Origin of the sequence: Streptosporangium sp. G11 (genome assembly GCF_051192615.1) — a bacterium.
In the GTDB taxonomy this organism is placed as follows: Bacteria; Actinomycetota; Actinomycetes; order Streptosporangiales; family Streptosporangiaceae; genus Streptosporangium.
In genome coordinates this window covers 1-57,671 of record NZ_JBPJUQ010000058.1, presented here as the reverse complement: position 1 = coordinate 57,671, position 57,671 = coordinate 1, and the positions used below count along the sequence as shown (strand labels likewise).

Sequence of the window (57,671 nt, the reverse complement as noted above, 5' to 3'; positions counted from 1 at the left end):
GTGCTGGTCAGCGACTACGTCTACGACCAGCAGGAGGCCCTGCGCGGGCGCGAGCTCGTCCCCGACGCGGTACGCGCCGTCATGGGCACCTCGCCGCTAGCCCGGGGCGAGACCCTGGCCTGGCTGTACACGATGGGCAGCCCGCTCGCCCTCTGGAGCCTGCGCAACCCGGACGCGAGCCTGGACCGGCCCATCGACTTCCCCGGCGTCGAGATCGCCGGCCGCGGCTCGCGGCTGAGGAGCGAGTGGGTCAACTTCTGCGATCGCGACGACGTGATCGCCTATCCGCTGCGGCCGCTCGGCCCCGACTACGCGCGGCAGGTCACCATGGACCGGCCGGTGGCGGTGCGGGGGCCGTGGCCGGTGTTCGCCACGCCGCTGGTCCACCCCTTCTACTGGACCGATCCGCAGGTGATCGACGCCATCGGCGGCTCGCTGGCCGCGGGCTGGCGGCACCTCAACCCGGACTGAGGGACCTGTCGCCGAGGTCCACGTCGTGAGGCGGCGGCTCGGGCGGCCCGCGCTCTGATGCACCCCGGCGTGGTTCAACGGCGCTCGATCGGTCGAGAGCGGTCGCTTCATCGCGCGCCCCCGTAGACCCGGGCGGCGGTGCCGCCGAGCACCGCGGCGCGCTCGGAGGGGGGCCAGCCCGCGAGCAGCCGTTCGACGCGGGCGCGTTCGCCCGCGTAGTCGTCGCGCAGCAGCAGAACCGGCCAGTCGGAGCCCCACAGGAGCCGGTCGGCTCCGAGCGCGGCCCGGGCGGCGGCGAGCAGCGTCACGGCCCTTCTCTCGTCGTCACCGAGCCCTGAGACCTTGGCGACCGCGCGCGGGGCCCGGGCGAGCTCGTCGAGCGCGGTGCGCCAGGACCGTGGGTCGGCACCCGGCTCGTGCGCGTTCGCCAGGTGGTCGATCACGACGGCCAGCCCCGGACGGCGGGCGGCGAGCGCGGCGGCCTCGGGCAGCTGCGCGGCCGAGATGAGCAGCTCGAGCAGCAGCCCCTCTCTCTCCAGGGCGATGAGCCCCGCCACCGTCGCCGGGTCGGTCCACCAGCCGGCCGGGGCGGCGGTGAGCGACTGCCGCACCCCGCGCAGCAGGGTGCCGCCGGGCGCGGCGCGCAGGGCGGCGAGCCGTTCCGCCGCGTCCGGGCGGGCGAGCTCCACCCAGGCGACCACGCCCAGGACCCGCGGGTCGTGGGCGGCGCTCGCCAGCAGCCGCTCGGATCCCGCGTCGCTCTCCTCGGCCGCGACCAGCACCACGCGGGCGACGCCCGTCGTCGCGAGCTCGGGGGCGAGGTCGTCGAGCGTGAATATCCGGCGGATCGCCCCTGACGCCGGCTCGGCGAGCCAGCCGGCGCCGAGCAGCTCCGCGCCCCAGACGTGGACGTGGGCGTCGACGATGTTCACCGGGCTCAGACGAGCGGCCGGCGGCCGGCGTCGCGCCACGCCTCGTATTCGGCGCGGCTGTCGAGGCTGAGCGGGTAGTAGTCGGACAGCCGCGCGCCCTGCTCGAGCCGCATCCGGCTGAACTCCTCCCAGTTCTCGTGGTCCTCAGCCGACCGCACGAGCTCGAGCGCCTTGCCCGAGGGCACGATCACCGCGCCGTCGTCGTCGGCGACCACGACGTCGCCGGGCAGGCAGAGCACGCCGCCGGCGGCGACCGGCACGTCGTAGGCCCAGGGGAACAGGTCGGTCTGCGAGGCGTAGTGCGGCGTCGTGCCGGTGCACCAGATCGGCACCCCGAGCTCGCGCACGCGCGCGGCGTCGCGGATGCGCCCGTCGACGACGATGCCGGCACCGCCGCGACGCTTGAAGTAGCGCACGAGCATGTCGCCGAAGCAGCCGGTGAACGAGCTCCCGTAGGCCTGCACGACGAGCACGTCGCCCTCCTGCACGGTCTCGAGAACGGCCCAGAGGGCGGTGTGGCGCTCGACGTACTCCTGGCTCAGGCCGCTCGCGACGTCCTCGCGCTGCGGCATGAACTGCAGCGTCAGCGCCGAGCCGACCACGCGACTGCCGCGCTCGAGCGGGGCGGGACCCTGAACGGCGGTGCGGGTGATCCCCATGCCGTTGAGCTTGGCGCACGCCGTGGCGGCGCTCACCGCCTTCATCCGGCGGAGGATGCCGGGGTCGGCCCGGTCGAAGGCCCCGCCGCGTACCGGCAGAGGCCAGACGGCCGACGGCGACTCGCGAGTGGTGTTCATGCGTTCTTCTCCTGAGCGGTGCGGACGAAGTCCTGGTGGGAGGCGCGGTGGACGCGCCGGGTGGTCTCGAGGTCGAGGGCGATCCGCGTGCGCGCGGGCAGGAGCACCTCGATCCGCGAGGCACCGACCGCGACGCGGTGGCGCGTGGCCGGGGCGGGCGGGATGTCGTACCGGCGGTCGTCGCCCGGGTAGCCGGGCTCGGCGGTGTCGTGGCCGGCGGTGACGATCTCGTCCTCACCGAAGGCGCCGGCCTGCACGACGACGAGCTGATCCTCGTCGCCGGTGTTGACGAGCTCGAGCGCGACGCGGTGCTCCTCGACCGCGCTGACGAGCGCCGCGACGCCGGGCGGCAGGCCGGGGCGTTCGCGCGTCCCGTCGCCGATCACGACACGGGCGAGCGCGAGGCCGCCGTAGTAGATGGCCGGTGGCGCGCCCGTCACGAGCTGGCTCAGCACCTCCGTCACGACGGGGTTGAGCCGCTGCCAGAAGTGGATGTCCCCGTCCTCCGGTTCGTCCGGTGCCTGTGCGATCAGGGACATCCGCCGGAGGGTCTGGGCGAGGGCCAGCTCGAGCGCGCGTTCCGGGTAATCCGGATTGCGTCCGGCGAGGTAGCCGATCCACGGCGCCTCGTGGCCCTGCTCCTCCTTGTCGTGGAACCAGCGCACCGCCTCCCAGTCAGAGTCGGAGGCGGCCCGCAGCCGCTCGAGGCGCGGATCGTGCGCGACGTCGCCCTGCGCCCACGCGAGCCAGAGCACGGGCGCGAGTGGCACCGGGTGCCGGTCGAACCAGCCCTCCGGGCCGTGCCGGTAGGGCACGAGCAGCTCGCGGGTGCTCTCGTCGGCGCCGAGCCGCTCGGCCCAGCCGGGGCCGAGGCTGCCGCGGGTCGCGATGCGGTCGGCGACCACGCCCTCCGCCATCACGGCGTCGAGGGTGGCGCCGACGAGGCCGATCCGGTCGAGCGTGCCGGTGAGCACCACGGTGTTGAGCGCGGCGACCGTGGCGGTGGGCGCGATCGAGTGCAGGCCGTGAGGCCAGGTCCAGCCGTAGTGGCCGCCGTACCAGGCGCCGCCGTGCAGTTCGCCGACGACCCCGTCGGGGCCGACGTTGTCGGGCAGCACGCCGCCGTTCGCGGCCGCGCGCTCGCGCCAGGCGTCGACGTACTCGAGCACCCAGTCGGCGAAGCGCTGGTCGTGGTCGTAGAGCCAGGCGTTGACCGCGAGGGTTGTCGCGGCGAGGTTGACGGCGGTGTCGCCGCGCCCCATCCGCTCCCGCATCGCCTGGCCCATCGCACGGGCCGCGGCCGGGTCTGCCAGGTCGTCCCAGTCGCGGATGCCGGGGACATCGAGCAGGGGGAGGCCGTAGATCTCCATGCCCGCCTGGTCGGCGCGGTATTCCTCCCAGTCCTCGCCGACGCCCCAGCGCGGACCGCCGGAGCCGGTGTGCGGGGCGACGATCGTGCGGGTGACCGGGTCGTAGTTGCCGGCGCCGGGCAGGTAGAGCTCGGCGAAGCGACGCGCGCGTGCGCGGAACACGGGGTCGGCGGGATCCGCGGCGCAGATGGAGAGGAAGAACGGCAGCGACTCGCCCTGGTGGAACCAGTCGTAGCCGAGTTCGTACTCCTCCCGCACGAATCCGAACTCGGTGAGTTGCCGGGTCACGCCCTCCCAGTGATGCTTGGCCGCATCGAGAACGTCGGCGGATCCGCCGAGGCGATACAGCACGGGCCAGTTGAAGAACGGCTCGTAGAAGTCGTCGACACCGTCGCGACCGTACATCCGTCCCCGGTAGCGCAGCCGGCCGTCGGGCTCGCAGAAGCGTCGCTCGAACTCGCGCCAGGCACGGTCGAGGCGGGCGAGCAGCTCGCGCTCGAGGACCGCCCAGCGGGGCAGCTCACGGACGGGGACGGTGGCGGAGATCCTGATCATCCTTTGACCGCTCCCGAGGTGAGACCGCCGATGATGCGTCTTTGCAGGAGGACGTAGAACACGATCACGGGCGCGACCGCGAGCAGCATGTTCGAGTAGACGATCGTGAAGTCGGTCGAGTACTTGCTGATCGCCGCGAACACGCCGGTGGTCACCGTGTAGATGCCGGACCCGGGTCCCAGGATGATCCGCGGATTCACGAAGTCCGACCAGACACCCACCGAGTTGAGCACGACGGCGGTCGCGACGGCCGGGCGCATGAGCGGGAAGATGATGCGCCAGAACGTGCCCATCCGGCTCGCGCCGTCGATGCGGGCCGCCTCGTCGAGCTCGCGCGGGATGCTCTTCACGAACGCGGTGAAGAGGAACACCGTCGTGGGGATCGTCAGCGCCGTCTGGAACAGGACGAGACCGGGAACGGTGCCCATGAGGCCGATGGTCCTCAGCACGTAGATCACGGGGATGACGATCGCCTGGCTCGGGATGAACAGGCCCGCCAGCAGCACGAGCAGCACCAGCCGGTGGCCGCGCCGGACCCCGCGGGCGATCGCGTAGGCGGCCGGCCCGGTGACGAGGATCGAGAGCACGTTGACCAACGCGACGAGCAGCGCGGTCGTGCCGTAGGCGCCGATCACGTTGAAGTCGGCGGAGGTCGCGGCCGCCACGATGTTGTCGATCGTGAACCCGTCGGAGGGCACGTCGAACGGCGAGCCGACGATGTCGTCCTGGCTCTTGAACGCGTTGGTCACGAGCAGATAGAGCGGGACGACCATCACGGCGGCGAGAACGATGAGCACGACGCCCCGGAGCAGCCGGATGACGATCACGCGGACACCGCCTGTTCACTCTGGCGGCGGAGCTGGGTGACGACGACCGTCACCGCGATGATCGCGACCATGAGCACGACCGATTGCGCCGCGCCGTAGCCGAGCTGCGAACGGCTGAAGGAGGTCGTGAGGATGTTGAACACGGTCGTCTGGGTGGTTCCGGCAGGCCCGCCCGCGGTGAGTGCGAGCACGAGCTCGTAGACCCGCAGCAGGCCGATGGCGGAGAGCACGACATTGAGCGTGACGGTCGGCGCGAGCACGGGGAGCTTGACCTGCCAGAAGGTCTGCCAGGGGCCGGCCCCGTCGATGCGGGCCGCCTCCAGGAGCGAGACGTTGAGAGTCTGAAGGCCCGCGAGGTAGAGCACGACGTTGACCCCGAAAGTCGCCCATATGATCACCGCGACGGTTGTGAAAGTGGCCCATACGGGGTCGGCGAGGAAGGGGAGGCGCTCGAGGCCGAGGCTGGTGAGCAGCGCGTTGACCGCGCCGTTGCTGCCGAGGATCGACGCCCAGAGAAAACCGAGGATGACCGGCCCGATCACATACGGTGAGAAGACCAGCACGCGCATGACCGTGTTGACGCGGGTATGGCGGTTGAGGAGCACGGCGACGCCGACGCCCAGCGTGTTGCAGGCGATCGTGCCCACGACGGCGATCACCGCGGTGAAGGCGGCGGCCCGCAGTACCTCGGGGTCCTGCACGAGCCGCTCGTAGTTGCGGGTTCCGACCCACGACGGCGGGATGGTGAAGCCGTCCCAGTTCGTGAGGCTGAGGTAGATCGCGATCGCGATCGGGATGAGGACGAACAACGCGACCAGCGCGAGCGCCGGCGCGATCATGACGGTGTCGGTGAGCAGTTCGAGGCGGGCGTCCCGGCGACGGCGGGTGGCCGGAGCCGCCCCGCCGGCTCCGGCCCGGGTGTCATTGCCCGGCATTCAGATCCCACCAGGAGTCCAGGGCGGCCGCCGCGTCCGCCGGAGTGGTCTTGACGTAGAGGGCCTGGACCTGCTTGTTGAGCTCGTCGCCGAAACCGCCGGGAATCCTGGGGCCGGACGTGCCGAGTACGAGGCGGGGAGCGGCGTCGAGGATCGCCGCGACCTCCTGGTTGAGGGGGCTGCCCTTGTAGGAGATCCCCTGGCGGAAGTTGCCCTCGGAGGCGAGTGACGCGGCGACGGCCGTCTTGTCGCTGACCAGGTACTCGACCAGGCTCAGCGCGAGGTCCCGGTTCTTGGAGGCCTGCAGGATCGAGTACGGCTGCGCGGGCCCGCTCATCTGCCCGGCCGGGTTGCCGTCGAGTGACGGCGCCGCGAAGACCCCCACCTCGAACGAGGTGGCGGCCTCGTCGATCGAGGGCACGATCCAGTTGCCGATCACGTAGGTCGCGGCCTTGCCGGAGGTGAACCCGTCGATCGAGTCCTGGTACTTGAGGCCGAGCGCGTCGGGGTCGACGAGGCCGCCGGCGATCCAGCCCGCGTAGGCGTCGAGGTACTTCTCGTACGCGCTTTTCGCGAAGGTGGCGGAGCCGGCGCTGCGCTTGGCGTAGAAATCATCGGAGGCGAGGAGCTGCGGGTTCGCCAGCATCGCGAACTGCGCTCCGGTGACCCACTCGCCCGCCGTCTGCAGCGGAAGGTAGCCGGCCGCCTTGAGCGCCTTGAGGTCCTTGGTGAACTCGTCGAGGCTGGTCGGGGGCGCGTCGATGCCGGCGGCGGCGAAGGCCTTCTTGTTGTAGAAGACGAGCGACTGGATCTGCGCGCCGGTGGCGACCTGCCAGATCTTGCCGTCGACCTGGTTCTGCTCGGCGAGCGGGGTGTCGAGCACCCACGGCTCCTTCGGGAAGGCGAGCAGCTGCGGTGCCACCACGGGGTCGAGGTTGCTGGCGACGATGTCGGGCACGTCACCCGAGGCGAGCTCCTGCTGGAGGGTCGCCTGCACGTCCTCCCCGCTCGGCACCTCGATGGTGACGGTCACCCCCTTGTGCTTGGCGACCCAGGGCTGGACGAGGTCCTCGTAGTACTTCTTCGTCAGGACCGGTGTGATGTTGGCGAGGATACGGAGCTCGCCTCCGCCCTCCTCGGCGCTGTCGGTCGCGCATCCCGTCAGCAATCCCGCGATCATTGCCGAGCCGATGAGGATCGCGGCGGCGCCGCGTGTGCTGTGTCGCATGAATCTTCCTTGATCTGCGTAATCGCCTATCGATAGGCAATGGGCGCACAGTAATCGGTCGCGCGTTCGACGGCAACCCTAGGACGGGTCCGATGCGTCGAGATTTCCGGACGCGTGCGCGGCGAAGGCGCTCGCGGCGACCTCCGGATCGCCGCTCATGAGCGCGTCGATGAGATCGGCGTGCCAGTGGACGACCCGTGCCCGGTCGCCGAGGTAGGAGGGGTCGCCGATCGCGCGCTGGCTGATGAGCATGGGCTCGAGGGTGTCCCAGAGCCTGGCGAGCACCGAGACGCCGGCGGCGGCGATCACGCCGCGGTGGAACTCGACATCGAGTGTGCGGAAGGCCGCCCAATCCCCGGCGGCGACGGCTTCCTGCATTCGCGAGACGATCGCGCGCAGCCGGGTGAGGATGGCGGCATCCGCGGTCGTGACCACGAGGCGGGCGCCTGCCGCCTCGAGCGCGGCGCGCATCTGTCGCGCGATCGCGAACTCCTCGGGGGAGATCTCGGTCACATAGCTTCCGTGGCGGGGCACCGAGACCACGAGCCCCGCGTGCACCAGCCGCTTCACCGCCTCGCGCACGGGCGCCTGGCTGATGCTGAGCTGCCGGGCGATCTCGGATTCCACGACGCGGGATCCGGGCGCGCGCGAGCCGTCGAGGATCGAGGCGAGGATCAGGTCGTACACCTGGTCCGAAAGCAGTCCCCGGTTGATTCCGGTGTCGGTCATGGTGCCTTCCGTTGCGCTCTGATGTTCTGCCCAGGCTAGCGATAGTCGATAGAGGCCGTCGCCGTTGTCGCGGTGATCGAGACCGAAGCCGTCTCGGCTCGGTTGCCGGCTTCCCCATTGACTCGGCGGGATGCCTCTCATTACCTTTCGATTATCGATTAGTGATTGGACCAACGATGGCCCGTCGGATCATCGCGGCACGTACCGCCGCACTCGCCACGATCGCCGTCGCCGCATTGCTCGGCGGCACCCTCGCAGGCGCGCCTCCAGCCGCAGCCACGGGAGGTGCCACCTACCACGTGAGCACCTCCGGCTCCGACTCCAACCCGGGCACCTCGAACTCCCCGTTCCGGAACCTTCAGCGATGCGCCGCGGTCATGACCGCCGGCGATACGTGCGAGATCGCATCCGGGACATATCGAGAGACCGTCACGCCGTCCGCCAACGGCACGGCGACGAACCGCATCACCTACACCGCCGCGCCGGGCGCGGCGGTCATCGTCGACGGCAGCGATCCGGTGGCCGGCTGGTCGCAGGTCACCGGGGCGCAGCTGACCGCGCTCAAGGCGAACGATCCCACCCTCGACGGGTCGGAGTTCGCCGCGGCGGTCGGAGCTGGTCGGATCCATCGTGCCGTCGTCACCGTCAACGGCGACCTCTCCGGACAGCAGGTGTTCGTCGACGGTGCGATGCAGCCCGAGGCGGCGTGGCCGCACCCGGGCAACAACCCGGCCCAGCCGGTGCTCGCCTCCGCGCAGTCCGGCACCCAGACCTCGCTCTCCGACCCGGCGCTCACCCAGCCGGCCGGCTGGTGGGTCGGCGCCCGCCTCACGTCGCACAACTGGTTCGTCAGCGAGACCGGCACCGTGACCGGCTCGGCGGTCGGTTCGGTGACCGCGAGCAGCCTGCCGGCATGCGTGGGTCTCAGCCCCAACCGGAAGAACCTCTACTCGCTGAGCGGCAAGCTCGCCCTGCTCGGCAAGGCGGGCGAGTGGCACCACCGCTCGGCCGACGGCCACCTTTACCTCTGGACCCCGGACGGGGCCGCCCCCTCGAGTCACACCGTCGAGCTCAAGAAGCGCGATCTCGCCTTCGACCTCTCCGGTCGCTCGTACACGACCGTGCTCGGGATCGGCATCAAGGGCGCCACCATCCGGACCTCATCGTCGACCCACCACGTGGTGCTCGACGGGATCACCGCTCGCCACGTCTCGGCCTACAGCGACCTCACCGTCGACCCGAACAAGGTCACGCCCAGCGACCCCTGCGACGTTCTCACCGCCGGCGAGACCACGAGCGGCATCCAGCTGCGCGGCACGGCCAACGTGCTGCGCAACAGCACGATCGACTGGAGCGCCGGCAACGGCGTGATGGTGGCGGGCACCGGCAACACGGTGACCAACAACCGCATCACGAACGCCAACTACATGGGCAGCTACGCGGCGAGTATCAATGTGCTCGGCAGTGACCACCTCATCAGTCACAACACGGCATGGGGCAGCGGGCGCAGCAACCTCAACATCGACAACAAGGTCTCCGGCACCACCGCGTCGGGCCATCTGATCCGGTACAACGATTTCGGCGACTACGGCAAGCTCGTCAACGACGTCGGCGCGATCTACGTGTGCTGCCGGGTGAATATGGCGAACACGATCATCGACCACAACCTGCTGCACGACGCGGCCCCGGGCGTGGCCGAGGACGGGCCGGCGCCCGGCGTGTACCTCGACCTCGAGACCCACAACGCCACGGTCGCCGACAACGTCGCCTGGAATCGCACCACCTACGGCGTCGTGCTGATCAACCCGAACGGGGGCACGACCTCGGGTAACAAGATCTACGGCAACACGAGCGGCACCGACCCCAAGGCGGTCAGCCTGTTCGGCGGCACCTACTCCACCTCCGAGGTGAAGAACAACATCGGCACGGTCGACACCGCGACAGGGGTCACGGTGAGCAACAACCTGCCGAACTCGACCGACCCGCAGTTCACGAACGCCACCGGGCTCGACTTCACGGTCGGCTCCGGCTCCCCGGCCCGCAACGCCGGCGCGGTGCTGCCGCCCTGGACGGACAACTCGACCGACGCGACCCCCACGATCGGCGCCTACCAGTACGGCGCGACGAAGTGGGTCGGCGGGGCGCGCTCCATCGGCGCGGCCATCCAGGCGGAGTCAGCCGTATCGGGCTCCGGCACGAACACCCGCTCCGGCGGGACCGGCACGGTCGTCGGCAGTTTCGACGGCGGCGACTGGCTGCGCTACGCGAACGTCGCCTTCGGTAACGGGCGCACCATGTTCGCGGCGACCCTCGCGACCGAGACGCAGTACGCCAACCAGCGCTTCGAGATCCGCATCGACTCGGCCACCGGCCCCGTCATCGGCACCACGACGGTCTCGGCGACCGGCGGCTTCGACCGCTTCGTGCCCCAGTACACGCCGATCACCCCGACCAGCGGCACCCATGACGTGTACCTCATCGCCCTCGGCACCGGGCCGGGTGTCGGCGACATCGACACGATCGCCTTCACGCGCACCACGGCGAAGCTGGAGGCGGAGCAGGCGGACGCAGGTTCCGGCACGAGCGTGATCGCGGGCGGGACCGGGACGTCCGTCGGGAGCTTCGACGGCGGCGACAGCCTGTCCTTCCGTTCGGTCGACTTCGGAATGGGGCGCACATCGTTCTCCGCCTCGCTGGGTGTCGATCCCGCCTACGCGGGCCAGACCTTCGAGGTCCGGATCGACAGCGCGACCGGTCCGGCGATCGGCACGGTCACGACGACCTCGACCGGTGGATGGACGCGGTTCGCGACCCAGAGCATCGCCATCGCGGGCAACAGCGGTGTGCACGATGTGTTCCTGGTCGCGACCGGCGGTGCGGGCGTCGCCAACATCGACTGGGTGGCGTTGGAGTAGCTCCGGCCGCCGGGCACGTTCGTCGCCACTCGCCGCGATCGAAGAATCCGACCTGTCCAGGTGGAGCATCCGGATGAGCGGTCACACAGCCCCGGCCCTCCCGGTCCCCACGCCACTCGATGATCCGCTCTTACGTTGAGGGACTACCCGAGCGTGGTCATCGATCCCACGGCCGACATCGTGGAAGCGGAGGTGGGAGCCCCTGCGGGCAGCGGCTGCTCGGTCCAGATGCATTTACCCTCGGCGGTGTAGCGCGTGCCCCAGCGCTGCGACAGTGCCGCGACCAGCTGGAGTCCGCGTCCCCCCTCGTCGGTCTCGGACGCGCGGCGGATGCGGGGAGTGGTGAGGCTTCTGTCGTAGACCTCGCAGATGAGCGATCGGCTCCGCAGCAGGCGGAACACGATCGGCCCCTTCGCGTGGCGGACCACGTTCCCGATCAGCTCGCTGGCCAGGAGTTCGGTGGTCATCGCCAGGTCGTCCAGGCCCCAGGTCGCCAGCTGCTCGCGGACGTGCTGCCGTGCCACGCCGGCGGCTCTGGGGTCCTCGGGCAGGCACCACGAGCTCATGTCGCGGCGGTCGAACGATTTGACGCGCGTGATGAGCAGGGCGGCGTCGTCGGCGGTCTGCAGGTCGGCAGGGAGCAGGGCGCCGGTGACGGAGTCGCACAAGAGCTCCAACTCCGCGTCACAGGCGTAGCAGGTGATCCGCTTCCAGGAGGTTGTGAGGCTCGTGGCGAGCTGGGCCATGCCGCTGTCCAGGTCACAGGTGGGGGACTCGACCAGGCCATCGGTGTACAGCACGAGGAGGGCATCGTCGGGCAGTCGTACGTCGAGGGTCTCGAAGGGGGGTTCGGCGGCGCCGAGCGGTGGGTTGGTCGGGATGTCCGGGAAGAAGGTGGTGCCGTCCGGGTGGACGATGGCGGGGGACGGGTGCCCGGCGCCGGCGAGGGTGCAGATGCGGGTGCTGGGGTCGTAGAGGGCGTACAGGCAGGTGGCGTACGAGTCGTCCCCCAGGCCGCTGACGAGGTCGTTGAGGATGTAGAGGATTTCCTCGGGCGGAAGTTCGATGGCGGCGAGGGTGTGCACGGCGGTGCGCAGGCGTCCCATGGTCACGGCCTCGGGCACGCCGTGGCCCATCACGTCGCCGATGACGAGCGCCACCCTGTCGGAGGAGAGCGGGATGATGTCGTACCAGTCGCCGCCGACCTCCATCTCCTTGCCGGCGGGCATGTAGCGGGCAGCGGCGGTGACGGCGGGCAGCGAGGGAAGCTCGTGGGGAAGCAGCTCACGCTGCAGTTCCTGGGCGTGAGCATGCTCCGCCTCGTACAGCCTGGCACGTTCCAGGGCATGGGCCATCAGGCTGCCGACCGCGTTGAGCAGGGTGGCCTCTTCTTCGGTGAAACGGCGCGGCTGGCTGAAGCCCAGGACGCAGCACCCGACCCGGTGGTCGGGGGCGAGCAGGGGAAGGAAGGCCCATGCCCGCTTCCCGCTCACGGCGAGGAGTTCGGCCATGTCCGGGAACACGCGGAGGTACTCCTCCGGCGAGCAGATGAAGACCGGGGCACGGCTTTCGAGCGCCTCGACGATGGGAGGGATGGTCGCCGGGTCTTTCGACTGCACCGAGTCGATGCACGCCTGGGAGTATCCCACCGAGCCGATGGATCGAAGGCGATTGTTCTCGATCCTGTAGACGATCAGACCGGTCGCGATGAACAGCGACGACAGTCGGGCGGCGGTGACGTTCATGACGTCGCGCAGGGTCAGTGCGGAGGCGAGCGCGCTGGTCAGCTCGCCGATGCGGGCGGCGCGTTCCGCCGCCGCACGCGCGGCGGCGGCCTGCTCGGCCTCCCGTGCCCGCTTCTCGGTGACATCGCTGATGAACATCGTCATGCCCTCGGGCACCGGAACCAGCCGCACGTGGTAACAGCGATCGTTGGCGGGCCACCGGACGTCGAATTCGGCCGACAACCCCTCGTCGGTGGCCTGCCGGCAGCGGCTCTCCAGATCGGGTGTCGTGACCGTGGGCAACTCCCACAGGACGCGCCCGAGCGACTTCTGCCCGGAGCCGATGAGCCGTTCGGCTTCCAGGTTGAGGAAGGTGATCTTTCCGTCGTCGTTCATGGCGATGAAGCCGTCGCTCATGTGCCAGAGGGCCCGGCCAACACGGTCGAGGGCGAAACGGGCTTCCGTGGTGTCCCACAACGTGCCGATCATGTAGGCCGGCTCGCCGCTCTCGTCGAGCAGTAACCGGCTCCGCACCTGCACCCAGCGGATCTTCCCGTCGGCGTGGCAGATGCGGTGCTCGGCGCTGAACATGCTCTTGGAGCGGATGGCCTCGTCCAGCGCGGCCAGCACCCATGGCAGGTCCTCGGGGTGGATCATCCCGGTCCAGGTCTCGATCTGCCCGTCGAAGGTGTCCGGGTGGACGCCGAAGATCGCGCAGAGCGCGTCGCTCCAGGTGAGGTCGCCCGTGCGGATGTCCCAGTCCCACGTGCCGACCATGACCGTATTGAGCGCCTGCTGGAGTTGGGCGCCCGAGAGCGTGGGGCTCACACCGCGGGCGGCGGCGGACGGTGGCTGGGAGGCCCCGCGCAGGCGGTTCGCCGCCCAGCGGGCTGCCATCTGGAGGAATACCTGTTGGTCCGATGAAGGCTCGCCGGGGGCGGTGGTCAGGACGGAGAGCGTGCCGAGCGGGCCGTCAGGGCCGGGCAGCGGGACGGCCGCCATTCCGGCGACGCTGGGACAGGTCCGGAACCGTGGCTCGGAGCCGGGCGCCGGGTACGCGGCCGACTCCGGAGAGGACAGAGAGGACCACGCGAAAGCGCCGCCGCGGGCCGCGCGGGCGGGTGCGCCGGGCTCGTCCCGCTTGATGTCCTCCCACGCCTGGGTGAAGGTCCGGGGCAGGCCGGTGGTGACCACCAGGCGGAGTGCGCGGTCGCCGGAGGGGTCGGCCAGGTGTGCCATACCGCCCAGCCCGCCGAGTTCGGTGACCGCATGGTGGAGCGCGACCCGCAGCGCCTCGGTCGCCGTCAGGCCGTCATCCATGGTTTCAAGCGCTCGCAGCCGTTCAGCTGCCGAACGCTTCGAGAGTCCCCGTATGTCCAGGGTGTGTTTGTCCACATACATGTTTGACGATCGCCCCGGTGGGCTGGCAGGAGATCTCGCGGACCCGGAACGTATTAATCATATGTGGATATATGTCGCATTTGTGGCAAATTTTGGCCAGTGAACTGCCGGAAGGCCGCACGTCGTTGTGCCTGGAGTCCGGCTTCGGCGAGATCAGGACGTCGCTGAAACTCCACCGGAAGATCGACGGGAGCGTGCCACCACTTGGCGTGGGGCTCGGCGCCGGCGTGGGTGTGGGTGGAGCGGCGTCGAGGGCGTTCAGGGGCGAGGTACGGGTGGGTTTCTTGTCGCCGCCGCCATCGAACAGTAGTGCGCCGGCGCCGAGCCGTGTGACCCCCTCGCCGTCTCCGTTCTTCCGCCGGCAGGTACTCGCCGAAAAGTGCGCGTCCGTGGTGTCGGTTCATCGAGCGGCATCCCGCCGATCTGTCCTCGGCCGGCGACGCAGGAGCCGGGCACTCCTGCCTCTTTTTCGATGTGGCGGAGCCACCGCTCCGCCACATCGCGGCAGGACCCCTCGCCACGACCGGTGCGCGTCCACGTCCCGATCTGGAGCTGGGGGCGTCACTGTTTCAGCGGTGTTGCCGTGTGCAGTAGCGGACGACAAGGCCCGCGGCGGCGAGGAGCAGGAGGACCAGCGCGATGTCCAAGGGGTTCACCATGTCCGCCCCCTGCCCCGCCGCGACGCCGGTAGGCGCGCCAGATCCCGTTCCCTGTTCCAGGCGGGTTCCGTGTCGCCTTGCTGCGGCCGGTAACCCGTGAGGCCGGTGGGGCGACGGTTGGTCGTCGGTAGAGGTGGCGATCCCGCCGGTCACGTGGGCTCGGCATCGCGTTTGGATCCTCGGCCGACCGCGTGCGGCCGAGCGTGAGGGCGCCCCTGTCCGAGGACGAAAGCTCTCCTCCTGAGAGCGAGGGCACCCCTCCTGGGAACGAGCCGAGCCGGGAGCGCCGCTCGTGGCCGGTTGTTCGGTGACACGTCTCAGCTCAGGTGATTTATCGTGATTTGCAACAATTGACCCGTTTTCAATGCTTTTGATGGCTAATGCCGGATATTTCTTCTCCGCTGAGAAAGTGGCGGCCTCGTCGCTCCGGCTCTCGCCGGTATGGCGGACCGCACGACCAGCAAAGGAGATGACTGCCATGTCCACCACCATTCGCCAGGCGATCGCGGTCACCGCCGCCGGTATCGCGATGATCGGCACGATGCACGTGGCCGACGCGGCCTCGGCCGCCACAGCCTCCACGAAGATGGCGGTGACCGATGCCTCGTACCGCGCGGCAACGGCGAGCAAGCTCCAGACCAAGCCATGCGACAAAATCCAGGACTGCCGGAGAGGTTACAGCGACGGATACAGCACCGGGAGCACCTGCGGAAAGAGCAGGAGCGGCGTCAGCCGCGGTTTCGGGCAATACCAGCGAGGATTCGACAAGGGATTCGAGCGTGCCCGCGACAAGTTCTGCTGACCGCGAGGACAGGTAGCGGCTAAAAGCGAATGTAGGAACACGAAGGTAGAAACGCGAAGGGCAAAAGCCCGTCAGGGCTTCACAAGTGTCCTACCTGGGACACGTCGAGTTCCACCAAGACGGAACCGGCTCCCGCCCGCGACTCCCGGACACAACGGCGCCCCCGCCCGGCGGACGGGTTGATCGGGTCGCCCCCGGCCGGTGGTGAAGAGCGCGTCATCATCGTTGCCGCCCCCCGGACGTGCTCGGCCGTCATCGTCGGTGCCGGACCTCCGGACGTGCTCGGGCGCCTCAGGGCCGAGCCTCGGTCAGCAGGTCGAGCAGCCGGCCCCTGATCAGCCTGGCGGAGGAGCGGGCGGCGCTCACCTGCTCCGGAGGGGCGTGCGATGCCGCCCCGGACAGGATCTCGTTCAGGTGGCGCACCAGCCCTTCGACCTCGTCCGGATTCCTCGGGTGCGGTGGACGTCTCCTGCGCAACGCCGTCCGCAGGGACTCGATGCCCGCCGCGAGATCACCGCTCATGCCGTCTTCGAACCTGGTGTCGCGCAACGCGTCGACGAGATCCCTCCAGGCCGCCGCCACCGAACCGTCTTCGGCCTCGCGTCGCCGTAATCCGGTGAGCTTCTCCAGGCTCGCGACCAGGAACTCCGCCTGGTTCCTGAGCAGTCCCCTGGCCAGTAGCTCGATCGTGTCCGTGGCGACACGCACGTCGGCCGTGTCGAGGAGGCCGAGTCTGCGGTCCGGATACAGGCACAGCTCCCTGATCTCGCCGTGGGCGACTCGGGTGACGCCGGACGTCTGGTACTGGGTGTCGAGTTCGGCCGTGCGCACGTACCGGTCACTCACCAGGATGACCGCCGAGCCCGGCGTGCCGCCCCGAATCCGGCACGGCGCGAGGCAGACGAACCGCTCCCGCTCGTCCAGCAGCTCCAGTGCCGTGCCCACGAGCCCGTTCTTGTTGCCCATGGTGCGCTGCATGAACGGCATCTGCTTGGTGAGCTGGGCGTCTATCTCGGCCCGCGAACGCGGCACCCCCAGCTCGGGACGACTGGTTCCCGGCCGGCCGGACATCGGGGCCTGAGGTTCGCCGAGGTCCCTGGCGAGCCTGCGGTACTCGCGCGTCCCGTACACGGCGAGGTCGAAGAACCACCGCCGGACGTCGTCCGGCAGGCGAGCGCGCCCGGTGAAGATCAGGGCACAGCCGATCAGGGACAGCAGCGCCTGAAGCCTCCAGTGCTCGCCGAAACCGGTGCCGTCGGCCCAGCGCTGCGCCGTGTCGTGGAACGCCTCGCCGGCCTCCTTCGCGCCCGCCACGGAGGCCGCCTGGGACTTACCCGGGGTGACCACCGCGACCATGAGGGCGTGCCGAGCCGAGGAGCCGACCGCGAGATCCCCCAGCCACTCGCGGGCCAGGCTCAGCAACAGGTGAGCGGGATCGCGGGCCAGCGGCGCGTCGTCGGCGAAATCGCCGAAGTCGATGAGCCTGAACCCTCGCGGATCGTCGCCGCGCAGCAGCACGTTGCGTACGTTGAGGTCGCCGTGCGCGCGTCCACGCTGGACGAGCAGGGAGATCGACTCGTCACCGCTCGCCAGCGCCAGCGGGTTGAGTCCCTGCCCGCCGTCACCGTCGGGCACCCACCTCACCGTCGCGGCCGTCCCGTTTGCGGCCGCCCACCTGGACAGCGCGCTGCCGGGACGCAACCGGTCGCCGAGCAGCGAACGCAGGTACGCTCCAGCGGTCATGCGCAGAGGTCGATGGGCGAGCGCCGGATTCCACCCGCCGAGCACCGACTCGGTCACCACCGCGCAGGCACCCGTCAGGCCGCCGCGATGGAGCAGGTCCAGCAGCGGCCGTACGGTGGACCGGTCGCCGCCGGCGATCTCCATCTGGATCATCCACCAGCCGTCCAGCGGGACGGCCTCGCCGATCAGCTCCACCAGGTGCGCGGCGCGGAACTCCGCCGGCGAGTGGTCCAGCGCCCGGCGCGTCCGCCGCGCCGCCTCGGGGCCGTCCCTCATGAACTTGAGCACCGCCTGCCGGCTGGTGACGTGCGGCTCGAACTGCGCGACAAGGGCGACCGGGGCCTCGCTCATCCCGCCCTCCAGCCACCTCACCAGCGTGGTGTCGTAACCGGTGGAAAGGTGCCACCGGTCGTAGGCGTCGAGCAATTCGGGAGGCAGCGTCTCCCAGCCCTCGCCCAATCTCTGGCCCACGTCGCCCGTCCTACTCCAGGAAGAACAAGTTCACGGAAGCAATGATCCCGAGCACCCCGATGACGATGCCGTGAAACTCCCACGGCCTGTCCGCGACGATATCGCGCGGCGCGCCCCTCGGCCCCGCGGAAAGGCGGCCGGGCTCGATGGCGGCGCCCCAAGTCCTCGCGGCAGGCGATCGTGAGGTTCGCGCGGTCCGCCCATGTTCAGGCTCACTCCGTCGACGCGGGCTCCCTCTTTCGAGAGCGACGGATTTCGAGAGCGGCGCGTTTCGAGAGTGATGTGTTTTAAGAGCGGCGCGCCGTCCCAAGAACGACGCGCCGCCGAGCCGGACGACCTCGTCAGGAGGGAAGGAGGCGGGTGAGGCGGAGTGCCTCGCGGACCATCCGGCTCGATCCGCCGCGTGCGGCGATCGCGGCCAGGCCGGGGATCCGCGTGGTGTCGCCGGGTGGGGCGGTCTTGACGCCGAGCGCGATGAGGTCGGCCAGGCCGTTGGGCGGTCGCTCACCGTCGGCGGGCAGTATGCGGGGAAGAGCGGCCGCGACGGTCCGCCACACCTGTGCGCCCGCGCCCGCCCGTTCCGCCTCGGCCAGTGACGGGGTGACGCGGCTCAGCGTCACCATGCCGTTTTTGACCAGCTGGCCGAGCTGGTCTCCCACATCGGTGGCGGGCAGGTCGCCGGCCGCGGCGAGGGCGAGGAGCAGATCCAGGGCAGCCGCCCTCCCGGCGGGGTCCTCGTTGTTCAGATGGGAGACCAGCATGGTCGCGAAGGCGGGGCCGAGGGGACCGTCCGCCCGGGCGAGGTCGTGAAGGATCGGCGGTCCGGGGCTGCGCTCGGGCCAGTCCCAGTCGAAGAACGGCAGCAGGTAGGCCGCGACGACCTCGCGATGAGAGGGCATGATTCCGGCCCACCAGTTCAGGTATCCGCCGCGGTTGAGGGTGAAGGCCCTGGGATCGCGGCACAGCAGATCGATCAGGTCGAGCTCGACCGGTGAGGCCGCGACGAACGAGTACGCGCGCGAGTTGTAGTAGTACGACGGTGGTGGCCCGTCGTCGAACCAGCGGTGGGAGTCGCCCTCGTAGCCGTATCGGACCGTCACGACGGGGTCGGCCAGTCCGCCTCCGGACAGCCATCGCGCCACGATCCGCCCGGCGGGGCTGGTGAGCCGGGCGGCCTTCGCGGCCACACCGGCGTCGACCCGCCGAGGGATCCGCAACAGCGCCTGCTGCAGATCGGCGTCCGGCGGGTCCATGTCCACGGCTTCCAGCCGTTCGAGACGGGCGAGGAGCTCGGTGGGGTCGACATGGCCGTCGGCGCTCGTCGGGGTGGCCAGCAGCACCGGTGGCAGGTTGTCCGCCCGCGCCGCGGCGAGGATCTCGGCCATCCGGGACAGGATCAGCAGGTGCGGCATCGAGGTCCGGTGCGGGTCCGGAAACCGGGATACGGGCGACGGCGCCGGTGGAGAGGCGACGGCCTGCATGGCCGTCCACAGCCACGCCACCGGGTCGTCGTCCTCGTCCCATGTCCATGTGCGGGCCGGCACCTGGGCCAGGGCCGCCCGTACGGCCGCGCGGTCGCGGTAGGTGAGCTCGACCAGCGCCGCCATCAGCCGCTCGCTGCCCAGCCAGTCGAGGTGGGTGAAGGGCGCGTGCGCGAGCTGGACGAACTCCGCGCCGAGTTCGGCCGCCGTGGTGATGGGCGGCGGGAACTCGACCGGGGGCAGTGCGGGGGCGATCAGGAGGGCCGGCCTCGCGTCCTCGCCCGACCCCGCGCCGTCGGCCGGCTTCTCGTCCTCGCCCGGCTTCTCCGAGATGCCGAGGCGTTCGCGCAGATCGGCGGGCAGGGCGGCGGCCGCGTCGCGAAGCGGTGCCCGGTCCAGGTGCGCGGCGTGTTTGACGGCCAGCCGTACGGCGCGTTCCTGCACGTCGGAGGCCTCGTGGGCGAAGGCGGCCACCAGGGCTCCGGCCGCCGCCTCGGCGTACTCGGGTGCCAGACGTACGGACTGGTCGAGCCAGGAGAGGCCGGCGCGCACGAGCTTCTTCTCCGGCCGGTACATCAGCGCCCGACGGCCTCGGCGAAGTCGCCGGGGGGTACGGCGGGCAGCTCGCGCAGGTGGCCCAGGGCCAGTTCGGCGACCGTGCCGGGCGCGGTCGGCAGCAGCCGCAGGTAGTCGCGGGCCCGGGGCGCCACCTCGGCGGGGGTGGGTTGGAGAGCCTGGTGCAGGCGGACGAAGAAGCGCAGCTCCAGCGCGGTGCCGCCGCGCAGGAACCGGCTGACGCACCCGTCCAGCAGCATGGCGCGGTCGACCCGGCCGCCGGCGGTCAACGTGCGAAGCCCGCCGAGCCAGGTGGTGCCGGAGGTGGGGTCGCCCTCCCACTGCAGGGCCTCGCCGACCCCCTGGGCGTGGAAGATCCGCGGCAGGAGCGTGTCCAGCAGCGGGTCGGCGGCCAGCACGTCGGCCACCTGCCGGTCGCCGAGCGCCGCCGACACCCAGCCCACGACGAAACCGTCGTCGGCCGGCGGTTCGATGCCGGTCCGGCGGATCAGGGACATGGTCAGCTCGTAGCTCGGGTCGCGCCCGCGGAGCCTTCCCGCCAGTTGGGTCGCCAGCTCGGCCTGCCAGGCGTGCGGGCGGGTGCCGACGAGATCGAGCAGCCGCCGGGTGTCGTCGACCGGCTCGTCGGCGCCGACCAGCCCGCGGCGGGTGAGCCAGGACGCGACGGAGGACGCGGTGGCGATCGTGCCGGCGCCCGCCGCGCGCAACGCCTCGGCCCGGTCTCCGGCGCAGCGCCAGGGGTCGAGATAGAGCCGGATGTGCTTGAGATGTTCGGGTAACTGCTTGGCGACCTCACGCCTGGCGGCGTCGTCCAGGGTCACGACCAGCGCCGCGACGCCGTCGGCGTCGCACTTGTCGATCAGGTCGCGCACGTTGTCCCACGCGGTCACGTCTGAGTTCCCTTCATGATCTGTACGGCGAGCACGTGCTTGCACGGCCCTCGTCGTCCTTGATGTCTGGCCCACCACGGGCAGGTGCAGGCGGTGTCGCGTACTTCGCGGACCTGGTCGCCGGAGGTCACCAGGGCCCGGCCGGGGCCGTCGAGCCGTACCGCCCCGCCGTCGGCCAGCTCACGGGCGGCCCTGGCACGCGGGTTCATCGCGGCGACCCTGTCGCGGTCGTAGGGCAGCTCGCGGTGGAAGTATCCGGCCTCGGCGGTGTCGTAGCCCACCCGGCCGGCCGCACCGAGCTGGGTCAGCGCGGCCCGCACCCGGGTCGCGTCGAGGCCGGAGCGCTCGGTCAGCAGGCCGCTGAAGAATCGGGGGTGGTTCAGCGTGCCGCGTGCCGTACGCCCGCCGGAGGTGGACAGGGCCAGTCGCCCGGCGGCGAGCGTGGAGGGTCCGGCGTACGCGTACGCGTACGCCTGCACCGCGTTGGTCATGATCGGGACCGTAGCCATAATCACTGACACTTTTATGCTTATGGCCTGTTTCGCGCCGTGGCGCATTGTCGATCGTTGGATCTTGGAGCCACTCCACACGATGGCAAAGGCCGTTTCCGCCATCCGGACAGTACGGCCGGGTGGTTTTCGGCGTGATGAGAACTGATTCGTTTCCGGTGACGATAACGGTGAACGCCGAGCCCGGTACGCCCCGCGAGAGCGAGCCCGATGGGCCGGCTTACCTGTCCGGGCTTCTTGTGGATTCGTCCGCGGAGGCGTTCCGGCGGTTCGCCGAGCATCACATCGGGGCGCGTGGGCCCGATGTGCGAAACCCCGGCATTTCCTCCTCGAATCCATCGCACATCCGTCCCTGCCGTTTCACCGGAGCATCGGTAAGGTGTCGCTTCCGAGATGGAAGGATCATGGTGCCGCGTTTCTCCCGGTTCTCCCGGTTGTCGCGGTCAGCGCTGTCGGCGTGGGTGGCGGCCGCGGTCGTCGCCGTCCTGCCGACATGGGAGCTGTGGCGCGAGCGACGCGAAATCGAGGAGTTCGCCCGGACTCATGAATGGTCCGACCAGGTCTACGGGGTCGTGTGCCAGTTCGGCAGCGGATCGACGCTGTCGCCGTTCGCCCCGCTGCGTCGTGATCTCGAAGCGGTCATGGAGATCACGATGGAATGGGCGGTTCCGGCTCTCGTGGTCCTCCTCGGCCTCCTCGCGTGTCTCCTCCGCGGGCGTCCCGCGACCGTGAGCCGGCGGGTGGCGGGACTCCTCGTCCCGAACGCGGCCGCCGGACCTCTCGCCTCGCTGCACGGCCATCGGGGAATCTGCGGTGGGACGATCCCGCTGTTCGGCGCCGACTGGTTCGCGGGGGTGGCCGACGCCTGGGGGATCACCCAGCTGTGTCTCCTGGCGGCCGCGGCGCTGGTGCTCGTCGCATCCCGGCCTGGGACGCGGCCTGTCACGGTGGAAGAACCGGCCGCGTCCCAGGCCGGGATGGTGTGGCGCCGGCCGGCGGCGGCCCTGGTCGACTACTTGATCGTCGTTGGAGTCCTCAGCGCTGTTGTGGGGGCGGCCTGGTCCTTGATCGGTATCAGCTTCAAGCTTCACATGGGAGCCGGACTCCTGGAGCGGGCCGACGCGTACGTGTTCCGGAGCGGCGTGAGGCCCGGAGAATCGGCCATCCTGGCCGGGCTGTTCCTCTATGTCTGGGTGCAGCACGCCCTGTGGGGACGGACGTTGGGCAAGCGGTTGCTGGGCGTGCGCGTCGTCGCCGCGCGGACGGGCGCGCGACCGGGCGCGGGCAAGGCGGCTCTTCGCGCGCTGGCCTTCCCCCTCCTCGCCTTCGTTCCCGGCGTCGGGCTGCCGTGCCTTCTCGCGGGCGGGCTGTGGACGCTCTTCGATCCGGAGGGCCGTGTCCTCCATGATCGCTGGTTGGGCGCCGCGGTGGTGCGTGACCGGGTGAAGGAAGTTCGGTCCTAGGAGCAGCCGGGGGGAGGACGCTCGGTCTCAGGCGCGGCCGGGTGAAGAACACTGAATCTCAGGTGTGACCGGGTGAAGAACGCTCGGTCTCAAGCGTGACCGGCCACCGACCCGCGTGATCCTGCCAACGCGGAGGCCCCGGCCGCGCCCCAGGCACCGTCCCGTGTGACGGTGCCTGGGCGTGTCAATGAGCACGGTTTTCTCGGCGGAGGGCGGAGGGCGGCGTCAAATGACGGCAGTGTTTTCGCAATATGCACGTCATGTCTCCGGTTTCGGGACAGATGACGATTATGTGAAATTAGACTCCGGTTTACAGGGCGACCTATCCGCCCTTAATGCGATGAACTTGCAGAAAGCGCGCTGGATGATCGCCGGCTTCGTACCTCGTACCAGCCTTGTGATCACTCATGGCGGGCGCGAGAGGCGATCGGCGCCTCGGTGACCTCCGGTCGGTGGCCGCCTGGGCGGCCCCTCGGTGCGCTCACGCATCCGAAGCCGACATCCACCCCCCTCCGCAGAGTTGCGTAACTCATATGGTCGACTGACCAGGGGGAACTGGGAGGATGAGCGCGAGACGGGGAATCTCACTCACAAACCGCATCACTCTGTTCACCGGCGTGGTGGCGGTTCTGCTGTGCTCGCTGGCGACCGCGGTGCTCATGCTCGCCATGAACCGCTTCGTCACCAAATCTCTCATCGAGGAGATCACCGCGGCCGGTAGCCGAGTGGCCGCGCAAATGGAACGGGGCAGACTGGACTACCCCCTGGCTCAGCGCTGGTCCCGCAAAGTCCAGATCGTCGACCCGCAGGGCCGGGTCGTCGCCTCGACCCCGCAACTGAGCGGTAAGCCGCGCATGTCGACGCTTCTCCCCGAGGGCACGAAACCCGCCACCGCCGTTGTGTGCGATGGGGTCCTTCCCGCCGGCGAATGCGACATCGTCGTCGCGCAGTGGGCCCAGCGGGGGAGTGACAAATGGATCGTCTACAGTTCCTCTCCCGCGATCCCTCCGCTGATCGATCCGCGGCTGGACGCGGTGGCGGGCGGGGGAATGATGGTGCTCGCCCTGGTCATCACCTACCTCGGCCGCCGGGTCGTCATCACCTCCCTCGGGCCGGTGGCGGCCATCCGAGCCGAACTCGACGAGATCAACGCCAGCTCTCTCAATCGCCGGGTGCCCGTATCACTCGGCGATGACGAGATCCGCGACCTGGCCGACAGCATCAACCGCACGCTGGCCTGCCTGGAGGCCTCCATGGAACGTCAGCGGCAGTTCACCGCCGACGCCTCCCACGAACTACGCACCCCCATCGCCGGGCTCCGTGTCCAGTTGGAGGAGGCGCAGCTGCACCCCGGCGAGACCGACCTGAACGAACTGCTCACCCACTCGCTGGCCGACCTCGACCGGCTGCAGGCGATCATCACCGACCTGCTCCTGCTGGCCAAGCTTGAGGGCAGCGCGGCCAAGAGCCGGGAAAGGGTCAATCTGGCGACGGTGGTACGGGCGGAGGTCTCGCGGCGGGCGGACCCGCAGAAGATGCGGCTCATGCTCGCTCCGGAGGTGCCCATCGACGCCGTACTCGGCCAGATCGACCGCCTCGTCACGAACCTGCTGGACAACGCCGAGCGGCACGCCAGGCGAACGGTGGTCGTCGAGGTGCGGCCGGACGGCGACAGCGCCGAACTCACCATCGACGACGACGGGGAGGGCATCGCCGAAGCCGACCGGGAACGGATCTTCGAACGCTTCACCCGGCTGGACGCGGCCCGCAGCCGCGACCGCGGAGGCACGGGCCTCGGTCTGGCCATCGCCCGTGGCATCGCTCAAGCCCACCACGGGACGATCGAGGTCAAGACCTCGGCCGCCGGCGGCGCACGCTTCGTCCTCCGTCTCCCCCTTGCCACCTCGAACAACAACGGTCACGAGCCGCCCCACGGCTTCTCGTAGCCGGGCCGCCCGAGCCGGGTCCGCCGAGCATGGACAGGCGGGGGAGGGGAGAGACGACGGTCGTCGTGGGGGCGAGCGTTCAGGCGGGGCACAGAGGGGCGACGGTCGTCATGGGGGCGAGCGTTCAGGCGGGGCGGAGAGGGGCGGCGGTCGTCGTGGGAGGTGGGCGTCCGGGCAGGCCGGGCGGGGGCCGTGATCGGGAGCCCCAACAGAACGTGGTTCACCGGTCAACCGAACGTCACCGGTGGTCGTCCCACAGATGACCTAATTACCTCATATTTCGGAGGATGCCCCGGTGCGTCTCCCCCTCGCTGTCGCCGCCGTCGCCCTCATCATGCTGCTTCCCGCGGTTCCCGCCCAGGCCGCGGCGGCCCCGGCGATCCTCATCACGAAGGTGTACTACGACTCGCCCGGCTCCGACCTGCGTGGCAACGCCAGCCTGAACGGCGAGTACGTGACCATCAAGAACACCACCCGCAAGGCGATCGACCTGGCCGGATGGAGTCTGCGCGATAAGACCGGCTACCAGTACACCTTCGGCGACGACCAGCTGCTCGACCCCGGAAAGAAGCTCACCGTCCGCACCGGGCAGGGCCGCTCGGGCACCAGCACCGTCTACTGGGGCAGGCGGGCGTATGTGTGGAACAACGACGCCGACGTCGCCTCCATCCGCAACCGGTCGGCCAAACTCGTCGACTCCTGCTCCTACGACAGCACCCGGGCCGACTACAAGAACTGCGAGTGAGCGCTCGAAGGCGCGCCCGGGGGGCGGGGCGGATTCAGGGCCGCGAATCCTCCTGACGGGCCCGGGTGGTTCGCGAGAAAAGGCCTTGGCGCAGGAATCGTGTCGTGGAAGTGCCCGGGTGACCGGTCCGGACTTTTTTTGAGGTGTCTCCCGGACGGTCGAGACCAAAGTTTCGGCCATCCGGGAGAAACATTGTGAAACAGGCGGAGATCTGGGAAGGTCCCGCTGGAGTGCGGGCCTGTTCTCGGCTCAAGGACGATATCGAGAGGCTGAAAGACGATACCGGGGGACTGGAGGACGTCGGGCCGATTCCGCGTTCCCCTCCGGCGCACGCTCATCCCGACCTGCTCGAAAGCCGCGGGCGCTCCGGTCAGGCCGCGCCCTTGAATGTCCCGGACCGTTTTGGGATCATGGCCGTTCGGGCTTCCTGGCATGGCGAAACGCGTGCTTCGCGAGCTCGACGTGGTGAGACGAGGAAGCCGTCGACCGAGGGCCGGTAATCGGAAATGCCAGAATTCGAAGCGGGAGAATCCGGCCAATCCCGTGGAGGTGATTTACCCGAGCCCGCTGACCGAGTGGCTCAGGACGAGACCGTGCCGCGAAATCCCCGTTCCCCTGATCCCGCCGGGTCGCCCCCTCACCGCCCGGACGGCCGAGACGGTCCTGACGATACGGGCGCGTCCGTCCCGACGCCCGGTCCAGGTGACACCCCTTCGGAAACCGGCCCCCAAGAGCCCGCGATCGGCGGCGACCGTTCGCCGCACGGGCCCGGCGGAGGTGGGCGGCGTACGTCGTGGCAGTCGTTCTGGGGCCGGAACACGGCAGAGCGGGCAGGCGTCGTCGCCGCTGTCACCGGGGTGCTGGCGCTTTTCGTGGCCGTGCTGGCATGGTTGTTCCCCCCGGAGGGGGGCGGCCCGATTTCGACCGCGACGCCTTCGCCGATCGTCACCGTCGCTCCCGACACCCCGACCGGGAGTGCTCCGACCGGCGGTGTCCCGAGCGCCGATGTCCCCGAGAGCTATGTCGGCGTGTGGCAGGGTGAAATAGAGATGAATTCCATACTCGTCATGGGGCTTCCGGTAAAGGGAATCGACAGGCTGACGATACGGGAAACGCCGCCGGGCCAGGTGGCGGATACAAAGGCCGTTCACTGGACCGACTCCACCGGCCGGAAGGTGGGTTGCTCGCGTACGTGGAAGCTCTCCGCGGTCAACAATGATCATATCGCCTTGGAGTCGGTCGGTTTCACACCGGAGAATCCAACGGAGAATTCAGGTCTGGAAGCATGCATTCCTGGCCTTTATATGAACGTCCGGGCCGTCGACCACGACACGATCGAGATCAGCGCGACCCTTTCCAAGCCGTATTCGGCGCTGCCGGAAGGTGTGCAGGTATTCAGCGGGACCATGCGGCGGCAAAGCTGACGGTCACGCGCCTTCCCCGGGCCGCACGCCTTCCCCGGGCCGCACGCCTTCCCCGGGCCGCACGGCTTACCCGGGCCGCACGCCTTCCCCGGGCCGCACGGCGTCACGGACCCCGCGAAGGGCTCGGTGACGCCGTCCCCCCGCAGAAGTGGGAGCTCTCCCCGGCGCAGGGGCCCGTCCGCATGCCTGGTCTGGGTGGCGGGCGCCGCTCGCCTCGGTGAGTCGTGGCCGCCGGCACGCTCGGGTCGCCGGCACGCTCGGGTCGCCGGCACGCTCGGGCCGCCGCCCGCGGTGACGACGCGTCCGGCTCCCGCCTGGCCCGATTCGGGACGGAGTCAAGTTCCACGATCTTCAGCGGCCTTGCGAGGCGTGCTTCACCTCGTATCGTGGCAGGTCGTGCGTTGCGGAACATCGCAATGACTCATGACAGGCGTTGCAAGAACCTAAGAGGTATCCGAAGCTATAGAGCAAGATTACGAAACTATTTCGCAGGAGCCTTGTGGAACGAGGCATCGGAGTCCTACTGTCACCTCACCCTCGTGGCGTTCGCTCCGCCCCGAGCGTCTTCAGGTGTTCACCCCCCGAGAGAAACGAGCATCCGATGTCACGGAGCATCACAGGAGCTGTGGCGAGATGGGCCGGCAGGCCACCGCGAAGGGCGTCGGCGGCGGTCGCGGCGGTGATCGCGGCCTCCGTCGGTCTCGGCGTCGTGCCCGGCGCCCCGGCACTCGCCGGCGTCGGCACGGGCGGAGCCCCGGCTCCCGTGGTGACGCGCGCCGCCCTCGACCCGTCGCTCGTCGCGGGGCGGGGCGCCGGTGTCGCCTTCGCCGAGCAGGAGGCGGAGAACGCCACGACGAACGGCACGGCCATCGGCCCGGACCGCGCCGCGTACACGCTGGCGGGGGAGGCGTCCGGCCGCAAGGCGGTCAGGCTGACGCCGGGACAGCACGTCGAGTTCACGCTGCCGAAGACGGCCAACGCCATCACCGTGCGCTACAGCATTCCCGACGCTCCCAACGGCGGCGGCATCACCGCGCCGCTGAACGTCACGGTGAACGGCGGGGGCAAGAGGGTCATGACCCTCACGTCGCAGTACGCGTGGCTGTACAACCAGTATCCGTTCACGAACGACCCGAACGCAGACCTGCTGCACCCCGACTGGTGGATCACCGAGTGCGCCTGCGTGCCCAACGCCACGACGCCCGCCCCGACGATCACGAAGCCGTTCCGCCCGACCCACTTCTACGACGAGCAGCGCCTCCTGCTCGGCAAGACGTACCGCGCGGGTGACAAGGTGCGGCTCACGGTCCCGGCCGGGAGCAACGCGGAGTGGACCGTCATCGACCTGCTCGACTCGGAGCTCGTCGGCGCACCGCACGTCAGGCTCCTCGCGGCGAACGTGCTGGCGTTCGGCGCCGACCCGCTCGGCCGGCGCGACTCCGCCGACGCGATCGACAAGGCGATCGCCTTCGCGAAGCGCAAGCACCTCAAGGTCTACATCCCGCCGGGCGTCTACCAGGTGAACCGCCACATCATCGTCGACAACGTGACGATCGAGGGCGCCGGCAACTGGTACACGGTCATCAAGGGCAAGGAGGTCACCCTTCCCGCCCCGGCCCCCGACGGCTCGGTGCACACCGGCGTCGGCTTCTACGGCAAGGACGCGACGGACGGCGGCAGCAAGAACGTGCACCTGTCCGGCTTCGCGATCGAGGGCGACGTCCGCGAGCGCATCGACACCGACCAGGTGAACGGCATCGGCGGGGCGCTGAGCGACTCGACCGTCGACGGCCTCTACATCCACCGCACCAAGGTGGGCATGTGGTTCGACGGGCCGATGAAGAACCTGAAGATCACGAACAACATCATCGTCGACCAGATCGCCGACGCCCTCAACTTCCACGGCGGTGTCACGGACTCGGTCGTGTCGAACAACTTCACCCGCAACACCGGTGACGACGGCCTCGCCCTGTGGTCCGAGAAGATCGCCAACGCTCGCAACACGTTCGACCGCAACACCGTGCAGACGCCGACCCTGGCGAACGGCATCGCCGTCTACGGCGGCACCGACAACATCGTCTCGAACAACCTCGTCGCCGACCCGATCCGCGAGGGCAGTGGCATCCACATCGGCTCCCGCTTCGGCGCCGAGGCGTTCGCCGGGCAGCTGTCGATCAAGGACAACACCACGGTCCGGGCCGGCACGTTCGAGCTGAACTGGAGGGTCGGCCTGGGGGCCATCTGGCTCTACGCGCTCGACAAGAACATCGATGCTGACATCCAGGTGGTCGGGAATCACTTCCTCGACAACACCTACAACGCGATCATGCTGGTCAGCGACTGGGGCGTGAAGGACCTGTACTCGATCACGAACGTCCACTTCAAGGACATCAGGGTCGACGGCACGGGCACCTCGGTGGTCAGCGCCCGCGTGAAGGGTTCCGCGTCCTTCGAGAACGTGGACGCCCGCAATGTCGGCGCGGTCGGCGTCAACAACTGCGGCTCGTTCAACTTCCCGCCCACCGGCTCGGAGTTCTCGCTGACGGACCTCGGCGGCAACGACGGGGGCGGCACCACCGGAGCCTGGCTCGCCCCGTGGGTGCTGCCGAACACCATCACCTGCGACGACCGCCCGCCGGTGGTCGCGCCGCCGGCGCCGTCCCCGTGGTGATCCTTCGTCACGGCGCGCTCCGAACGCGTTGATCCTCCGACACGGCGCGCTCCGGACATGTTGATCCTCTGCCACGGCATGTTCCGGACACGTTGATCCGGCCGGCCACCCGGGAGATCCCGGGTGGCCGGCCGTTCTCGTGCCCGGCCGCGGCGCGCGTCTCCACGACGGGCCGCCGGGCACGCCGGCGCCTCCCGCCCGTACGACGATCCGGAACTTGATTCTCCCCGAACCGGCTTGCGATATATCTCATTTGGCGGCAAGCTCGTACATAACGCGATACATCGCGTTAGGTGCGAGCCTTGACGGCACCTCCGCACCGACGCACCGACGCACGCGGAGGTCCCCCATGACGCCTCCGCACCGACGAACGTGGTGGAGGCCTCCATGCGGGAAACACACTCTGACGCCCATGCGGGAACGGACGGCGGGGCACGGCGCGAGGAGCGCGTGCCGGTGCTGATCGTCGGCGCGGGGTATGCCGGGCTCGCCGCCGCCGCGCTCCTGGCGTGGCGCGGCGTGCCGGTGACGCTGGTCGAGCGGCACGCGAGCACGTCCGTGCAGCCCAAGGCGTTCGGGGTCAACTGGCGGGCGCTGGAGCTGCTGCGCCCCGTCCCCGGGATCGAGGAGTCGCTCGGCGAGATCTGGGAGGGCATCGGCGACGGGATGCGCATCGCCATCGCCGCCAGCCTGAGCGACCCGGAACCGAACATGATCGTCGACGGCCGCCAGGACGACTTCGGCTTCATGGCCGAGATCACCCCGGCCCCCAGCGTGGGCGCGCCCCAGTCGCGGGTGGAGGGGCTGCTGCGGGACAAGGCGGAGGGACTCGGCGCCGACCTGCGCTTCTCCACCGAACTGGTCTCCCTGGAACAGGACGCCGACGGCGTGACCGCGCTGATCGTCGATCGCGTGACCGGCGAGGAGACGAGCGTGCGCGCCGACTACCTGGTCGCCGCCGACGGCTACCGCAGCCCCGTACGCGACCGCCTGGGCATCCCCACCACGGGCAAGGGAGATCTGGGCCACGCCTGCGTGATCATGTTCGACGCCGACCTCGGCGATCTGGTGCGCGACCGCGAGGTCACCCTCTGGTACCTGCGGAACGAGACCTTCACCGGCGCGATCGTCACCGGAACCGGTGTGGACTCACATGTGCTGAGCGTGAACTACGACCTCGACGCGGGGGAGAGCGAAGCCGACTTCACCGAGGAGCGCTGCCGCCACCTCGTACGGGTCGCGACCGGCCTGCCCGCACTCGACGTGCGCCTGCTCGACCGGACGAGCTACGGCATGGCCCACATCCTCGCCGGCCGCTACCGGCAGGGCCGGGTGTTCCTCGCCGGGGACGCGGCGCACACGATGCCGCCGACCGGAGGTCAGGGCGGCAGCGCGGCCCTCCAGGACGGCTGCGACATCGCCTGGCGTCTCTGGCTGGTGATCTCCGGGCAGGCCGGTGAGGACTTCCTGGACACCTACGACGCCGAGCGGCGCCCGATCGGCGAGCTGACGGCCGACGCCCAGCTCGCCAACCTCGGGGTGCGGATGCCTCCGGCGATGCGCGTCGGCTACCCGGAACCGCTCGACGACCCCATCGCCGCCATCATCGGCTACCGCTACCACTCGGCCGCGATCCTGGCCGAGGCCGGCGACGACGGCTCGCTCCTGGAGGACCCCCGCGACCCGACCGGCCGTCCCGGCAGCCGCGCCCCGCACGTCGTACTGCGCCGGGACGACAGGCCGGTCTCCACTGTCGACCTGTTCGGGCCCGGTTTTGTCCTGCTCGCCGGACCGGACGGGGAGGCCTGGACGCGGGCCGCCCAGGTGGCGGCGGACTGGCTGGGCGTGCGGGTCACGTCGTACAGGATCGGCGGGGAGCTGGAGGATCCCGCCGGGGCGTGGGGGAGGCGGTACGGGGTGAGCGGCAGTGGCGCGGTGCTCGTGCGCCCCGACGGTTACATCGCCTGGCGGGCGCCGGAAGCCGTCGCCGACCCCGAGGACGCGCTCGACCGCGTGTTCACCGCCGTGCTCGCCCGCTCGTGAGAGGAGCCGCGCGCCCGACGCGGGACCGGCCGCGAACGTGACCGCTCGCGAACGGGACTCCCCGCGGACCTGGCTGTCCGCGAACGGGGCTGCGTGCGGACGTGACTTGTCCGCGGGGCTGCGTGCGAGCGGGACGCGCTCGCCTGTGACCGGTGGCGGCCGGAGCGTCAGATGCCGCGGCGCATCGCCCTGGTGCCCATCGCCAGGCCCACCGCGGCGACGGCGCAGGCGCAGAGCGTCCCGTACAGCACTGACATGTCCGCGAACCGGCCGGAGAACAGCGCCCGCTCCGCCTCGACGATGTAGGAGACCGGATTCAGCGCGGCGACGGCCTGGAGCCACCCCGGGCCGGAGTCCACCGGTAGCAGCACGCCCGACAGCAGCATCAGCGGGAACATCACCAGCTGGGTGACCCCGTAGAACAGCTCACCGCCCGGCCTGGACGCGATCGCGAGGACGAAGGAGAGCGCGCCCAGGCCGACCCCGAACACGGTCAGCACCGCCAGACCGGCCAGCACGCCCGCGAGGTGCGGGCGGAAGCCCAGCGGCACCGCGAGGACGATGATCAGCACGGCCTGGGCCAGCAGGATGGCGAACTCCTTCATCGTCCGGCCGATCAGCATCGCCGTGCGGTTCAGCGGGGTGACCAGCATGCGCTCCATCGAACCGCCGATCAGCTCCACCAGCAGGGAGTATCCGGCCATCATCGGCCCGGACAGGCACATCATGATCAGAATGCCGGGCACGAACCACTGCCACGGCGAGCCCTGGCCCTCGGGGCCTCCCGTTCCTCCGAGCAGCGGGCCGAACAGGAACAGGAAGAGCAGCGGCTGGCCCATGGTGAAGAGGAGGCCGAGGGGTTCGCGCAGCACGGGGGCGAACTCGCGGGAGAAGACGGTTCCGGTGTCGCGGAAAAACTGCACGCTCACGGTGTGACCTTTCTTGCCGGTGGGGATCGGGGCGATACGAGGTGGTCAAACCGGTGGGGGCCGGGGCGATGCGGGGCGGTCGGACCGACGGGGAAGCGGGGGATACGCGGGGCGGACCGACGGGAGATCGGGGCGATGCGGGACGGTCAACCAGTGGGGACCAGGAGACAGGGGCGAACCTGTAGGGGACCGGGGGACCGGGGATACGGGACGGTCAAACGCCGCTCATGTCGTTCAAGGGCTCGCCTGCCGCGCCTACCTCGCGGACCTCGCCGGCCTCGTCGCTCTCGCGCAGGCTGCGGCCGGTCAGCGCGAGGAACACGTCGTCCAGCGTGGGACGGGCGGTCTCGGCGGTGCCGACCTTCACACCGGACGACTCCAGCGACCGGAGATACTCCGGCAGCGCCGCGCCCGCGTGGGGCACCCGCAGCCGCACCGTCGTCCCGTCGACGGTGACCGCGCCGGGACCGGCGATCCGCTCGGCGATCTCGGCGGCCCTCGTCGCCGCGGACCCGTCGTGGACGGTGATCGTGATGCGGTCGCCGGCCAGGTCGCTCTTCAGCCCCTCGGCCGTTCCGTCGGCGATGATCCGGCCGTGGTCGATGATCACCACCCGCTCGGCCATGCTGTCGGCCTCCTCCAGGTAGTGGGTGGTCAGGAAGAGGGTCGTGCCGTGCAGCTCGCGCAGCCGCAGGATGTGCTCCCAGATGTTGGCGCGGCTCTGCGGATCGAGGCCGGTCGAGGGCTCGTCCAGGAACAGCAGCTCGGGCCGGTGGATGAGTCCCAACGCGATGTCGAGGCGGCGGCGCTGGCCACCCGACAGGGTGCCGGGCCTGCGGGTGGCCAGCGACTCCAGGTCCAGCAGGCCGAGGATCTCGTCGGCCCGCCGGTGCGCCTCGGGCCTGCGGAGGCCGTAGCAGCGCGCCTGGGTCACCAGCTCGTCGCGGACGCGGAAGTTCTCGCCCGAGCCGTTCTTCTGGCCGACGTACCCGATGCGGGCGCGGACCCCCGCCGGGTCCGACACGACGTCGCGGCCCGCGACGGTCGCGGTTCCCGACGTCGGCGGGAGCAGGGAGGTCAACATGCGCAGGCTGGTCGACTTTCCGGCACCGTTGGGACCGAGGAAGGCCACCAGCTGGCCGGCCTCCACATCGATGTCGAGTCCGCGTACGGCGTCGACGCTTCCCCTCTTCACCTTGAATCGCCGGGTCAGCCCTCGGGCATGGATCATCGTCCCCTCCTCGGGGTGGGTGTGGGCGGTTGGTGGCATGCCGAAGAAACCCCTGGTCGGGGGCTCGGTTGGAGATGATTCATCTTTGACCACGTAATCCGGGTTTGGCAAACGTGAAACATGCGTTCATGTTTTGCCTGACCTGCGGAAACGTGCTCTCGCGCGCCCTGTCGTACGGTCTCGCCGACCGACGTTCCGAGACGGTCCGCACGCGCTGACGTGGGCTTTTCTTGGATATCGCCGAAGAGATGGAAAAAGTGCGGATTTTCCGCCGCGAGCTCGCCGGACCCCGGGTGGCCGGAGGTCAGTTCCCTCCGGAACGCACCGGGACATCGAGGTGGCCGGGTTCCCCTGAGCCGTCGCGATGGCGCTGGACCAGGCCGTCGAGCGCCCACGGGCCCGCGCCCAGTACGGCGATGAGCAGGAACGACCAGCAGAACATCGCCGACGGCTCACCGCCGTTGCGCAGCGGCAGGAGGTCCTGGGGCAGGTGCACCACGAAGAACGCGTACGCCATCGAGCCGGACGCGAGGATCGCGGCGGGACGGGTGAGGAGTCCGGCGAGCACGAGAGCGCCGCAGAACACCTGGATGAGCGCGGCCCACCAGCCGGGCCAGACCCCGAAATCGACGGCCTGGCCGGTGGCGGGGTTACCGCCGAAGACGCCGAACATCGACGCCGCGCCGTGGCAGAGGAAAAGGAAGCCCGTCACCATGCGGAAGAGCGAGAGCACCGGCCCGGCGAATCGGTCGATTTTCATGGAATCCCCCTGTTTGCGTGACGCGAGGCCAGGCCCCACCTCAGCCTCGCACCGCTGCATTCCGTGAACGCGCCCGCGCGCGCCTCCTGGCGATCCCCTGTCAAGATTTGACGTCGCGCCGGAGCACCTGACATGGGAGCGCAGGGGTCTTCCCGGACGGACCGGGGCGGTGTGCGCCCAGGAGCGTCCCAGAGGCTTTCCCGGACGGGCCGGGCGCGCGTCCCGGGGGTTCCCCGGACGGGACGCGCGGGCCGGAGGCCCTACGGGCCGGGACGGTGACGGCACGTGCGGGACGCGCGGGTCAGTGCGACTTTTCTCGCTACTTGGCATCGCTTCGGCAGCTGACCTGGCCCGAGTCGCTCAGGTTTTCAGGCAACTTGGCACCAATTTTTCATCCAAGTTGGCCCGGGGCGTTGTGGAGGCGTCGATCGGCGCGCGTTTGTGATCAATTCCGTCTCGATCGGGGCGCATCGCAGCAGCCAGACGATCTGTTCCTGTCGACGCCAGGAACAGATCGTCTGGCTGCTGATGTCCAGGTCATGGGCCACGTCGGTGACCTTGCGGCCCGCCTCAGCGAGATCCAGTACCTTGCGCCGGAACTCCGACGGGTAGCCACGCCGTCCCATGCCACTCTCCTTTCAACGAGTGGCACAAGAATCCAAGAACCCGCCTCCACAAGACCAGGGGCACACCACGGACGGTGTCAGGCTCGGGTCCACTGCTGGTTGGTGCCACCGTGGCAGGTCCAGATGTGCAGCTTGCTGCCGTTGGCGGTGCCGTACCCGGACACGTCCAGGCACTTGTTCGCCCCGACCGCGGTGATGGTGCCGTCGGCGTTGAGACGCCACTTCTGGTTGTTCTGCCCGTTGCAGTCCCAGATGATCACGGCGGTGTCATCGGCCGTCCCGGCGCCGTTGACGTCCAGGCACTTGCTGCCGTACACCCGCAGTTCACCGGTGCCGGTGGAGGTCCACTGCTGGTTGGACCGCCCGTTGCAGTCCCAGATCTGTGCTTGTGCGCCGTTGGCCTGCGAGGCGCCGCTCACGTCCAGGCAGCGTCCCGATCCGATGCCCTTCAGCGCGCTGCTCGTGCCGCCCGAGGGCGACGGCGAAGGCGAGGGGGTGCCGCCGCTGTCGAGGCCGAGGAAGGTGATGGCATAGGCGAGTTGGCCGCTCATCGGCAGCTGGTGGCCGACCCCGCTGATGCTGATCCCCTCCACCGTGGCCTGGGCCGAGGTGACGCCGTACCTGGTCCGGGTCCAGTTCGACTGCGGACGGTCGGTGAACGCCGGGGTCTGGCTCAGCCCGTGCAGGTTCGTCCACTGCTTGATCTCTTCGCCGAAGTTGTTGTAGTGGAGCGTCGTGTCCGTGCTGCCGTGCCACAGTTGCATCCGAGGCTGACGGCCGGTGTATCCGGGATACATCGACCGGGCCAGGTCACCCCATTGCTGCGCCGTTTTGATCACTTGCCCGCCCGAGCACTGGCCGTTCCACAGCGACCCGTTCGTGGTCGCGAAACACCCCGCGGGAACTCCGGAGAACGCCGAACCGGCGGCGAACACGTCCGGATACTGAGCGGCCAGCACGTTGGTCATCATCGCCCCCGAGGAGAACCCGCTGACCACGATCCGCTCCGGGTCCACGTTGTAGCGCTGTCGCGCCCAGGCGACCATCGCCATGACACCGGTGGAGTCGCCGCCGCCGTCACGCCGCAGCGCGGCGGGGGTGGACACGTCGAAGCATTTCTCGCTGCGGGTGACCTCCGGCACCACGATGACGTACCCGTACCCGTACCCGTACCCGTACCTGTCGGCCGCGGTCACGTAGTCGCGCCCGTTGCCGTTGAAGATCGCGCCGGCCGACCCGCCGCAGTAGTGGGTCAGCACCAGCAGGGCGGGCCGTGCCGCGACCCTGTCCGGTACGTAGACGTACATGTTGAGGTTCGTTGGATTGGTTCCGAAATTCGTCACCTGGGTCAAGGCTGCGGCGGATGCCGACGGTAGCCCGACGAGGGCTCCGGCGGAGGCCAGGCACAGGACGACGGCCGCCAGCACCGCTCTGATCATGCGTTCCACTCATTTGCCTTTCGTTTCCGGTCGACCCGTGGCGGCCGCCCACGCCGGTTGGACCCGCCGCTCTCGTCCAACCGGCGCGGGCGGCCGGGGATGGCGCCCTATCGCAGAGTCAGGTCCGCGTCCACTTCTGGTTGTTGCGTCCGTGGCAGGTCCACAGGATGGCCCTGGTGCCGTTGGCGGTGCCGGCGGCGTTGGCGTCCAGGCATTTACCGGACTGCACGCCGGTGATGCTGCCGTCGGCGTTGAGGGTCCACTTCTGGTTGGCCCCGCCGTTGCAGTCCCAGATGACGACCTGGGTGCCGTCGGCGGTTCCCTGGTTGCTGGCGTCCAGGCACTTGTTGCCGTAGACCCTGAGCTCCTGGGCGGGGGTCGGTGTCCACTGCTGGTTGACCTGATCGGCGATGCAGTCCCACAGCTGCACCTGTGCGCCGTTGGCCTGGGAGACGTTGGCGACGTCCAGGCACCTACCGGCGTTGACGTTGCGCCACGGGCCGCTCGTGACGGCAGGCGTCTTCATCGGCCCGTTGAAGGTCAGCTTCACCACGTACGCCAGCGCCGAGTACGGCTGGCTCGGCATGCCGATGTGCAGGCCGGTGGCGTCCTGGGTGCGAGTGGGCAGGTTGGTGTAGGTGCCGGCGGTGTTGCCGATCAGCTCGGCCTTGCTCAGATTGGACAGATCCATCCGCCCGCCGGCCAGTGAGGCGAGGTTGAGGGTCGAGCCCGGCCAGCCCAGCACGGTCGCGTACAGCACGGTGTTGTCCTTGCTCCGGGTGTAGCGGACGTCCTGCGCGGTGCCGGCCCACGGCTCGACGAAACTGCCGCCGCCCATTTTCGTGGGGCCCTCGCCGTAGGTGGTCCAGGCGCGGGTGGAGTAGATCGACTCGCCGTTGCGCTTCAGGTAGGCGCCGATGGCGCTCAACAGGTCCTTCTGCGTCTGCGGGATCGACCCCTCGGCCCTGGGCGAGATGTTCAGCAGCATGTTGCCGTTCTTGCTCACCCTGTCGATCAGCGAGTGGACCAGCGCGGCCGCGCTGTAGTACGTCATCGTCGGGGAGGACCAGGACGGATTGCTCACGGCGTCGTCGGTCAGCCAGTAGGGGGACTGGATGCCGGCGGGACCGCCGCGTTCGTAGTCGTACACCTCGCCCTTGGTGTTGAAGCCGTCCTTGTAGGTGGCGACGACCTCCTTGCCCCATGCGTTGGCCTGGTTGTAGTAGTACGACAGGAAGTTCAGCCGCTTCGACTCCTCGACGAGGTAGAGGCCCCCGTCCTGCCAGATCATGTCCGGCTGGTACTTGTCGACGACCTCCTTCAGCTTGTCGTACCACAGCTGCTGCTCCTGGGCCGAGCTGAGCTGCCCGTACAACTTCCTGAGCGACGCGGTGGGCTGGGACGGCACGTGGTCGTAGTAACCGGTGAAGTTGTACAGGTGATGCATCGAGACCATGTACTTCAGGCCCTTGGCCCGGACCGCGTCGGCGAACAGGTCGACCAGGTCGAGCCTGGGGCCGCGGTCGACGGAGTTCCACTCGTTGACCTGGCTGTCCCACATGGAGAAGCCGTCGTGGTGCTCGGCCACCGGCTCGGCGAACTTGGCACCGGACTCCGCGGCCAGCAGCGCCCACTCGTCGGGGTCGAAGCTACCGCCGGCCGACTTCAGCTTGGGCGCGAACTGCACCCAGTTGCCCGCCTTGTTCCGCGCGCCGTCGATGAAGTTGTGATACGGCCACGCCGACGGGTCATCGTAGACGCTCTTGTGATGGTTGTTCTCGCTGGAGCCCGGGTGCGCGGATACCACTCGGTGCCGTACTCGGGCGTCGCGAAGGCACCCCAATGCCAGTAGATGCCGAACTTCGCGTCCTGAAACCATTCGGGAGAGGCCGGATGCTGATCCACCGACGCCCATGTGGGTTCGTAGACGGCGGGGGCGGCTTCGGCCGGCTCCGTCACCGGGGAGAGGGTAAGGAGGGCCACGGTGAGCAGAGCGGTTCCGGCCAGAGCGACCCGATTGCGTAACCGCGACAGTTTGGTGGGGGGCACGCTGGCTCCTGTCGGTGTGCGGTCGTATCGATTCGATCCCGTGAGGACCTCAGGGTAGGAGTCGGTCTTCCGCTGTCAAGGCGGCTCTTTCTGCGTCAACCATGGCTGGTGCCGGTGGCGATGATCATGAATGGTCGACAGCGGCGACGGTCCCGGCGTTTCGACAGGCAGACGTGGAGAGCCTTTCCTGGCGCAGGTCTCGCGGGCAGGCACTGCGGGCAGGCACAAGCTTCATGTGAGAGATGAAAGTTTCATACTTATCGTGCGTCAGGGCGACGGTTTTTGCTACCTAAAACCTTCCTAACTGGAAGAGAGGGTTGCCCGTGATGCGATTGTCGCTCTTGACGGCGGTGGACGTCCAGGTGAGAGCAGGAAAAGATCAACGTATGTAGCGAACGAGCTTGTGTGTTCATGGATAAGCCTGCTTAGCAGGATCCTTAGGTATGCCTAAGAGGGAATCCGGCAAATCGGGGCAAATGCCCGATTGTCGCCGAGATGATGCTCGGCCTGCGACTGAACCTGGGCGGCTGTAGCGGGACCGGTGGCCGACGTTCGGCGGGAGCGGGCAGCGTTTGAAACCATGCGTTTACCTCCGTAACACACGTTATTGACATCACTAACAGCGAGATCTAGGCTGCGGTCGAATCGATTCGATAGAGGACATCCCGGGTTTCGCGCCCCCTCCCCCCACGAAGCCATTCCACTCACCTGTGCACCCAGCACCCACGAGTGAGGAGAGTCCGAGATGAACGTTGGCGACATCCTCCGCCGAGCCCGACTGTGGCGTTCCACGCCATCGCTTCCAGCCCATCGACCCCACCCTTGCGCGTCCGAGGAGTCAGGCGCGGACATCGCGCCCGGCAGGCGGCACGGGAGCCGCCGCGCGATCGCCGCCTTCCTCGCCGCCGGCGCACTCGTCGCGGGCCCCGTCGTGACGTCCGCCACGCCGGCCCAGGCCGCCGACCAGGCCATCGCCGTCGACTTCTCCGCCGGCGGCGGTACTCCGACCTACCGTGCCTCCGGCTGGATCTACGGCATGACTGAGAACGCGTCGGGCCCGCCCGACCAGTTCTTCACCGACGTGAAGTTCCGGTACATGCGGGCCGGAGGGGCACAGCTCGACAGCCCGGGCGGCTGGGTGTCGGGCAAGTACGACCGCCGGTGGAACGCCACCCGCGCCCAGTTGCTGCGCACCCGGTCGCTGGGCGGGGAGTTCATCTTGCTCGTCCACGACCTGTGGGGCGCCGACGGCTACCCGATCTCGCGCTTTCCCGGCGACAACGGCAACTGGACCGACTACGACAACTTCCTCACCCGCCTGATCAACGACGTGCAGGCCACCGGCGCCCCGGTGCAGTGGGACCTGTGGAACGAGCCCAACATCACGTTGTTCTGGAACCGCCCCCACTCCCAGTACTTCGAGCTGTGGCGACGCACCTACCAGCGCATCCGGGCCGCGTTCCCGGCGCATCTCATCGTCGGGCCGAGCTGCGCGTGCGTGCCCTCCACCGGCCACGCTTTCTGGAACCAGTACCTGGACTACGTCAAGGCCAACAACGTGGTGCCCGACATCATCAGCTGGCACTCCCTGCCCGGCGACCCGGTGGCCAACGTGGCGGCGGCCGACACCACGTTGAACTCCCGTGCCATCGCGCACCCGCGGCCCTACCAGATCAACGAGTACGGGGCGTCCAACGAGCAAAACCCCGCCGACGGGTCCTGGTACATCGCACGCCTGGAGCGGGCCGGCGCCGACGGCCTGCGCGCCAACTGGGCGGGCGGCGGAAACCTGCACAACGACCTCGGCAACCTGCTCGTGCGCAACTCGGCGGGCCAGTACCAGCCGAAGGGCGAATGGTGGGCCTACCGCTTCTACGGCTCGCAGAGCGGCCAGATCGTGTCCGTCACCCCCAGCGCCTCATACGACGCGTTCGCCACCAAGGCGGCCGGGACGGCCAAGATCCTGGTCGGCGGCGGCACCACGACCGGCAACATCGCCGTCAACCTGCGGCGCCTGGAGGCCACCAGCGGCATCGTGCAGAACAACCAGGTGCGGGTCGTCGCCGAGCGCATCCCCCACAACGGCGGAGGCGCCGTCACGGCTCCGGTCACCGTCCAAAACTCCGTGGTGACCCTGTCGGGCAACGCCACGACGGTCAACCTGCCGCACACCGCCATCGATGACTCCTACACCATCACGCTGCTGCCGCCCTCCTCCGACCCCGGCAACGGGCCGACGTCGGTGGTGCGCAACGTCAACGCCGGCCGGTGCCTGGACGTGCCGAACGCGACCACCACCAACGGCACCCAGCTCCAGCTGTGGGACTGCGGCACCGGCAACAACCAGCAGTGGACCCTGACCTCCGCCAAGCAGCTGCAGGTGTACGGCAACAAGTGCCTGGACGCCAACGGCCAAGGCACCGCCAACGGCACCCAGGTGATCATCTGGGACTGCAACGGCGGCACCAACCAGCAGTGGAACGTCAACGGCGACGGCACCATCACCGGCGTGCAGTCCGGTAAGTGCCTGGAGGCGAGCAACTTCGGGACCGGAAACGGAACCAAGGTGCAGCTGTGGTCCTGCACCGGCACGAGCAGCCAGAAATGGACCAGGAGCTGACCCGGTGACCGGCGAGGATCGCCAGAGCCTGTAAGGAATCCGTTTCTTCGATGAGCCGCGCCTTCGGAAGTCGCAGGACGACCCGCACATCCGAAGGACGCGGTCCGGCAAGAAGAGAGGCATCATGCCCCTAACAAGCGTGAGAAGGGCGCTCGCGGCCGGTGCGAGCGCGTTGATCGCCGCCGCCTGCCTGGTCGGCGCCGGTACGGCTCAGGCCGCCACCACCGGCCCGTGTGACATCTACGCCTCGGGCGGCACGCCGTGCGTGGCGGCGCACAGCACCACCCGTGCGCTGTACGGCGCCTACAACGGCCCGCTGTACCAGGTCAGACGTTCCTCGGACAACACCACCCGCGACATCGGCGTGCTGAGCGCGGGCGGAGTGGTCAACGCCGCCACCCAGGACTCCTTCTGCGCCAACACGACCTGCGTCATCACGATCCTCTATGACCAGTCCGGCCGCAACAACCGTCTCACCCAGGCACCGCCCGGCTTCTGGCCCGGCCCTGCCCCCGGCGGATGGGACAACCTCGCCGACGCCAAGGCGGCCCCGATCACCATCGGCGGCCAGAAGGCTTACGGCGTCTACATCGCTCCCGGCACCGGCTACCGCAACAACAACACCAACGGTGTGGCGACCGGCGACCAACCCGAGGGCATCTACGCCGTCGTCGACGGCACGCACTACAACCAGTGGTGCTGCTTCGACTACGGCAACGCGCAGACCGATGGCCAGGCCGACGACCGCGCCATCATGGAGACCGTCTACTTCGGCGCCAACAAACAGTGGGGCTACGGGGCCGGAGCCGGTCCCTGGATCATGGCCGACCTGGAGTGGGGACTCTTCTCCGGGGTCAACGCCGGCTACAACAACCTCGCGCCCATCAACCACCGCTTCGTCACCGCCGTCGTCAAGGGTGAGCCGAACCACTGGGCGATCCGGGGCGGCAACGCCCAATCGGGCGGCCTGACGACCTACTTCGACGGGCGGCGTCCCAACGGATATCACCCGATGAAGAAGGAAGGCGCCATCTTGCTCGGCATCGGCGGCGACAACAGCGTCTCGGGCCGCGGCACCTTCTACGAGGGCGTGTTGACCTCCGGCTACCCGACGGCGGCCACCGAGAACGCCGTACAGGCCAACATCGCCGCCGCCGGCTACGCCCCGGCGGGCGGCGGCACCCCGCAGCAGAACGTCCAGATCGTCGGCGGCCAGTCCAGCCGGTGCCTGGACGTGCCGAACTCGACCACCGCCAACGGCACCCAGCTCAACCTCTGGGACTGCGGCAGCGGCACCAACCAGCGCTTCACCCACACCTCCGCCAAGCAACTGCAGGTGTACGGCAACAAGTGCCTGGACGCCTACGGCCAGGGCACCGCCAACGGCACCCAGGTGGTCATCTGGGACTGCAACGGCGGCACCAACCAGCAGTGGAACGTCAACGGCGACGGCACCATCACCGGCGTGCAGTCCGGTAAGTGCCTGGAGGCGAGCAACTTCGGGACCGGAAACGGAACCAAGGTGCAGCTGTGGTCCTGCACCGGCACGAGCAGCCAGAAATGGAGCCTGCGCAGCTAACCCGCCGACACGCGGAAGGTCTGGACTCCATGCGGACCTGGCCGCGCCGGCCTTCGCGGCGGCGACGGCTGTGAGGGGCCCAGCGGCGAGATCCTTCTCGCCGCCGGGCCCATTGTTTGCGAATCGATTCGATGAGCTGGAGAGCGCGCACCTCCACCGGCAGGCCTTGACGGTGTGGGCCGACAGCACCGGCACGGGCGACGCGGGCGAACGGCTGCCAGGGCTGGGCCGCATCGATTGACGATGGGGGAAGAGCCTGCGGTGGCGGTCGGCGAGATCACGTCGGCTGCCGTCAGGCTGATGTCGAAGCTGGTCGTGGTCATCCCGGCGAAGATCGCCGCCGAGGGCGTCGTCACCGTGTTCCGAGCTCGGTGCGACCTCCCACCCGCTGCTTGAGGCGTGAACGCCGGGTCAAGGGATCCGGAGGTATCGGCGTAATCGTGGGGCCGCGTCCGCGCCATGTGGGAGGGCCCGGCCCTGACCTGTGCTGACCTGCGGGTCAGCGCGGTGCTGGTGGCTCAGGCGGGGCTGGCGCGGGGGCGCGCCGGTCCGGTCGACTCGCGTAGCGAGATCGGCGGGGCGGCGAGCATCTGGCGATGCGGGAGGCCGGGATCGGCGATGCGCTGGATGAGCAGTTCGACGGCGTGCGCGCCCAGCTCGTCGGCCAGGATGTCGGCGGCGGTGAGCGGCGGGTGCAGGTTCTCCGCCCAGCGCCGGGCGGCGACCCCGGTGAGCGAGAAATCGCCGGGCACCGCGAGATGGGCGTGCGCCAGCGCGCGGTGCATGCCGGGCATGGCGGCCTCGTTGAGGGTGGCGATGGCGGTCAGCTCGGGGTGTGTGACCAGCAGCTTCTCGACGCAGGCCCGTCCAGCCTGGGCGTCGTCGGCACAGCAGACCTGCACGCCCTCCAGGCCGCGCTCGGCGATGGCGCGGGTGAAGCCGAGCTGCGCCCGATGGCCGGGGCCGTACCCGGCGGCGACCAGTTCGGCCGAGCGGTTGATCAGGGCGATGTGACGATGGCCCAGGTCGGCCAGATGGCGTACACAGCGGGCTATCAACGTCTCGTAGTCGATGTCCACCCAGGTCATCTCGTCAGGCCGGCTGGTGTGGCCGATGCCGACGAACGGCAGCCCGACCTCCGCCAGGCGGGTGACCCGGTCGTCCTCCAGCCGGATCTCCATGAGGATGACCCCGTCGACGCGGGCACCGGTGGCCACGCGCTCGAACGAGCGGTCGTGTTCCCCGCCGGACGGCGAGAGCAGCACGTCGAGGTCGGCGCGTGCGGCGGCGTCGACCACGCTGGCCACGAAGCCCAGCTGGACGTCGGTGAGGCGCTGGCTGGCCGGGGGGATGACCAGTCCGATGGTGCGTGTCCTGCCCTCTTTGAGCGCTCTGGCCGCGGCGTTGGGGCGGTAGCCGAGCTCGTCGACGACCGCCTGGATGCGCCGCCGGGTCACCTCCGCCACCGGCCGTTTGCCGCTCAACGCGTACGACACCGTGCTGCGGGATACGCCCGACCGCTTGGCGATCTCTCCGATGTTCACCGGCACTCCTCAGCGGACTTGGCTACGACGCCTCCCCATAGTAGATGGAATCGGTTCGCCTAGAGGAGTCACGACCTGACCAGGAAGAATGGCTTTCCGGGCGAGGAGATCCCGAATGACCCATTGACGTGCATATGACATCGCCTTAGGTTCAGTCGAACCGATTCGAACAATCGGTTCGACATCGAGCGGAAACAGGCGTGTGACGCCGGTCAACGGAGGCCGGCACCGTGCGATCAACGAACTTCCCCATACCCACATCACCTGCCCCCGAAAGGACGGCCGGATCCATGTCGGCACCGAGATCAGCAGGATTGAGCAGGCGCACGCTCGGCGCGGGCCTGGCTCTCCTGGCCGCCAGTTGCCTGGTCGGCTGTTCGACCACCTCCTCCACCGAGGGCGCTGCGGGCACTGCGGCGGCCCCCAGCCAGGCGGCGGGCGGCGGAACATACACCATCTGGGACCCTTATCCGCAGTACGACAAGACCTCCGACTGGGTGAAGCTGCTGGACACCTGCGGCACCCAGGCCGGTGTGACGATCGAACGCACGGGCTACGACACCACCGACCTGACCGGCAAGGCGCTGCTCGCCGCGCAGCAGGGCAACGCCCCCGACGTACTCATCGTCGACAACCCGGTGGTGTCGACGCTCGCCGAGGCCGGCGTGCTGACCACGACCGCGGAGAACAAGCTCGACATCTCGGCGATCTCGCCCAACCTCATCGCGGCCGGGCAGAGCGGCGGCAACACCTACGGCGTCCCGATCGGGGCCAACACCCTGGCGCTTTACTACAACAAGGCGGTGCTCGACAAGGCGGGGGTGGACATCGCCTCCGTCAAGGACTGGGCCTCGCTGACCGCAGCCCTGGAGAAGGTCACGGCGACGGGCAAGAAGGGCATCACGTTCTCCGCCATCGGCACCGAGGAGGGCAGCTTCCAGTTCCTGCCCTGGTTCTGGGGTTCGGGCGCGCAGCTCACCAAGCTCGACTCGCCGCAGGGCGTGTCGGCGGTGGCGCTGTGGACCGACTGGCTGAAGAAGGGGCTCGCCCCGAACTCGGTCATCAACAACACGCAGACCACCAGCTGGCAGGAGTTCGCCAGCGGCGAGTACGCCTTCGCCGAGAACGGCACTTGGCAACTGGCCAACGCCAAGGAGGCCGGCTTCGAGTACGGCATCATCCCGGTGCCGGCCAAGGACGGCGGAACCGCAGCGGCGCCCACCGGCGGCGAGTTCGTCAGCGTCCCCGTCCAGCAGGACACGGCGCGCTACGCCACCTCCCAGAAGCTGGTGACGTGCCTGACCAGTACCGACAACTCCTTCGCCACGGCGACGGCGCTGTCGTACATCGCGCCCACCGACCAGGTCCAGACCCGGCAGAGCACCGAGAATCCCGAGCTCGCGGTGTGGGTGGAGGCGGTCAAGGCGGCCAAGGGTCGTACCGGCGACGACCTCGGCACCAAGTATCCGAAGATCTCCGAGCCGATGTGGGGCGCGGTGCAGGCGGCACTGAGCGGGGCCAAGCGCCCCGAGCAGGCGATGACCGATGCGCAAACCGCGGCGGCAAGCGCGATCCAGTAGGCCCGGATCATGAGTCGAATCACCCAGGCACCCACCCGGCGCCCGGCTCCTGCCAACGGTGGCCCCATCCCGAACGGATCGGGCCACCGGAAAGCGGCCCGACGGGGGTCGGATCGGTGGGTGGCATGGGGCTTCCTGGTACCGATCATCGTCTATCTACTGGTGTTCTACGCCTACCCACTGTTCCGCAACGTGGAGCTGAGCCTGCGCGACTACACGGTGCGCTCGTTCGTCCAGGGTGACGCGCCCTTCACCGGGTTCGCCAACCACGTCGAAGTGCTCAAGGACGCCACGTTCGGGCCCGCGCTGTGGCAGACCGTGGTGTTCACCGTGGTGTCATTGGCCTTCCAGTTCACCGTCGGACTCGCCCTGGCCCTGTTCTTCGTCAGGAACTTCCCGCTGTCGGCGACGTTGCGCGCCCTGTTCCTGGTGCCGTGGCTGCTCCCGCTGATCGTGTCGTCCTCGACCTGGGCCTGGATGCTCAACAGCGACTCCGGCGTGGTGAACGCGGTACTCGGCGCGTTCGGGGTCGGCCCGGTCAACTGGCTGACCTCGCCGGACTGGTCGCTGTGGTCGGTGATCGCCGCCAACATCTGGATCGGCGTCCCGTTCAACCTGGTGATCCTCTACTCCGGCCTCCAGTCGATCAGCCCTTCCGTCTACGAAGCCGCCGCCTTGGACGGCGCGTCGGTCTGGCAGCGGTTCTGGAGTGTGACCTTCCCCCTGCTGCGCCCCGTCTCGGCGATCACGCTGCTGCTCGGGCTGGTCTACACGCTGAAGGTGTTCGACATCATCTGGATCATGACCAAGGGCGGGCCGAGCGGCTCCTCCACGACCCTGTCCACCTGGTCCTACCGGCTGGGTTTCGGGAACCTGGTGCCGTCCTTCGGCCCGGGAGCCGCGGTCGGCAACATCCTGATCGCGATGGCGCTGGTCTTCGGGTTGTTCTACATCCGCCTCCAGCGAAGGCAGGACCTCTCATGAGCACCCCGCGCCGCTGGTGGAAGACCGTGATCGGGCTCGCGCTGACCGGCGTGATGCTGTTCCCGGTCTACTGGATGATCAACGTGTCGTTCACCCGGGACCGGGACATGCGCAAGAGCCCGCCGTCGTGGTTCCCCGTACACGGCACCCTGGACGGCTACCGCGCGGTCCTCGACCAGCAGCTTCCCTACCTGGGCATCAGCCTGGTGGTCGGGCTGGGGACGGTGCTGCTGACCTTGGTAATCGCGGCCCCGGCGGCGTACTCGCTGGCCAAGCTGCGCCCGCGCGGCGGTGGCGCGCTGAGCTTCGTGCTGCTGATCGCCCAGATGATCCCCGGGATCATCATGGCGATGGGCTTCTACGCCATGTATCTCAACCTCGGTGTGCTCAACACACTCCCCGGGCTGATCGTGGCCGACTCCACCCTCGCGGTCCCCTTCGCGGTGCTCATCCTCACCACGTTCATGTCCGGGATCCCGCACGAACTCCTCCAGGCCGCCCGGGTGGACGGCGCCGGAGCCGTGCGGACCTTCTGGTCGATCGTCCTGCCGGTCAGCCGCAACGCGATCATCACGGTGTCGCTGTTCGCGTTCCTGTGGGCGTGGTCGGACTTCATCTTCGCCAGCACGCTGGACAGCGGAGGAGACCACCAGCCGATCACCCTGGGCATCTACCACTACATCGGCAACAACAACCAGCAGTGGAACGCGATCATGGCCACCGCCGTCGTCGCGTCGATACCCGCAGTCGCTCTCCTCGTCATCGCACAGCGCTACGTCACCGCCGGCGTGACCGCGGGCGCCGTCAAGGACTGACCGGGCTCTCCTCCCACCCGAAACCTCCCACACGAAAGGACCATCCCTTCATGACCGCCGCCGCCACAGGCCCGGTGTTCTCCCTGCAGGAAATCCCGTTCAGCTTCCGCGGGTCCTGGTTCGGCTTCTCACCGGTCATCGGCGAGAACACCTACGCCCAGGACGTCCACCTGGTCTCCCACCAGACCGGCATGCACCCGATCCTGCGGCTGGTCCCCACCGCCGACAGCGTCGTCACCGCCACCCCGCACCAGCTCACCTGGGACTGCGCCCCCGGGCGGATCGACCTCGCCTACGAGAACACCGACACCGTGCGGGTGCGCGGACGCGGAGTCGACCTGCGACTGCTGGCCGCCGACCCGGTCCTGACGCCATTCAGCGGTCCCTACTTCTTCCAGGACCCCCGGGACGGGTCCGCGGTCTTCACCGTCTACCAGACCGGGCGCCGCTACCGCGTCACGCTCCTGGCCGGGCGGATCACCGAACACCTGGGCGCGCAGGAGCTCGGCACCACCGAGCGGGGCGTCGTGGTCACCGGGGACCGGGACGCGTGGGAGATCGCCATCGAGGAGTTCGAGACCGCCCGCCCCCCGTACACGAGCGAGTACGGCTTCGAGCAGGTGGTCGGCGCAGCCCGGCGCGACTACGAGGAGTACCTCGACACCGTGGCGCCCTGGCGGGACGACCGGACACCCGCCGCCGAACTCGCCGTCTACGTGCTGTGGTCGGCCACCGTACGCACGGCGGGGTTCGTCACCCGTCCGGCGGTGCTGATGTCCAAACACTGGATGGACAAGGTGTGGAGCTGGGACCACTGCTTCAACGCGATCGCCCTCGCCGAGGGGCTGCCCGCGCTGGCCTGGGACCAGTTCCGGCTGCCCTTCGACCACCAGGAGGCCACCGGCGCGCTGCCCGACTCGATCACCCACTCCGAGATCCTGTACAACTTCGTCAAGCCACCCATCCACGGCTGGGTCCTGCGGCATCTCCCGCCAACACCAGGAGAGGAACGAGCCGACATCTACCGCCTGCTTGAGCGGTGGACCACCTTCTGGCTCACCGCCCGGCGCGTGCCCGGACACGAACTGGCCCACTACCAGCACGGCAACGACAGCGGATGGGACAACGCGACCACGTTCGCGCCCGAACGCGTCGTCGAGACGGCCGACCTGGCGTCGTTCCTGATCCTCCAGATGCGCACGCTCGCCCGCCTGGCCACCGAACTCTCCCTGCCCGGCGAGGCGGCCCGCTGGTCGCAGGCGGCCGACCGGATGCGCGAGGCGATGCTCGCCCAACTGTGGCGCGACGACCGGTTCGCCACCCGGAGCGCGAGTTCGGAGGAGACCTGGACCAGCAGCAGCCTGCTCGACCTCATGCCGATCGTGCTGGGCGAGGAGCTGCCCCAGCACGTCCAGACGGCTCTGGCCTCCAGGATCAAAACCCACCTGACCGAATACGGACTCGCCACCGAACTGCCGACCTCACCGCACTACCAGGACGACGGCTACTGGCGCGGCCCGATCTGGGCCCCTTCGACAGTCCTGATCGAGGACGGCCTCCGCCGGGCCGGCCAGACCGTCCTCGCCGACGAGGTCAGCGCCCGGTTCCGCGCCCTGTGCGAGAAGTCGGGATTCGCGGAGAACTTCGACGCCCGCACCGGGACGGGGCTCCGTGATCGCGCCTACACCTGGACGGCCAGCGCGTATCTCATCCTGGCCGCCGCCCACATACGCCGGGTTGGGTGATCACGCGGTGAGTGGAAGGGGGCGTCCGCCGAAGCGGATGCCCTTTTCGCTGCGGACGCGGGCGCGTTCTCGGCGTTGGGCGGCCAGGGGGTGGCGGGCGCCTGCGTTGCGCCAGCGCAGATAGCCGTGCAGGACCCGGGTCTGCACCGTGAACCACGCCGAGATTGCTGGAGGATTTGCCCGCGCGCACGAGCTGAGTGCCGAAGGTGTGTCGTAGTACGTGCGGGCCGAACGGCTCGGCCGGGTTGTTGCTGGCCGTCGCATTCTGGCGGCGCGTCGCCACCGAGATCGCTGGTGACGCGTGGACGGGGGAACGCCAGCCGGTGCCGAACCGGCCCGACGTTCCCCCGGACGTGTGGATCTCCTTCACCACTGCCTGACCAGGTATCAAACGGGAACGTAACCGACGGGGCCCGTGGTGAGCGTGCCCCGCCTCTACGTCAGGAAGATCACGAGACGCGAGTGACCTGGGAACCGCGATCTATGACCGGGAGTCGCAGCGCTGCTGGATCCCGGCCATGAGCGCGGGCCATCTTCCCTGAAAAGGGGCCAAGTATCGAGAAAAGTCTCAGTCAGAGGTCTTTCCAGGACAGGGCGAGCGTGGTGTGGCGCTTGCGGATGAGCAGCCCGCCGTCGGGCGGGTCACCCCGGTAGGCGTCGATGCGCAGCCCCGTCGTCATGGGCCTGTCCGCCATGTCCCACGCCTGGATGTGGGCGACCATCTCGCGCGCCAGCCGTATCCTGTCCGGTCCGTGGCCGCGCGCGATCAGGGTCCCGTCCGGTGACGGCTCCAGCAGGCAGAGGCTGTCGCGCTCGACGATGCCGACGGCCATCCTGAACCCCGTCATGTCGAGCGGGGGTGAGGCCAGCCAGCCGGGCCGCGCCTCCGAGATCGTGCACCAGCGGGGCTCGTGCACCGCCAGCCACAGGCTCAACCCGTCGAGGAGCTGGGAGAGGCCGACGCTGATCTCGGTGGACAGCTCGACCACGGGCCCGTCGAGCGCCCCCAGCACGTCACCGATCTCGCTCGCCTCGGGCAGCGAGATCGTCAGATCGGACTCCCGGTCCAGCACCAGGGTCGTCTCTGGGCCCGCGAAGGGCCCGCGCATCCGCATGAACCCGCAGGGCAGCACCGAGCGGCTCGTCCAGTGCCCGTTGTCCCGCTCCATCGCCACCGAGCGCTGCACCCCGCGCAGGTCCAGCGGGGCGACGAGACGCCCGCCGGGCGCGAGCTGCTCCAGCCACGCCGGGGCGAGATCCCACACCCCGACGGTGGCGATCACCCGGTCGTAGGGCGCCTCGGGAGGGAACCCCTCGGAGCCGTCGCCGCACACCAGCCTCACCTCCGGGTGGCCCGCGACCGCCAGGTGCTCCCCGGCCGGCGTCATCAGGTCGGGGTCGATGTCGACGCTCACGACCAGGCCCTCCGGTCCCGCCAGGTGGGCGAGCAGGGCGGCGTTGTAGCCCGTGCCCGTCCCGATCTCCAGCACCCGCTGCCCCGGCTCCACGCCGAGCTGGTCGAGCATCAGTGCCATGATCGCAGGCTGGGAGGAGGAGCTGATCGGATAGCCGTCGGCGTCGCGCTTGGTCACGATCGCGTCGTCCTGGTAGACGGCCTCCGCCGCGAGCTCCGGCAGGAACACGTGGCGCGGTACCGTTCGCATCGCGTCGACCACGACCTCGCTGATTCCCCGCGCGCTCACCTGCGAGATCAGCGCTTCCCGTAACGCGTGCCACTCAGCCATCGCCGACCTCCGTGCCGTATGCGTAGTGCCCTGAGTTATATGCCCCCGCACATGTCGAACCTCCCCGTGGCGCGTTGCCGCCCGATGCCCCGTCCGGAATCGGGCGGGAAAGCGCACGGGTCCCGGGGGCCGTGACGGTACCCCTCATACGAGTGTCGCGCAACGCCCCCGCAGGCGCCGCGCAACGCCTGTCACGGCCAGGAATTCTGAGCTCCAACTGACGGTGGATGTCAGTGGTACGGGCCTACACTCCCGGTATGAACAGCGATTTCGACTTCCTGCACGGCAGCTGGGACGTGGTCAACCGCAGGCTCGTCAACCGCCTGAGCGGGAGCGACGAGTGGGAGGAGTTCCCCAGCGTGGCGGTCTGTCACGGCTTCTTCGAGGGGGCCGGCATCTTCGACGAGATCGTCTTCCCCACGAAGGGGTTCAGGGGGGCGACGCTGCGGATCTTCGACACCCAGCGCGAGCGGTGGGCGATCTACTGGGTCAACAGCGAGTCCGGCACTCTCCAGGCGCCCGTCTTCGGCACGTTCACCGACGGGAAGGGCGTCTTCTACGGCGACGACTTCCACGAGGGCACGCCCATCCGGATGCGGTTCGTGTGGTCGGAGATCACGCCGGTATCGGCCCTGTGGGAGCAGGCCTTCTCCGCCGACGGGGAGAAGACCTGGGAGACCAACTGGACGATGGCCCACACCCGCCGCGCGTGACGGGCCGGTCCTCCCCACTCTCCGGCGGCGGAACGGAAGTCCGGGCACCGCCCCACGTCGTCCATCGAATGGGCCGCGACGATCTCGTTCGACACCGCGCTCGTCCGTGACCCGCGCCGGGCCCGTGACCCGCGCCGGGACGGAGACCCGTGCCCGCGCCGGGATGGGGACCCGTGAATCGGCCCGGGCACGGGGTCCGGGCGGGTGGAGGGCGGAATCGGCCGCCCTCCACCTCCGGCCCTGGGAGCGTGGACCGCCGTCCGGCATTCGGGGGACGGAGCCGGACAGCCATGAATCTAGGCGTCCGCCAACAGGATGTATGCGTAGAAATGCATGCTTACTGCAGGCAGAACTCGTTGCCCTCCGGATCGGTCATGACGGTCCAGTACTCGCCGTTCTCCTCCGCCGTGCGGACCTCGACCGCGCCCAGGGCGGCGAGCCGCCCCACCTCCGCCTCCACGAGCTTGCGGCGCTCCTCCAGCGGCGTGCCGACCGGGCCGCCCACGTTGAGGTCCAGGTGGACGCGGTTCTTGGCGGTCTTGCCCTCGGGCACGCGCGCGAAGTAGACGCGGGGGCGCCCCTCGGCCGGATCCACGATGGCCGACCAGTTGGAGCGCTGCTCCTCGGGGATGCCCTGGGAGTCCTCCCAGGCCTCCCAGCTGCCGAACCCCTCGGGGGGCGGCTGGAGGCGGTAACCGAGGGCCTTCGCCCAGAAGGCGGCGAGCGACGGCGGATCGTGGGCGTCGAAAGTGATCTGGATCTCCATGGAACTCCCTATGCCCACTCGGCGAGGATTCTGGCCTCCTCGGGATCGCTTCAGAGCGGACGGCTCGCGATCGGAGGGTGCTCCAGCAGGTGCACCCGGGCGGTGCCGATGTCGAAGTACAGGCCGACCAGCTCCAGGTGCCCGGCGCGGAACAGCCGGTCCACCTGCGGATAGGTCCGCAGGTTCTCCAGCTGCTGGATCACGTTGACCCGGCAGAGGCGGTCCAGCGGCCCGTCGTCCTCACCGGCGCTCTCGCCCGCGATGAACCGCGCCAGGGTGTGGTTGCCGTGGCGCAGCCAGCGGCCGAACGCGGGCAGGCCCGCCGCCTTCTCACCCCCGCTGAGCAGCGCGGCCATCGCCCCGCACCCCGAGTGCCCGCAGACCGTGATGGTCCGGACGTTGAGCGTGCCCGTCGCGTACTCGATCGCCGCCGCCACCGAGTCGTCCGCCGGCACCGACCCCAGCCGGGGCACCAGGTTGCCGATGTTGCGGACGGTGAACAGGTCGCCGGGGCCGCTGGCGGTGATCAGGTTCGGCACGATGCGGGAGTCGGCGCAGGTGATGAAGAGATGCGAGGGCTCCTGCCCGCGGGCCATGTCGTGCAGGAGGGGGCGGACCAGCGGCGCCGTACGCCGGTGGAACTCCCGGGCCCCGGCCAGCAGGTCGGGCACGGCGGGGCTGTCGTCGCGGGGCGCGAGCCGGGCGGCGACCAGCGGCTGACGGCCCGTCCGCTGCCCGTTGCGCCGGTGGGACCAGGGCAGCCACCACCGGTCGGGAGCACGGGGCGGGGTCTTGGCGGGAAACATCCGGACCCCGCTGGCCGCCATGGAGTACCACTCGTCGTGGATCTCGTCGATGTCCACGGTCCCGCCGCCGCGCTCGTGCTCGTTCCGCCAGTCGTGGATGGCCTCGAAGGCCGCGTTGTCCATGAAGTCGATGTTCAGGTCGAGGTCGACCGCGGCCCCCGCGGGAATGGCCCGCAGCTCCGAGGTGAGCGTGGGCACCCCCAGGAAGGTCAGCGAGCCGGCGATCACCACGTGCCAGCGGCCGTCGGGCTCGGCCATGGCCCGCACGGTCACCCGGGTGAGGCGGCGCAACGCGAACAGCGCGGCGAGGCCGAGACCGACCAGCACACCCTCGGCGAGGCCGAGCAGCACCACCCCGGCCATCGTGACGACGTACACCGGGACCTCGCTGTGGCCACGCAGGTTGCGCAGATGCCCCATGTTGACCATCTGCACGCCGATGAAGACCAGCAGCGCGGCCAGCGCCTCCATCGGGATCAGCGCGATCATCCACCCCAGCCCGACCGCGAACAGCAGGATCCAGACCCCGTGCAGGACCGTGGACCAGCGGCTGCGGGCCCCCGCGCGGACGTTGGTGGTGCTGCGGACGATGACCCCGGCCACGGGCAGCCCGCCCAGCGCGCCGGTCACCATGTTGGCCACGCCCTGGCCGGTGAGCTCCCTGTCGAGGTCCGAGCGCCTGCCGTCGTGCAGCTTGTCGACGGCCACCGAGCAGAGCAGCGACTCCACCCCGGCCAGCAGGGCCACGAGCAGCACCGACGCGATGATCCCGTGCCAGTCGCCCTTGGGCCAGACGGGGCCGGCCCAGGAGTCGAGGCTGGCCGACAGGTCGATCCTGGTGACCTCCCAGCCGAGCGCCCAGGCGGTCACGGAGGAGGCGAGCAGGGCCGCCAGCGGTGCGGGGAGGGTCCGCAGCTGCTGCGGCAGGCGCGTCCAGGCGATCAGGATCGCGATGGTCAGCAGGCCGACGAAGACCGCGTGCGTGTGGTTGTGGATGATCTGCTCGGGCAGCTCGATCAGGTTCTCGATCGCGGAGCGCTGCGGGCTCCCGCCCAGCACCACGTGCAGCTGGGCGAGGGCGATCACCACGCCCACCCCGGCCAGCATGCCGTGGACCACGGCGGGGGAGACCGCCAGCGCCGCGCGGGCGACCCGGCAGACGCCCAGCAGCAGCTGCAGGGCGCCCGCGAGCAAAGTGATCATGCAGGTGGCCCGCCAGCCGTACGTCACCACGAGGTCGGCCACCACCAGGGAGAGCCCCGCCGCCGGTCCGCTCACCTGGACGACGGAGCCGCCCATCAGGCCCCCCACCACGCCGCCCACCACGCCGGCGATGAGGCCCGCCGCCAGTGGCGCTCCCGAGGCGACCGCGATGCCCAGCGAGAGGGGCACCGCCACCAGGAAGACCACCAGGGAGGCGGGCAGATCATGCCGCAGCACGGGGGCGAGGCCACCCGCTGTCAGAACACCGTCGCTCTTCGTGTCCGTCTCCATGGGGCAGACCCTACGGTGCTGCCCCTCGCCACTCGGGCGTTTACCCGAGGCTTTTACGGAGGACGGAAAGAATCAGCGGTAATAGTCGGGGTAGTCGGGCTCCTGGGACCGGTGGTGGTTGCCTCGCGACCCGGCCCGGTCTCGTGCCTCGGTGCCGGTGGCCGCGGCCTCCGGGGCCGGTGCCGTGCCGTAGAGCTCGCCGTAGCTCGGCCAGCTCGCCGCGTCACTCCCGTTGGGAGTGCCGGGCTCCGGCCACGCGGCCGGGCTGGCAGGGCTGGCCTGCCGGGGCTCGTAGCCGTATCCGCCCGTCGCCGCCCCGCCCCGCGGGGCCACCGGACGGTCCGGAGTGGGGGGGAAGGTCCGGGAGGGACCGGTCGAGGTGGAGACCGCCGGGCTCGGACCGGTGATCGCGTCGTCTTCGATGGTCGCCCAGCCCGAGCTGACCTCGTACGAGCCGGCGGGCGGAGCGCTGTAGACCGGCGTCTGGTACGAGGAGTAGGACGGGGCGGGGTCGTCGAGGATGTCGGCGGTGTTCGCCGCCGGCCAGCCCCCCGACGAGGGACTCGTGGCCTGGGCCCACGGGTTGTCCGCCACGTTGCCGGTCTTGGGCGGCTGCGGCGGGTTGCGGTAGGAGGCGGCGAGCGGGTCGGTGGCGGCGGGGAAGCCGCCGCTGGTCGTGGGGCCCATGGGCGGCATCGGGGCACCGGCACCGGGACGGCCGCCGGTCGGGCCGGGGCGGGCGCCGGGGGTGCCGTTGCCGTTCGCCGGGCTGGGCCGGGAGCCCGCGCCGTTCGCCGCGGAGCCCGCGCCACGGCGGTTGTAGGAGCCGCCGAGCGGGTCGTTCAGCGGGTCGGGCCGGGCCGGGCCGCCCTGGGCGGGCCTGGGTGAGCCGCCGTTGCCCTGGGAGGGCTGGGCCGCGGGCTGCGAGGGCGCCCTGTTGCCGCCGCGCCGGGAACTCGCCCGGGAGGGGCGGGACTCGCCGAAGGCGCCGGGAGTGGGAGCCGCGAAGGTCACGGTCTTCTGCTCGGCCAGCGAGGCGGCCGTGGGAGCCGGGTTCGGCTGGACCGGGGCGACCAGGTCGGAGAGACCGGAGGGCAGCGAGGCGGAGGCGATGGCCGGTTCGGGAGCGGGCCTGGCCGGTGGGGCCGTGGGCCGCTGCGGGGTGTTGCGGGACGGCTGGGGCCTGGTCGGCAGCGGAGCCTGCACCGTCACCGCGTCGGCGTCGGCCCGGTCGTTCTGCTCGACGGGACGGCTCGCGCCCATCCGAGCTGCCAAGGACCCTCCGAAACCGCCCTCGTCAGCCTGGAGTCGCGTCCAGTAGTCGTCGTCGTAGTCGTCCACCTGGCCGAACTCGTTCAGGCCACGCTTGCCCCTGGAGCTCGGCGGCCGCGGCTGGCGCGGAGGCTTGGGCTCGTCGAACGGGGTCAGGTCGGGGGTGAAATGGTTCATCTTCGGTTCTCTGGTGGCGAAGTCGTCGCTGGACATGGTCGGAGTCAGCGCCTCCTTCTCCGCCATCTCCCGCAGACGCTCCGCGGGGAGTGCGCTCTCCCTGCGGTTCATCGACCGCATTCCCAGTGCCACGACGACGAGCACGAGGAGCACGACGGCGACCAGGCTTACTACGACCGCGATCATTGCACCACCCTCAAGGCCATGGCCTTACAGCGGCGCCGGTGAGATCGCGCGGCCATCGACGCGACCTGCCCCCATGCATCACCTGCGCTTGGACATTGGATCTGATTGTGTCGGACCACTATGAGCGTTGTCACACCCTAAGTGAAGAATTGGTAACCATTACTACCTCCGGTGTTTGGCCAGTCACTCGATGTGCGCCGCGGTGAGCCGTCCCCAGGCGATCGTCTTGTCCGCGATGCTCTTCAAGGTCTTGTCAAGGAGAGCTCCCTTGCGAAGATCGACCTTGCCGCCGAGCGCGTAGACAGTGAAACGATAGTTCTCCTGGGCGCCGCACGGAGGGCTATAGCCCACCTTGCCGCTCGTCGTGCTTCCTTCCACGGCTCCCACCGGAACGCTACCCTCCGGTAGCTCGTTGGTGCGCGGATCGATGTCGAAAACGACCCAATTGACCTCGCCACCTGTCCGGGAGTTGTTGTCCACCACGATCGCGACGGACTTCGTCCCCTCCGGCACACGAGACCAGCGGAGTGGTGGGTTACCGGCCGAACCCTTGCATGAGTAGTCGGACGGCAGGGGGCCGCCGTCTCTGACCCGGGGGCTGGAGACGCTGATCGGCTCCAGCTGCAACCGTTCCGTCGAGGCCATGCCGTTCGCCATGCCGCAGCCCGAGGACATGACGGCGAGCGCCGCGGCCACCGCCGCTTTCGCGGTGTGCCGCGGGCGGCGTGTAGACGTTTTCGGCTGCCCCATGCCCGATGATGCTACGCGGGTCTGGAAGATGTGCAGACCGGATCGCGAGGTTCGGTGGTGGGAAAAAAGTCGGAAATCAGCGGAAATCGAGGGACGGAAGGGGCTCGAGTGCCTTCCAAAACGAGTTTTGCCGCCTCCGGCCCGTCGCCCCTCGTTCGCCGCCGCCTCAGTCGCCGCCCAGCTCCCGATAGGGCTTCCTGAGCAGGTCGGCCAGCGGGATGTGCCGCACCTTGACCGCGGGCGGCTCAAGGGCCCGCAGCAGCAGATCGGAGGGGGCTCCGGTGGCGTCGTGCCGGGGCCGCAGGCGGTTCAGCGAGACGGCGGGGGAGTAGAAGTCTCCGATCCGCTCGTCGAAGGTTCGTCCGTCGAAGCTCCGCTCCTCGGAGGTTCGCTCCTCAGAAGTTCGCTCCTCGAAGGTCCGCTCGTTCAGTGACCTGTCGCCGGATCCGGCGTCGCCCATGTCAGCTCACCGCCCCGGGGCCGAGCCGGAACAGCTCGCGCAGCTGGTCGGTGGACAGGTCGGTGATCCAGTCTTCGCCGGTGCCGACCACGCT

The 57,671-nt window shown here is 69.5% G+C and carries 42 protein-coding genes and 2 pseudogenes (1 of these 44 running past the window's edge); 17 read left to right on the top strand and 27 right to left on the bottom strand.

Features of this window, described 5'->3' with window-relative positions; genetic code table 11:
- Window positions 1-471: the 3' end of a hypothetical protein gene (locus ACSDR0_RS37060; protein ID WP_435293619.1), read on the top strand. It extends 525 nt beyond the left edge of the window; 471 of the gene's 996 nt are visible here — the last part of the coding sequence; the start codon falls outside the window, past its left edge; its stop codon occupies window positions 469-471.
- A gap of 107 nt (window positions 472-578) precedes the next feature.
- On the opposite strand, the gene ACSDR0_RS37055 is transcribed toward ACSDR0_RS37060, so the two are convergent.
- From ACSDR0_RS37055 to ACSDR0_RS37025, 7 genes are all read right to left on the bottom strand, one after another.
- On the bottom strand, window positions 579-1,403 hold the full coding sequence (locus ACSDR0_RS37055) for an amidohydrolase family protein (protein WP_435293618.1): 825 nt from the start codon (window positions 1,401-1,403) through the stop codon (window positions 579-581).
- A 5-nt stretch (window positions 1,404-1,408) separates the two neighbouring features.
- Entirely contained in the window at window positions 1,409-2,200 is a 792-nt protein-coding gene (locus tag ACSDR0_RS37050; RefSeq protein ID WP_435293617.1) for a hypothetical protein, read from the bottom strand.
- Window positions 2,197-4,125 (bottom strand): hypothetical protein, encoded by a 1,929-nt coding sequence (locus ACSDR0_RS37045; protein ID WP_435293616.1) that lies wholly within the window; start codon window positions 4,123-4,125, stop codon window positions 2,197-2,199. Before ACSDR0_RS37045 ends, ACSDR0_RS37050 begins: the two co-directional genes overlap by 4 nt.
- Window positions 4,122-4,952 (bottom strand): carbohydrate ABC transporter permease, encoded by an 831-nt coding sequence (locus ACSDR0_RS37040; RefSeq protein WP_435293615.1) that lies wholly within the window; start codon window positions 4,950-4,952, stop codon window positions 4,122-4,124. The genes ACSDR0_RS37045 and ACSDR0_RS37040 overlap by 4 nt, the downstream gene beginning before the upstream one ends.
- Complete coding sequence (locus ACSDR0_RS37035; RefSeq protein ID WP_435293614.1) at window positions 4,949-5,887, bottom strand: carbohydrate ABC transporter permease; 939 nt, start codon at window positions 5,885-5,887, stop codon at window positions 4,949-4,951. The genes ACSDR0_RS37040 and ACSDR0_RS37035 overlap by 4 nt, the downstream gene beginning before the upstream one ends.
- Window positions 5,874-7,115 (bottom strand): ABC transporter substrate-binding protein, encoded by a 1,242-nt coding sequence (locus ACSDR0_RS37030; RefSeq protein WP_435293613.1) that lies wholly within the window; start codon window positions 7,113-7,115, stop codon window positions 5,874-5,876. The genes ACSDR0_RS37035 and ACSDR0_RS37030 overlap by 14 nt, the downstream gene beginning before the upstream one ends.
- A 78-nt stretch (window positions 7,116-7,193) precedes the next feature.
- Complete coding sequence (locus tag ACSDR0_RS37025; protein WP_435293612.1) at window positions 7,194-7,985, bottom strand: GntR family transcriptional regulator; 792 nt, start codon at window positions 7,983-7,985, stop codon at window positions 7,194-7,196.
- A gap of 35 nt (window positions 7,986-8,020) precedes the next feature.
- Here ACSDR0_RS37025 and ACSDR0_RS37020 point away from each other — a divergent pair, with 35 nt between their 5' ends.
- Window positions 8,021-10,759, top strand: a complete 2,739-nt coding sequence (locus tag ACSDR0_RS37020) for a carbohydrate-binding protein (protein WP_435293611.1) — start codon at window positions 8,021-8,023, stop codon at window positions 10,757-10,759.
- Between the two features lie 143 nt (window positions 10,760-10,902).
- Here ACSDR0_RS37020 and ACSDR0_RS37015 read toward each other — a convergent pair whose 3' ends face one another.
- Window positions 10,903-13,803: a SpoIIE family protein phosphatase gene (locus ACSDR0_RS37015; protein ID WP_435293610.1), complete on the bottom strand. Its 2,901-nt coding sequence runs from the start codon at window positions 13,801-13,803 to the stop codon at window positions 10,903-10,905.
- A 1,209-nt stretch (window positions 13,804-15,012) separates the two neighbouring features.
- Here ACSDR0_RS37015 and ACSDR0_RS37010 point away from each other — a divergent pair.
- Window positions 15,013-15,345 carry a hypothetical protein gene (locus ACSDR0_RS37010; protein ID WP_435293609.1) on the top strand — a complete coding sequence of 111 codons (333 nt, stop codon included), beginning with the start codon at window positions 15,013-15,015 and terminating at the stop codon, window positions 15,343-15,345.
- 291 nt (window positions 15,346-15,636) lie between these two features.
- On the opposite strand, the gene ACSDR0_RS37005 is transcribed toward ACSDR0_RS37010, so the two are convergent.
- From ACSDR0_RS37005 to ACSDR0_RS36990, 4 genes are all read right to left on the bottom strand, one after another.
- A complete protein-coding gene (locus ACSDR0_RS37005) occupies window positions 15,637-17,559 on the bottom strand; it encodes a hypothetical protein (protein ID WP_435293608.1) in 1,923 nt (640 codons plus the stop codon).
- A 341-nt stretch (window positions 17,560-17,900) separates the two neighbouring features.
- On the bottom strand, window positions 17,901-19,592 hold the full coding sequence (locus ACSDR0_RS37000) for a DUF7824 domain-containing protein (RefSeq protein ID WP_435293607.1): 1,692 nt from the start codon (window positions 19,590-19,592) through the stop codon (window positions 17,901-17,903).
- Window positions 19,593-19,615: 23 nt separating this feature from the next.
- Window positions 19,616-20,506 (bottom strand): hypothetical protein, encoded by an 891-nt coding sequence (locus ACSDR0_RS36995; RefSeq protein ID WP_435293606.1) that lies wholly within the window; start codon window positions 20,504-20,506, stop codon window positions 19,616-19,618.
- Complete coding sequence (locus ACSDR0_RS36990) at window positions 20,503-20,997, bottom strand: SWIM zinc finger family protein (RefSeq protein WP_435293605.1); 495 nt, start codon at window positions 20,995-20,997, stop codon at window positions 20,503-20,505. The genes ACSDR0_RS36995 and ACSDR0_RS36990 overlap by 4 nt, the downstream gene beginning before the upstream one ends.
- 422 nt (window positions 20,998-21,419) lie before the next feature.
- Between ACSDR0_RS36990 and ACSDR0_RS36985 the strand changes: the two genes are divergently transcribed.
- The 6 genes from ACSDR0_RS36985 to ACSDR0_RS36960 all read left to right on the top strand — a co-directional run bounded on the left by ACSDR0_RS36985 (window position 21,420) and on the right by ACSDR0_RS36960 (window position 31,307).
- Window positions 21,420-22,478: an RDD family protein gene (locus ACSDR0_RS36985; RefSeq protein WP_435293604.1), complete on the top strand. Its 1,059-nt coding sequence runs from the start codon at window positions 21,420-21,422 to the stop codon at window positions 22,476-22,478.
- Between the two features lie 617 nt (window positions 22,479-23,095).
- The gene (locus ACSDR0_RS36980) at window positions 23,096-24,424 is read left to right on the top strand and encodes a sensor histidine kinase (RefSeq protein ID WP_435293603.1); all 1,329 of its coding nucleotides are present in this window, start codon (window positions 23,096-23,098) and stop codon (window positions 24,422-24,424) included.
- 295 nt (window positions 24,425-24,719) lie between these two features.
- Window positions 24,720-25,169 (top strand): lamin tail domain-containing protein, encoded by a 450-nt coding sequence (locus tag ACSDR0_RS36975; protein ID WP_435293602.1) that lies wholly within the window; start codon window positions 24,720-24,722, stop codon window positions 25,167-25,169.
- A gap of 857 nt (window positions 25,170-26,026) precedes the next feature.
- On the top strand, window positions 26,027-26,593 hold the full coding sequence (locus ACSDR0_RS36970) for a hypothetical protein (protein ID WP_435293601.1): 567 nt from the start codon (window positions 26,027-26,029) through the stop codon (window positions 26,591-26,593).
- Between the two features lie 625 nt (window positions 26,594-27,218).
- Window positions 27,219-29,264, top strand: a complete 2,046-nt coding sequence (locus ACSDR0_RS36965) for a glycosyl hydrolase family 28-related protein (protein WP_435293600.1) — start codon at window positions 27,219-27,221, stop codon at window positions 29,262-29,264.
- Between the two features lie 387 nt (window positions 29,265-29,651).
- On the top strand, window positions 29,652-31,307 hold the full coding sequence (locus tag ACSDR0_RS36960; protein ID WP_435293599.1) for an FAD-dependent monooxygenase: 1,656 nt from the start codon (window positions 29,652-29,654) through the stop codon (window positions 31,305-31,307).
- A 167-nt stretch (window positions 31,308-31,474) separates the two neighbouring features.
- Here the strand turns inward: ACSDR0_RS36960 and ACSDR0_RS36955 are convergent, their stop codons facing one another.
- The 7 genes and pseudogenes from ACSDR0_RS36955 to ACSDR0_RS36925 form a co-directional block, all read right to left on the bottom strand.
- The gene (locus ACSDR0_RS36955) at window positions 31,475-32,236 is read right to left on the bottom strand and encodes an ABC transporter permease (protein WP_435293598.1); all 762 of its coding nucleotides are present in this window, start codon (window positions 32,234-32,236) and stop codon (window positions 31,475-31,477) included.
- 214 nt (window positions 32,237-32,450) lie between these two features.
- Window positions 32,451-33,467, bottom strand: coding sequence for an ATP-binding cassette domain-containing protein (locus ACSDR0_RS36950; RefSeq protein ID WP_435293597.1), 1,017 nt, complete (start codon window positions 33,465-33,467; stop codon window positions 32,451-32,453).
- 304 nt (window positions 33,468-33,771) lie between these two features.
- Entirely contained in the window at window positions 33,772-34,227 is a 456-nt protein-coding gene (locus ACSDR0_RS36945) for a DoxX family protein (RefSeq protein ID WP_435293596.1), read from the bottom strand.
- 368 nt (window positions 34,228-34,595) lie between these two features.
- Entirely contained in the window at window positions 34,596-34,853 is a 258-nt protein-coding gene (locus tag ACSDR0_RS36940; protein ID WP_435293595.1) for a transposase, read from the bottom strand.
- 77 nt (window positions 34,854-34,930) lie between these two features.
- Window positions 34,931-36,292: an extracellular catalytic domain type 1 short-chain-length polyhydroxyalkanoate depolymerase gene (locus ACSDR0_RS36935; RefSeq protein WP_435293594.1), complete on the bottom strand. Its 1,362-nt coding sequence runs from the start codon at window positions 36,290-36,292 to the stop codon at window positions 34,931-34,933.
- A 118-nt stretch (window positions 36,293-36,410) separates the two neighbouring features.
- Window positions 36,411-36,818: an RICIN domain-containing protein gene (locus tag ACSDR0_RS36930; RefSeq protein ID WP_435293625.1), complete on the bottom strand. Its 408-nt coding sequence runs from the start codon at window positions 36,816-36,818 to the stop codon at window positions 36,411-36,413.
- 423 nt (window positions 36,819-37,241) lie between these two features.
- Window positions 37,242-38,197: pseudogene (locus tag ACSDR0_RS36925) on the bottom strand (alpha-L-fucosidase); the annotation flags it as partial.
- 889 nt (window positions 38,198-39,086) lie between these two features.
- Here ACSDR0_RS36925 and ACSDR0_RS36920 point away from each other — a divergent pair.
- The 3 genes from ACSDR0_RS36920 to ACSDR0_RS36910 all read left to right on the top strand — a co-directional run bounded on the left by ACSDR0_RS36920 (window position 39,087) and on the right by ACSDR0_RS36910 (window position 42,936).
- Window positions 39,087-40,961 carry a ricin-type beta-trefoil lectin domain protein gene (locus ACSDR0_RS36920; RefSeq protein ID WP_435293593.1) on the top strand — a complete coding sequence of 625 codons (1,875 nt, stop codon included), beginning with the start codon at window positions 39,087-39,089 and terminating at the stop codon, window positions 40,959-40,961.
- A 124-nt stretch (window positions 40,962-41,085) separates the two neighbouring features.
- Window positions 41,086-42,540, top strand: coding sequence for an arabinofuranosidase catalytic domain-containing protein (locus tag ACSDR0_RS36915; protein ID WP_435293592.1), 1,455 nt, complete (start codon window positions 41,086-41,088; stop codon window positions 42,538-42,540).
- A gap of 243 nt (window positions 42,541-42,783) precedes the next feature.
- Complete coding sequence (locus ACSDR0_RS36910) at window positions 42,784-42,936, top strand: hypothetical protein (protein ID WP_435293591.1); 153 nt, start codon at window positions 42,784-42,786, stop codon at window positions 42,934-42,936.
- A 122-nt stretch (window positions 42,937-43,058) separates the two neighbouring features.
- Here ACSDR0_RS36910 and ACSDR0_RS36905 read toward each other — a convergent pair whose 3' ends face one another.
- Window positions 43,059-44,084, bottom strand: coding sequence for a LacI family DNA-binding transcriptional regulator (locus ACSDR0_RS36905; RefSeq protein WP_435293590.1), 1,026 nt, complete (start codon window positions 44,082-44,084; stop codon window positions 43,059-43,061).
- 314 nt (window positions 44,085-44,398) lie between these two features.
- Between ACSDR0_RS36905 and ACSDR0_RS36900 the strand changes: the two genes are divergently transcribed.
- The 4 genes from ACSDR0_RS36900 to ACSDR0_RS36885 all read left to right on the top strand — a co-directional run bounded on the left by ACSDR0_RS36900 (window position 44,399) and on the right by ACSDR0_RS36885 (window position 49,208).
- Entirely contained in the window at window positions 44,399-45,664 is a 1,266-nt protein-coding gene (locus ACSDR0_RS36900) for a sugar ABC transporter substrate-binding protein (protein WP_435293589.1), read from the top strand.
- 120 nt (window positions 45,665-45,784) lie between these two features.
- Entirely contained in the window at window positions 45,785-46,648 is an 864-nt protein-coding gene (locus ACSDR0_RS36895) for a carbohydrate ABC transporter permease (protein WP_435293588.1), read from the top strand.
- Window positions 46,645-47,463 carry a carbohydrate ABC transporter permease gene (locus tag ACSDR0_RS36890; RefSeq protein ID WP_435293587.1) on the top strand — a complete coding sequence of 273 codons (819 nt, stop codon included), beginning with the start codon at window positions 46,645-46,647 and terminating at the stop codon, window positions 47,461-47,463. The genes ACSDR0_RS36895 and ACSDR0_RS36890 overlap by 4 nt, the downstream gene beginning before the upstream one ends.
- A gap of 50 nt (window positions 47,464-47,513) precedes the next feature.
- Entirely contained in the window at window positions 47,514-49,208 is a 1,695-nt protein-coding gene (locus tag ACSDR0_RS36885) for an amylo-alpha-1,6-glucosidase (RefSeq protein WP_435293586.1), read from the top strand.
- Here ACSDR0_RS36885 and ACSDR0_RS36880 read toward each other — a convergent pair.
- Together ACSDR0_RS36880 and fxlM are read right to left on the bottom strand one after the other, a co-directional pair.
- Window positions 49,209-49,358 (bottom strand): annotated as a pseudogene (locus ACSDR0_RS36880) (IS630 family transposase); the annotation flags it as partial.
- 422 nt (window positions 49,359-49,780) lie between these two features.
- Window positions 49,781-50,953, bottom strand: a complete 1,173-nt coding sequence (fxlM, locus tag ACSDR0_RS36875) for a methyltransferase, FxLD system (protein WP_435293585.1) — start codon at window positions 50,951-50,953, stop codon at window positions 49,781-49,783.
- Window positions 50,954-51,210: 257 nt separating this feature from the next.
- Between fxlM and ACSDR0_RS36870 the strand changes: the two genes are divergently transcribed.
- Complete coding sequence (locus ACSDR0_RS36870; protein ID WP_435293584.1) at window positions 51,211-51,666, top strand: hypothetical protein; 456 nt, start codon at window positions 51,211-51,213, stop codon at window positions 51,664-51,666.
- Between the two features lie 337 nt (window positions 51,667-52,003).
- Here ACSDR0_RS36870 and ACSDR0_RS36865 read toward each other — a convergent pair whose 3' ends face one another.
- The 5 genes from ACSDR0_RS36865 to ACSDR0_RS36845 all read right to left on the bottom strand — a co-directional run bounded on the left by ACSDR0_RS36865 (window position 52,004) and on the right by ACSDR0_RS36845 (window position 57,577).
- Window positions 52,004-52,432, bottom strand: a complete 429-nt coding sequence (locus ACSDR0_RS36865) for a VOC family protein (RefSeq protein ID WP_435293583.1) — start codon at window positions 52,430-52,432, stop codon at window positions 52,004-52,006.
- A 50-nt stretch (window positions 52,433-52,482) separates the two neighbouring features.
- Complete coding sequence (locus ACSDR0_RS36860; protein ID WP_435293582.1) at window positions 52,483-54,732, bottom strand: SulP family inorganic anion transporter; 2,250 nt, start codon at window positions 54,730-54,732, stop codon at window positions 52,483-52,485.
- A 72-nt stretch (window positions 54,733-54,804) separates the two neighbouring features.
- Window positions 54,805-56,367: a hypothetical protein gene (locus ACSDR0_RS36855; protein ID WP_435293581.1), complete on the bottom strand. Its 1,563-nt coding sequence runs from the start codon at window positions 56,365-56,367 to the stop codon at window positions 54,805-54,807.
- Between the two features lie 183 nt (window positions 56,368-56,550).
- Window positions 56,551-57,117 (bottom strand): YbhB/YbcL family Raf kinase inhibitor-like protein, encoded by a 567-nt coding sequence (locus ACSDR0_RS36850; RefSeq protein WP_435293580.1) that lies wholly within the window; start codon window positions 57,115-57,117, stop codon window positions 56,551-56,553.
- 166 nt (window positions 57,118-57,283) lie between these two features.
- Entirely contained in the window at window positions 57,284-57,577 is a 294-nt protein-coding gene (locus ACSDR0_RS36845) for a hypothetical protein (RefSeq protein ID WP_435293579.1), read from the bottom strand.
- Between the last annotated feature and the right edge of the window lie 94 nt (window positions 57,578-57,671).

Bases quoted from the DNA above. Each gene is read 5' to 3' on its own strand.
- ACSDR0_RS37025 (WP_435293612.1), bottom strand. From the start codon at position 7,985: ATGAGAGGCATCCCGCCGAGTCAATGGGGAAGCCGGCAACCGAGCCGA.
- ACSDR0_RS36945 (WP_435293596.1), bottom strand. From the start codon at position 34,227: ATGAAAATCGACCGATTCGCCGGGCCGGTGCTCTCGCTCTTCCGCATG.
- ACSDR0_RS37015 (WP_435293610.1), bottom strand. From the start codon at position 13,803: ATGGATGACGGCCTGACGGCGACCGAGGCGCTGCGGGTCGCGCTCCAC.
- ACSDR0_RS36910 (WP_435293591.1), top strand. From the start codon at position 42,784: ATGGGGGAAGAGCCTGCGGTGGCGGTCGGCGAGATCACGTCGGCTGCC.
- ACSDR0_RS37030 (WP_435293613.1), bottom strand. From the start codon at position 7,115: ATGCGACACAGCACACGCGGCGCCGCCGCGATCCTCATCGGCTCGGCA.
- ACSDR0_RS37050 (WP_435293617.1), bottom strand. From the start codon at position 2,200: ATGAACACCACTCGCGAGTCGCCGTCGGCCGTCTGGCCTCTGCCGGTA.
- ACSDR0_RS36845 (WP_435293579.1), bottom strand. From the start codon at position 57,577: ATGGGCGACGCCGGATCCGGCGACAGGTCACTGAACGAGCGGACCTTC.
- ACSDR0_RS36870 (WP_435293584.1), top strand. From the start codon at position 51,211: ATGAACAGCGATTTCGACTTCCTGCACGGCAGCTGGGACGTGGTCAAC.
- ACSDR0_RS36865 (WP_435293583.1), bottom strand. From the start codon at position 52,432: ATGGAGATCCAGATCACTTTCGACGCCCACGATCCGCCGTCGCTCGCC.
- ACSDR0_RS36860 (WP_435293582.1), bottom strand. From the start codon at position 54,732: ATGGAGACGGACACGAAGAGCGACGGTGTTCTGACAGCGGGTGGCCTC.
- ACSDR0_RS36855 (WP_435293581.1), bottom strand. From the start codon at position 56,367: ATGATCGCGGTCGTAGTAAGCCTGGTCGCCGTCGTGCTCCTCGTGCTC.
- fxlM (WP_435293585.1), bottom strand. From the start codon at position 50,953: ATGGCTGAGTGGCACGCGTTACGGGAAGCGCTGATCTCGCAGGTGAGC.
- ACSDR0_RS36930 (WP_435293625.1), bottom strand. From the start codon at position 36,818: ATGAAGACGCCTGCCGTCACGAGCGGCCCGTGGCGCAACGTCAACGCC.
- ACSDR0_RS37020 (WP_435293611.1), top strand. From the start codon at position 8,021: ATGGCCCGTCGGATCATCGCGGCACGTACCGCCGCACTCGCCACGATC.
- ACSDR0_RS37035 (WP_435293614.1), bottom strand. From the start codon at position 5,887: ATGCCGGGCAATGACACCCGGGCCGGAGCCGGCGGGGCGGCTCCGGCC.
- ACSDR0_RS36920 (WP_435293593.1), top strand. From the start codon at position 39,087: ATGAACGTTGGCGACATCCTCCGCCGAGCCCGACTGTGGCGTTCCACG.
- ACSDR0_RS36985 (WP_435293604.1), top strand. From the start codon at position 21,420: ATGGTGCCGCGTTTCTCCCGGTTCTCCCGGTTGTCGCGGTCAGCGCTG.
- ACSDR0_RS37045 (WP_435293616.1), bottom strand. From the start codon at position 4,125: ATGATCAGGATCTCCGCCACCGTCCCCGTCCGTGAGCTGCCCCGCTGG.
- ACSDR0_RS36960 (WP_435293599.1), top strand. From the start codon at position 29,652: ATGCGGGAAACACACTCTGACGCCCATGCGGGAACGGACGGCGGGGCA.
- ACSDR0_RS37010 (WP_435293609.1), top strand. From the start codon at position 15,013: ATGACTGCCATGTCCACCACCATTCGCCAGGCGATCGCGGTCACCGCC.
- ACSDR0_RS36940 (WP_435293595.1), bottom strand. From the start codon at position 34,853: ATGGGACGGCGTGGCTACCCGTCGGAGTTCCGGCGCAAGGTACTGGAT.
- ACSDR0_RS36935 (WP_435293594.1), bottom strand. From the start codon at position 36,292: ATGATCAGAGCGGTGCTGGCGGCCGTCGTCCTGTGCCTGGCCTCCGCC.
- ACSDR0_RS36890 (WP_435293587.1), top strand. From the start codon at position 46,645: ATGAGCACCCCGCGCCGCTGGTGGAAGACCGTGATCGGGCTCGCGCTG.
- ACSDR0_RS36990 (WP_435293605.1), bottom strand. From the start codon at position 20,997: ATGACCAACGCGGTGCAGGCGTACGCGTACGCGTACGCCGGACCCTCC.
- ACSDR0_RS36885 (WP_435293586.1), top strand. From the start codon at position 47,514: ATGACCGCCGCCGCCACAGGCCCGGTGTTCTCCCTGCAGGAAATCCCG.
- ACSDR0_RS36915 (WP_435293592.1), top strand. From the start codon at position 41,086: ATGCCCCTAACAAGCGTGAGAAGGGCGCTCGCGGCCGGTGCGAGCGCG.
- ACSDR0_RS36850 (WP_435293580.1), bottom strand. From the start codon at position 57,117: ATGGGGCAGCCGAAAACGTCTACACGCCGCCCGCGGCACACCGCGAAA.
- ACSDR0_RS36950 (WP_435293597.1), bottom strand. From the start codon at position 33,467: ATGATCCATGCCCGAGGGCTGACCCGGCGATTCAAGGTGAAGAGGGGA.